General features: G+C 68.8%; 50 protein-coding genes and 4 riboswitches. Of the genes, 30 read left to right on the top strand and 20 right to left on the bottom strand.

Translation table 11 applies throughout. The features are described from left to right. Window positions 1–3: 3 nt before the first annotated feature. The 3 genes from TBU01S_RS03815 to TBU01S_RS03805 are packed head-to-tail and all read left to right on the top strand — an operon-like array spanning window position 4 to window position 1,600. Window positions 4–297, top strand: a complete 294-nt coding sequence (locus tag TBU01S_RS03815) for a type II toxin-antitoxin system Phd/YefM family antitoxin (protein WP_068635310.1) — start codon at window positions 4–6, stop codon at window positions 295–297. After that, entirely contained in the window at window positions 294–677 is a 384-nt protein-coding gene (locus tag TBU01S_RS03810; protein WP_068635309.1) for a type II toxin-antitoxin system RelE/ParE family toxin, read from the top strand. The genes TBU01S_RS03815 and TBU01S_RS03810 overlap by 4 nt, the downstream gene beginning before the upstream one ends. A gap of 20 nt (window positions 678–697) precedes the next feature. Beyond that, window positions 698–1,600, top strand: a complete 903-nt coding sequence (locus TBU01S_RS03805) for an ABC transporter ATP-binding protein (protein ID WP_068635308.1) — start codon at window positions 698–700, stop codon at window positions 1,598–1,600. Between the two features lie 23 nt (window positions 1,601–1,623). Here the strand turns inward: TBU01S_RS03805 and TBU01S_RS03800 are convergent, their stop codons facing one another. The 3 genes from TBU01S_RS03800 to TBU01S_RS03790 form a co-directional block, all read right to left on the bottom strand. After that, window positions 1,624–2,196 carry a Uma2 family endonuclease gene (locus TBU01S_RS03800; protein WP_068635307.1) on the bottom strand — a complete coding sequence of 191 codons (573 nt, stop codon included), beginning with the start codon at window positions 2,194–2,196 and terminating at the stop codon, window positions 1,624–1,626. Window positions 2,197–2,309: 113 nt separating this feature from the next. Next, window positions 2,310–2,720: a CopD family protein gene (locus TBU01S_RS03795; RefSeq protein ID WP_068635306.1), complete on the bottom strand. Its 411-nt coding sequence runs from the start codon at window positions 2,718–2,720 to the stop codon at window positions 2,310–2,312. Between the two features lie 50 nt (window positions 2,721–2,770). Further along, entirely contained in the window at window positions 2,771–3,646 is an 876-nt protein-coding gene (locus tag TBU01S_RS03790) for an NAD(P)H-binding protein (RefSeq protein ID WP_068635305.1), read from the bottom strand. A gap of 21 nt (window positions 3,647–3,667) precedes the next feature. Here TBU01S_RS03790 and TBU01S_RS03785 point away from each other — a divergent pair, with 21 nt between their 5' ends. The 4 genes from TBU01S_RS03785 to TBU01S_RS03770 all read left to right on the top strand — a co-directional run bounded on the left by TBU01S_RS03785 (window position 3,668) and on the right by TBU01S_RS03770 (window position 10,139). Continuing rightward, window positions 3,668–4,690 (top strand): CDP-6-deoxy-delta-3,4-glucoseen reductase, encoded by a 1,023-nt coding sequence (locus TBU01S_RS03785; protein ID WP_068635304.1) that lies wholly within the window; start codon window positions 3,668–3,670, stop codon window positions 4,688–4,690. Between the two features lie 19 nt (window positions 4,691–4,709). Next, a complete protein-coding gene (locus TBU01S_RS03780) occupies window positions 4,710–5,846 on the top strand; it encodes an EAL and HDOD domain-containing protein (protein WP_068635303.1) in 1,137 nt (378 codons plus the stop codon). Between the two features lie 96 nt (window positions 5,847–5,942). Continuing rightward, entirely contained in the window at window positions 5,943–7,919 is a 1,977-nt protein-coding gene (locus TBU01S_RS03775; RefSeq protein ID WP_068635302.1) for an ATP-binding protein, read from the top strand. A gap of 51 nt (window positions 7,920–7,970) precedes the next feature. After that, entirely contained in the window at window positions 7,971–10,139 is a 2,169-nt protein-coding gene (locus tag TBU01S_RS03770; RefSeq protein WP_068635301.1) for an EAL domain-containing response regulator, read from the top strand. A 98-nt stretch (window positions 10,140–10,237) separates the two neighbouring features. On the opposite strand, the gene TBU01S_RS03765 is transcribed toward TBU01S_RS03770, so the two are convergent. The 3 genes from TBU01S_RS03765 to TBU01S_RS03755 all read right to left on the bottom strand — a co-directional run bounded on the left by TBU01S_RS03765 (window position 10,238) and on the right by TBU01S_RS03755 (window position 13,077). Further along, on the bottom strand, window positions 10,238–10,546 hold the full coding sequence (locus tag TBU01S_RS03765) for a c-type cytochrome (protein WP_068635300.1): 309 nt from the start codon (window positions 10,544–10,546) through the stop codon (window positions 10,238–10,240). Between the two features lie 162 nt (window positions 10,547–10,708). Further along, window positions 10,709–11,566: an NADPH-dependent 7-cyano-7-deazaguanine reductase QueF gene (gene queF, locus TBU01S_RS03760; protein ID WP_068635299.1), complete on the bottom strand. Its 858-nt coding sequence runs from the start codon at window positions 11,564–11,566 to the stop codon at window positions 10,709–10,711. Beyond that, window positions 11,563–13,077 (bottom strand): cobyric acid synthase, encoded by a 1,515-nt coding sequence (locus tag TBU01S_RS03755; RefSeq protein WP_068635298.1) that lies wholly within the window; start codon window positions 13,075–13,077, stop codon window positions 11,563–11,565. Before TBU01S_RS03755 ends, queF begins: the two co-directional genes overlap by 4 nt. Window positions 13,078–13,340: 263 nt before the next feature. Here TBU01S_RS03755 and cbiB point away from each other — a divergent pair, with 263 nt between their 5' ends. The 4 genes from cbiB (at window position 13,341) to TBU01S_RS03735 (ending at window position 17,490) form a co-directional block, all read left to right on the top strand. Next, the gene (gene cbiB, locus TBU01S_RS03750) at window positions 13,341–14,294 is read left to right on the top strand and encodes an adenosylcobinamide-phosphate synthase CbiB (protein WP_068635297.1); all 954 of its coding nucleotides are present in this window, start codon (window positions 13,341–13,343) and stop codon (window positions 14,292–14,294) included. Then, window positions 14,287–15,315 carry a threonine-phosphate decarboxylase CobD gene (cobD, locus tag TBU01S_RS03745; protein ID WP_068635296.1) on the top strand — a complete coding sequence of 343 codons (1,029 nt, stop codon included), beginning with the start codon at window positions 14,287–14,289 and terminating at the stop codon, window positions 15,313–15,315. Before cbiB ends, cobD begins: the two co-directional genes overlap by 8 nt. After that, complete coding sequence (locus TBU01S_RS03740) at window positions 15,312–16,229, top strand: cobalamin-binding protein (protein ID WP_068635295.1); 918 nt, start codon at window positions 15,312–15,314, stop codon at window positions 16,227–16,229. Before cobD ends, TBU01S_RS03740 begins: the two co-directional genes overlap by 4 nt. A 214-nt stretch (window positions 16,230–16,443) precedes the next feature. Further along, entirely contained in the window at window positions 16,444–17,490 is a 1,047-nt protein-coding gene (locus TBU01S_RS03735; RefSeq protein WP_068635294.1) for an MBL fold metallo-hydrolase, read from the top strand. Window positions 17,491–17,545: 55 nt separating this feature from the next. Here TBU01S_RS03735 and TBU01S_RS03730 read toward each other — a convergent pair whose 3' ends face one another. Continuing rightward, window positions 17,546–18,676, bottom strand: a complete 1,131-nt coding sequence (locus TBU01S_RS03730) for a M48 family metallopeptidase (protein WP_068635293.1) — start codon at window positions 18,674–18,676, stop codon at window positions 17,546–17,548. 572 nt (window positions 18,677–19,248) lie between these two features. On the opposite strand from TBU01S_RS03730, the gene TBU01S_RS03725 reads away from it, so the two are divergent. From TBU01S_RS03725 to TBU01S_RS03685, 9 genes are all read left to right on the top strand, one after another. Then, the gene (locus TBU01S_RS03725; RefSeq protein WP_068635292.1) at window positions 19,249–20,838 is read left to right on the top strand and encodes a DEAD/DEAH box helicase; all 1,590 of its coding nucleotides are present in this window, start codon (window positions 19,249–19,251) and stop codon (window positions 20,836–20,838) included. Window positions 20,839–20,928: 90 nt separating this feature from the next. Beyond that, window positions 20,929–21,144: riboswitch (cobalamin riboswitch) on the top strand. A gap of 202 nt (window positions 21,145–21,346) precedes the next feature. Continuing rightward, complete coding sequence (locus TBU01S_RS03720) at window positions 21,347–22,312, top strand: ABC transporter substrate-binding protein (RefSeq protein WP_068635291.1); 966 nt, start codon at window positions 21,347–21,349, stop codon at window positions 22,310–22,312. Continuing rightward, window positions 22,309–23,364, top strand: coding sequence for a FecCD family ABC transporter permease (locus tag TBU01S_RS03715; protein WP_068635290.1), 1,056 nt, complete (start codon window positions 22,309–22,311; stop codon window positions 23,362–23,364). The genes TBU01S_RS03720 and TBU01S_RS03715 overlap by 4 nt, the downstream gene beginning before the upstream one ends. Further along, the gene (locus TBU01S_RS03710; RefSeq protein WP_083953454.1) at window positions 23,361–24,251 is read left to right on the top strand and encodes an ABC transporter ATP-binding protein; all 891 of its coding nucleotides are present in this window, start codon (window positions 23,361–23,363) and stop codon (window positions 24,249–24,251) included. The genes TBU01S_RS03715 and TBU01S_RS03710 overlap by 4 nt, the downstream gene beginning before the upstream one ends. Before the next feature lie 26 nt (window positions 24,252–24,277). Next, window positions 24,278–25,369, top strand: coding sequence for a cobalamin biosynthesis protein CobW (gene cobW, locus TBU01S_RS03705; RefSeq protein ID WP_068635289.1), 1,092 nt, complete (start codon window positions 24,278–24,280; stop codon window positions 25,367–25,369). Continuing rightward, window positions 25,369–29,244 carry a cobaltochelatase subunit CobN gene (gene cobN, locus TBU01S_RS03700; RefSeq protein WP_068635288.1) on the top strand — a complete coding sequence of 1,292 codons (3,876 nt, stop codon included), beginning with the start codon at window positions 25,369–25,371 and terminating at the stop codon, window positions 29,242–29,244. Before cobW ends, cobN begins: the two co-directional genes overlap by 1 nt. Continuing rightward, complete coding sequence (locus tag TBU01S_RS03695; protein WP_068635287.1) at window positions 29,241–30,362, top strand: magnesium chelatase ATPase subunit I; 1,122 nt, start codon at window positions 29,241–29,243, stop codon at window positions 30,360–30,362. The genes cobN and TBU01S_RS03695 overlap by 4 nt, the downstream gene beginning before the upstream one ends. A gap of 182 nt (window positions 30,363–30,544) precedes the next feature. After that, window positions 30,545–31,018: a vWA domain-containing protein gene (locus tag TBU01S_RS03690; RefSeq protein ID WP_245650844.1), complete on the top strand. Its 474-nt coding sequence runs from the start codon at window positions 30,545–30,547 to the stop codon at window positions 31,016–31,018. A gap of 70 nt (window positions 31,019–31,088) precedes the next feature. After that, window positions 31,089–31,772 (top strand): energy-coupling factor ABC transporter permease, encoded by a 684-nt coding sequence (locus TBU01S_RS03685; protein ID WP_068635286.1) that lies wholly within the window; start codon window positions 31,089–31,091, stop codon window positions 31,770–31,772. A gap of 88 nt (window positions 31,773–31,860) precedes the next feature. Here the strand turns inward: TBU01S_RS03685 and TBU01S_RS03680 are convergent, their stop codons facing one another. The 9 genes from TBU01S_RS03680 to TBU01S_RS03645 form a co-directional block, all read right to left on the bottom strand. After that, complete coding sequence (locus TBU01S_RS03680) at window positions 31,861–32,277, bottom strand: VOC family protein (RefSeq protein WP_068635285.1); 417 nt, start codon at window positions 32,275–32,277, stop codon at window positions 31,861–31,863. Window positions 32,278–32,485: 208 nt separating this feature from the next. Beyond that, window positions 32,486–33,469, bottom strand: coding sequence for a toll/interleukin-1 receptor domain-containing protein (locus TBU01S_RS03675; protein ID WP_068635284.1), 984 nt, complete (start codon window positions 33,467–33,469; stop codon window positions 32,486–32,488). A 127-nt stretch (window positions 33,470–33,596) separates the two neighbouring features. Beyond that, window positions 33,597–33,893 (bottom strand): type II toxin-antitoxin system PemK/MazF family toxin, encoded by a 297-nt coding sequence (locus TBU01S_RS03670; RefSeq protein WP_245650843.1) that lies wholly within the window; start codon window positions 33,891–33,893, stop codon window positions 33,597–33,599. Next, complete coding sequence (locus TBU01S_RS23745) at window positions 33,812–34,147, bottom strand: AbrB/MazE/SpoVT family DNA-binding domain-containing protein (RefSeq protein ID WP_157659090.1); 336 nt, start codon at window positions 34,145–34,147, stop codon at window positions 33,812–33,814. The genes TBU01S_RS03670 and TBU01S_RS23745 overlap by 82 nt, the downstream gene beginning before the upstream one ends. Before the next feature lie 104 nt (window positions 34,148–34,251). After that, window positions 34,252–35,022: a (2Fe-2S) ferredoxin domain-containing protein gene (locus TBU01S_RS03665; protein WP_068635282.1), complete on the bottom strand. Its 771-nt coding sequence runs from the start codon at window positions 35,020–35,022 to the stop codon at window positions 34,252–34,254. Beyond that, window positions 35,009–35,815 (bottom strand): ABC transporter ATP-binding protein, encoded by an 807-nt coding sequence (locus tag TBU01S_RS03660; protein WP_068635281.1) that lies wholly within the window; start codon window positions 35,813–35,815, stop codon window positions 35,009–35,011. Before TBU01S_RS03660 ends, TBU01S_RS03665 begins: the two co-directional genes overlap by 14 nt. After that, window positions 35,812–36,876 carry a FecCD family ABC transporter permease gene (locus tag TBU01S_RS03655; protein ID WP_217999559.1) on the bottom strand — a complete coding sequence of 355 codons (1,065 nt, stop codon included), beginning with the start codon at window positions 36,874–36,876 and terminating at the stop codon, window positions 35,812–35,814. The genes TBU01S_RS03660 and TBU01S_RS03655 overlap by 4 nt, the downstream gene beginning before the upstream one ends. A 62-nt stretch (window positions 36,877–36,938) precedes the next feature. Continuing rightward, window positions 36,939–37,961 carry an ABC transporter substrate-binding protein gene (locus tag TBU01S_RS03650; RefSeq protein WP_083953453.1) on the bottom strand — a complete coding sequence of 341 codons (1,023 nt, stop codon included), beginning with the start codon at window positions 37,959–37,961 and terminating at the stop codon, window positions 36,939–36,941. Then, on the bottom strand, window positions 37,961–40,081 hold the full coding sequence (locus TBU01S_RS03645; RefSeq protein WP_068635355.1) for a TonB-dependent receptor: 2,121 nt from the start codon (window positions 40,079–40,081) through the stop codon (window positions 37,961–37,963). The genes TBU01S_RS03650 and TBU01S_RS03645 overlap by 1 nt, the downstream gene beginning before the upstream one ends. A 140-nt stretch (window positions 40,082–40,221) precedes the next feature. After that, window positions 40,222–40,533: riboswitch (cobalamin riboswitch) on the bottom strand. A 138-nt stretch (window positions 40,534–40,671) separates the two neighbouring features. After that, a riboswitch (cobalamin riboswitch) is annotated at window positions 40,672–40,894 on the top strand. A 152-nt stretch (window positions 40,895–41,046) separates the two neighbouring features. Between TBU01S_RS03645 and TBU01S_RS03640 the strand changes: the two genes are divergently transcribed. The 10 genes from TBU01S_RS03640 to TBU01S_RS03595 all read left to right on the top strand — a co-directional run bounded on the left by TBU01S_RS03640 (window position 41,047) and on the right by TBU01S_RS03595 (window position 52,543). Further along, window positions 41,047–43,002, top strand: coding sequence for a TonB-dependent receptor plug domain-containing protein (locus TBU01S_RS03640; RefSeq protein WP_068635279.1), 1,956 nt, complete (start codon window positions 41,047–41,049; stop codon window positions 43,000–43,002). A 127-nt stretch (window positions 43,003–43,129) separates the two neighbouring features. Further along, window positions 43,130–44,167 carry an ABC transporter substrate-binding protein gene (locus tag TBU01S_RS03635; protein WP_068635278.1) on the top strand — a complete coding sequence of 346 codons (1,038 nt, stop codon included), beginning with the start codon at window positions 43,130–43,132 and terminating at the stop codon, window positions 44,165–44,167. Between the two features lie 80 nt (window positions 44,168–44,247). Beyond that, window positions 44,248–44,973, top strand: coding sequence for an ABC transporter ATP-binding protein (locus tag TBU01S_RS03630; RefSeq protein WP_217999558.1), 726 nt, complete (start codon window positions 44,248–44,250; stop codon window positions 44,971–44,973). Further along, complete coding sequence (locus TBU01S_RS03625) at window positions 44,970–46,004, top strand: FecCD family ABC transporter permease (protein ID WP_083953451.1); 1,035 nt, start codon at window positions 44,970–44,972, stop codon at window positions 46,002–46,004. The genes TBU01S_RS03630 and TBU01S_RS03625 overlap by 4 nt, the downstream gene beginning before the upstream one ends. Before the next feature lie 30 nt (window positions 46,005–46,034). Then, window positions 46,035–46,236: riboswitch (cobalamin riboswitch) on the top strand. A gap of 222 nt (window positions 46,237–46,458) precedes the next feature. Next, the gene (locus tag TBU01S_RS03620; RefSeq protein WP_068635276.1) at window positions 46,459–48,450 is read left to right on the top strand and encodes a TonB-dependent receptor plug domain-containing protein; all 1,992 of its coding nucleotides are present in this window, start codon (window positions 46,459–46,461) and stop codon (window positions 48,448–48,450) included. Between the two features lie 57 nt (window positions 48,451–48,507). Further along, window positions 48,508–49,077 (top strand): DUF7676 family protein, encoded by a 570-nt coding sequence (locus TBU01S_RS03615; protein ID WP_068635275.1) that lies wholly within the window; start codon window positions 48,508–48,510, stop codon window positions 49,075–49,077. A 4-nt stretch (window positions 49,078–49,081) separates the two neighbouring features. After that, the gene (locus TBU01S_RS03610; RefSeq protein ID WP_068635274.1) at window positions 49,082–49,960 is read left to right on the top strand and encodes an ABC transporter substrate-binding protein; all 879 of its coding nucleotides are present in this window, start codon (window positions 49,082–49,084) and stop codon (window positions 49,958–49,960) included. Beyond that, window positions 49,957–50,955 (top strand): FecCD family ABC transporter permease, encoded by a 999-nt coding sequence (locus TBU01S_RS03605; protein ID WP_068635273.1) that lies wholly within the window; start codon window positions 49,957–49,959, stop codon window positions 50,953–50,955. The genes TBU01S_RS03610 and TBU01S_RS03605 overlap by 4 nt, the downstream gene beginning before the upstream one ends. After that, the gene (locus TBU01S_RS03600; RefSeq protein WP_083953449.1) at window positions 50,952–51,770 is read left to right on the top strand and encodes an ABC transporter ATP-binding protein; all 819 of its coding nucleotides are present in this window, start codon (window positions 50,952–50,954) and stop codon (window positions 51,768–51,770) included. Before TBU01S_RS03605 ends, TBU01S_RS03600 begins: the two co-directional genes overlap by 4 nt. 188 nt (window positions 51,771–51,958) lie before the next feature. Next, on the top strand, window positions 51,959–52,543 hold the full coding sequence (locus tag TBU01S_RS03595) for a CBS domain-containing protein (RefSeq protein ID WP_068635272.1): 585 nt from the start codon (window positions 51,959–51,961) through the stop codon (window positions 52,541–52,543). A 79-nt stretch (window positions 52,544–52,622) separates the two neighbouring features. On the opposite strand, the gene TBU01S_RS03590 is transcribed toward TBU01S_RS03595, so the two are convergent. The 4 genes from TBU01S_RS03590 to TBU01S_RS03575 form a co-directional block, all read right to left on the bottom strand. Further along, window positions 52,623–53,018 carry a DUF2149 domain-containing protein gene (locus TBU01S_RS03590; RefSeq protein WP_245650842.1) on the bottom strand — a complete coding sequence of 132 codons (396 nt, stop codon included), beginning with the start codon at window positions 53,016–53,018 and terminating at the stop codon, window positions 52,623–52,625. After that, window positions 53,015–53,551 (bottom strand): MotA/TolQ/ExbB proton channel family protein, encoded by a 537-nt coding sequence (locus TBU01S_RS03585; RefSeq protein WP_068635271.1) that lies wholly within the window; start codon window positions 53,549–53,551, stop codon window positions 53,015–53,017. The genes TBU01S_RS03590 and TBU01S_RS03585 overlap by 4 nt, the downstream gene beginning before the upstream one ends. 139 nt (window positions 53,552–53,690) lie before the next feature. Beyond that, entirely contained in the window at window positions 53,691–55,790 is a 2,100-nt protein-coding gene (locus tag TBU01S_RS03580) for a TonB-dependent receptor plug domain-containing protein (protein WP_068635270.1), read from the bottom strand. After that, window positions 55,787–56,064: hypothetical protein (locus TBU01S_RS03575; RefSeq protein ID WP_157659089.1), on the bottom strand; the 278-nt coding region annotated here is incomplete at its 5' end. The genes TBU01S_RS03580 and TBU01S_RS03575, both read right to left, overlap by 4 nt.

The raw sequence follows: 56,064 nt of genomic DNA, 5'->3' as shown, positions 1-56,064 counted from the left end.
ATCATGACCATCACTGCACGGGACATCGTTTCGCTGACCACCGCCCGCGCCCAGTTGTCGGAGTTGGCGGATCAGGTCAAGGCAGGCGCGGAGAAGATCATCACCAAGAATGGTGAGAGCTATGTCGCACTGATCGATGCGCAACGCCTGGACCACTACCATCGGCTCGAACGCGCGCACATCCACATGCTGCTGATCGACGATGCCGCAAGTGGCTTGCGAGATGTCGCCGAGGGCCGCAGCCGGGACGCCCGCGCGGCAATCGCCGATTTCAAGGCACGCCGCGCCAAGGAATGAGCAGGATTGCTTCTGTCCTCCTCACCCGAAGCTTCGAGCTTCATCTCGAAGCCATCGAACGCTTTCTGGACGAGACTGATGCGTCCGGGCATTTCGATGCACTCCTCGATACCCTGCACGACGTGGTGATCCCGAACCTCGAGCGCCACCCGGACATGGGCCGCGATTTCCTCGTCCGCCCTGTGCAATCAGTCGAAGCGGCCTCACAACTCGAACGGCTCGTCTCCCAACTCGAAATGCTGGACCCCACGGGCAGCCTGCGGGAATACGTGACGGCACGGCATCTGGTGCTGTATGCGCACATCGGCGATACCGTGCATCTGCTCGCCATCCGTCACCATCGCCAGTTATCGTTCGATTTCGAATCACTGGGCATGTGAAGCAGCCAAGGAAACCACCGATGACTTCCGCTCTCGAATTCCACTCCGTCAGCAAGACTTTCCATTCGCGCGGCAAGACCGTGCAGGCGCTGCGCGACGTCAGCTTCGACGTCACCGAAGGCGAAGTCTTCGGCTTCGTCGGCCCCAACGGTGCAGGCAAATCGACCACGATCAAGGTGATGCTCGACGTCATCAACGACTACGAAGGCGAGGTAAGGCTGTACGGCGTGTCGGCACGCGAGGCGGCCTCGCGCAAGGGCATCGCCTACGTACCGGAATCGCCCGCGCTGTACGAGCAGTTCACGCCGATGGAGATCCTGCGCATGGCGCTGGACATGTACGACATCCGCCGCCCGGACGCCGAGATCTGGTGCATGCAGTGGCTGGAGCGCTTCTCGGTGGCGCAGAACGCCCGGCGCCGCATCCGCGAACTGTCGAAAGGCAACGCGCAGCGCGTGGCGCTGGCCCATGCACTGGTCGTCAGCCCGCGCCTGCTGGTGCTGGACGAGCCGCTGTCGGGCCTGGACCCGGTGGGGCGCAAGGACGTGGTGGACATCCTGGCCGACTACAAGCGCGAAGGCGGCGCGATCTTCTTCACCTCGCATGTGCTGCACGACGTCGAGCGCATCGCCGACCGCTTCGGCTTCATCCACCAGGGCGAACTGCTGACCACCCGCTCGCCGCGCGACCTGGTCAGCGAACGCGCCGACCGTTTCATCGTCCGCTATCAGGCCAATGCGCCGCTCGACGGCGAGCACGTGGTAATCCGTGAAGGCGAGTACGAACAGGAGATGGACGAATCCGCCCTGCCCGGCTTCCTCGCCCGGCTGCAGACGGCCGGCGGCCGGCTGGTGACGGTCAAGCCGGCGGTCTCGCTGGAGACGGTGTTCTTCAAGATCCTGGAAGAACGGCAGCCGGCCTGAACAGCGAAGCCGGCAGTGCGGGCCTAAGCGCCCTCCACCCCCTCGAACACCTCGGCCGCCGGGCAGCGGAAATCGACGCTGGCCAGTTCCAGTTCTTCATCCGCTGCGAACGGATACAGCACCCAGTGCCCGGTAGCGTCGCGGCGGAAGACCTCGACACGGCGCTGCTCGACCGAAACCAGCACGTATTCCTGCAGCGACTCCAGCGTGCGGTAGGCGGCGAACTTGTCGCCGCGGTCGTAGGCTTCGGTGGTCGGCGACAGCACCTCGACGACCAGCACCGGATGGCGCTTGACGTGGCTTGCCCCGGGCTGGCGGTCGCGCGGGTCGCAGGTGACGAGGATGTCGGGGTAGTAGAAGCTGTTGGCGGCGTCGACGCGGACCTTCATGCCGGAGATGAAGACCTTGCAGGGCTTGCCGCGCAGATGGGCATGCAAGCCGACGAACAGGTTGCCTGCCGCCGTGCCGTGCGCATCGGAGGCGCCGCTCATGGCAAACACTTCGCCGTCCACGTATTCGCTGCGGAAGGGCTGTTCGCTTTCCCAGGCCAGGAAATCGTCTGGCCCGAACGGAATCTTGGGCTCGGGCAGGCTCATGGTTTTCCTCGCTGCACTTCAGGGAACACCTCAGGGTTTCACGCCGTCGAGCATAGCCACCCGGCACGGGTGCCGCAATCTCGCGGGCCGGCCGGATTCCGCCATGCGCTCGTTCAGAACGGCTTGAGCACGACGAGGAAGACCACGACAAAGAGAACGACCACCGGAATCTCGTTGAACACACGGAACCACACGTGGCTGCGGGTATTGCGGCCCTCGGCGAAGGCGCGCAGCAGGCGGCCGCAGTAGAGGTGGTAGCCGATCAGGAAAACGACGAGCAGGGTCTTGGCATGCAGCCAGCCGCCGGCGAAGCCGTAGCCGAACCACAGCCAGAAGCCCAGCACCACGGCGAGGATGCCCAACGGCGTCATGAAGCGGTAGAGCTTCATCTCCATCATCGCCAGGCGCTCGCGGGTGGCGGCGTCCTCGACCATGGCGTGATTGACGAACAGGCGCGGCAGGTAGAACAGGCCGGCGAACCAGCTCACGACGAAGATGATGTGCAAGGCCTTGATGGTCAGCATGTCGATGAAATCTCGATGATGGAAAAAAAGAGGAAGACGGAGGCAGCGGCTCAGCGCCGGCCCGGCAGGGCGCGCAGTCCATCCGCCACCGTCGGGTAGCGCAGCGCCGTACGCAATTCCCGCTTGATGCGGCGGTTGTCGAGCCGGCGCGATTCGCCCATGAAGGACAGCGTCAGCGGCGACAGCCGCTGGACGATCTGTTCGCGCGGCAGCCGCGGCGGACGCGGCAGCGCCAGCGCGTCGGCCACCGCATCGAAATACTCGCCCATCTTCAGGCCGGAATCGTCGCTGGCGTTATACACGCGGCCTGCACCGGCACGGAACATCGCCATACAGGCCAGCCGGGCAAGATCGTCGGCGTGGATGTGATTGGTGAAGACGTCGTCTTCCGCGGCGAGCACCGGGTCGCCGCGCCGCAGGCGTTCGAGCGGCAGGCGGTCCGCGGCGTAGATGCCGGGCGCCCGCAGCACGCTGACGCGCACGCCGCTGCGGCGCCCGAAGCGGCGCAGCCGGCACTCGGCATCGACTCGCCGCAATGCCCGCGCGGTGCTGGCGCGGCAGGGCCGCGTCTCGTCGACGGAGGCGCCGCCGCAGTCGCCGTAAACCCCTGTCGTACTTATGTATACGAGGCCCTGTGGTAGACTCCGGCCCGCGCCGGACGCGGCCAGGAAGCGCGTCATCCGGGTGTCCGTGGCCCCCTGCGCAGGCGGCGGGGCGAAGTACAATACGACATCGGCAAGCCCGGCCAGCCTGGTCAGGCTCCTGCGGTCGTCGAGATCGGCCCGTACCGGCACCGCGCCCGCAATCCGCAGCGCGTCGGCCGCATCGGCATGGCGTACGAGGGCGAGAACACGAAAGCGCTGCGTCAACCACGGCAGGCAGCGGGCGGCGACATCGCCACTGCCGACGATCAGGACTCTTTTCATCCCGTCATTATCACACGCACCATGAGCTACCGGATTTCCCTCCAGCCTGGCGATCATTCGTTCGACGCCGCCGACGGCCAGACCGTCCTCGAAGCAGCACACGATGCCGGCCTGCTGCTGCCGCACAGTTGCCGCGACGGCGCCTGCGGCGCCTGCAAGGGCAGGATCGTGCAGGGCTCGGTGGATTACGGCAAATACTCCGCCGGCGCGCTGAGCGCCGCCGACCAGGCCGAGGGCTATGCGCTGTTCTGCTGTGCGAAGCCGCTTTCCGACCTGGTGCTGGAAGCGCGCAACGTCACCCGTGCCGGCGACATCCCGGTCCGGAAGCTGCCCAGCCGCGTGCAGAAGCTGCAGCGGCTGGCCGACGACGTGATGCTGCTCGACCTCAAGCTGCCGGCGAGCGAGACCTTCCGTTTCAAGGCCGGCCAGTACATCGACATCCTGCTCGCCGACGGCCAGCGCCGCAGTTTCTCGATCGCCAATGCGCCGCACGACGCCAGCCATATCGAATTGCACGTGCGCCGCATCGATGGCGGCCGCTTCACCTCCCACGTCTTCGAGGGCATGAAGGAAAAGGACATCCTGCGCATCGAGGGCCCGCTGGGCAGTTTCTGGCTGCGCGAGGATTCGCAGCGCCCGATCGTCATGGTCGCCGGCGGCACCGGCTTCGCGCCGATCAAGAGCATCGTCGAACATGCGGTCGAGACCGGCCTGCAGCGCCCTGTCACGCTGTACTGGGGTTCGCGCGACCGCGCCGGCCTGTACCTGGACGAACTGGCGCGCGGCTGGGAAAGCCGCCTGCCGAACCTGCGCTACATCCCGGTGCTGTCGGACGAAAAGCCCGGCGACGCTTGGGACGGCCGCCGCGGCCTGGTGCACCAGGCCGTGCTGGACGACTTCGCCGACCTGTCGGGCCACGAGGTCTACGCCTGTGGCGCGCCGGCGATGATCGATGCGGCACGCGCCAGCTTCCATACGGAACGCGGCCTGCCCGAGGGCGCCTTCTTCGCCGATGCCTTCACCTTCGCCAGCCCGGCAAACTGACCCGCCCACCGGAGCCGCAATGAGCCAGACCGTCCTGCTGACCCGCGAACCCGTGGTCAACAAGCGCCACGCCATCACCGCGAACCGCATCATCGCCCACGGCCCGAACGTCGCTGCGGTGGTCGAGGTGCTGAACGCACGGACGGCGGCTTGGCCGGCTCATCACGCCGTCTTCGTCAGCCTCGGCCGCCTGGTGCCGACACCCGAACTGCTGAACTGGCAGATGCCGGACAACGCCTCGATCGAGATTCCCGCCCAGACCCTGGGCCATCCGCAAACGCAGGCGCTGATGGCCCAGTTGCAGGAAGCCGGCCGGCCGATGAACCTGACCTGGTATACGCCCGGCACGGCGCTGCCGGCCGGCATCGACTGGCGCTTCGTGCTGATGGATGCGCGCCGCGTCTCCTCGCCGGCCGGCGCGCCCGGCCTCAAGCTGGCCTGGGGCCTGGCCGAAGCCGGCGGCTTCCGCCCGGCGATCGGCGCCGGCTTCGACGGCGCATCGGGCTGGTTCTTCCTGCACGGCCACCCGCCCGCCAAGGAGTTGTCGCCCAGCCACGCCCAGATCATTCGTCTGCTCAACCTGGTGCGCAACAATGGCGAAGTCCGCGACATCGAGGTGGTGCTGAAGCAGGACGTCGCGCTGTCCTACAAGTTGCTGCGCTACATCAACTCGGCCGGCTTCGGCCTGATGTGCGAGATCCAGTCCTTCCGCCACGCGGTCAGCATCCTCGGCTACACCGCACTCAACAAATGGCTTTCGCTGCTGCTCGTCACCGCCAGCCGCGATCCGAGCGCGCCGGCGATGATACAGACTGCGATCGCCCGCGGCCGCTTCATGGAAGAGATCGGCGCCGACTACTTCGATGCCGCCGAACGTGACAACCTCTTCATCACCGGCGCGTTCTCGCTGCTGCCGCTGCTGCTCGGCACTTCGATGCAATCGGTGCTCGACGAAATGAACCTGCCCGCCGGCATCACCGATGCCCTGGTGCATGGCGAGGGCGAATTCGCCCCCTTCCTGCGGCTGGCGCAACAATGCGAGAGCTTCGACGGCAGCGGTCTGACCAAGGCAGTCGACGACCTTCACCTGCCCTGCGAGCGCGTCAACCACGCCTTGCTGACCGGCCTCGGCTTCGCCGACAGCCTGCAGGCCTGAGAAGGCTGACGCCAATTGCAAACTCGGTCACATGCGGAACCGGCACGGCCCGCTAAAATCCCCCCAAGCCACCCCGACCCGCGCGCCTCGCCGCCCATGCTTCCCGCCGTATTCTGCACTCTCGAACGCCAGCCCCGGACCGATGGTGCGGTGACCATCCTGCGCCTGCTGGCGGCCAGTTCGCCCAACTGGCCGGAAGTTGCCCTCGTCGCCGCCCGCGACCCCGTGCTGAGTCTCGCACTGCTGATTGCCCAGCCGCTGGCCGACAACGAGCTTGGCGACGGACTCAACAGCGTGCTGCGCCGGCGCCTCGAACGCATCGGCATCGATCTGCTGCGGGCCTGGCTGGTGGGGCTCGGACACGCGGCCGGCCATGACCCGGCCGCATCCGAGCAAACCTTGCTGCGGGCCGAATGCGCGCTGCATCTCGCGATCGAGACACGCTATGCACGCCCCGACGAAGCCTACCTGGCCGGGCTGTGGCACGGCTTCGCCCCCCCTTCGCCGGATGTCGGCAAGGCCACCACCCCGGCCCGGCACGCCCCTTCGCTGGCCACGCTGGTCGATCACTGCGGACTGCCCGGCAGCCTCGGCGATGCGCTCGAACTGGGCACCGTACTGGAAGAGCAGTTCGCGAGCGCGCACCCTTTGCTGCCCATCGTCGCCGCGGCGCTGCGGCTGGCCGACCCGCAATGGCAGGAACGGCTGCCCGAAGCCGCGCGCCTGACCGGGCTCCATGAAGGGGTGTTGAGCAGCCTGCGCACCGATGTGGACTACATCGTCTCCGGGCATGCCGCCTATCCGCCGCGGTCCGCCCCGACAGCCGAGGCGGCGGCAGCCGGTACCGCAGCGCTGGCCGACGACCCTTACCGCAGCGCCGGCATGCTCGGCCTGTTGACGGCGGCATTCGTCGACCTCGACCCCGCACAGGTCGAAGACCGTCTTGCCATTGCCTGCCCGCTGTTCGGCCTGCACCGCATCCCCACGCTGCTGGCGGCCGACGAGGACGGCATCCTGCGCCCCATGCTGCCCGCCGCGGCAGGCAGCGCCGCCGCGCTCATCGACGAACTGCGGCTCAGGCTGGACGACGAGACCAGCGCCGTCGCACTGTGCGCGCGCAATGAACACACCACCCGCTTCGTCCGGCACGGCAGCCGCAGCGGACGCAGCCTGGCCGACTGGCAGATCGCCCGCTGGCTCGGCCTCGAAGGCTTCTGCTGCCTGCCCCTCACCACCAACGGCCAGGCCGTGGTGGCGCTGATCGGCATGGATCATGAAGGCGAACTCGACAGCGATCTTTGCTGGCGCTACGCCGCGCTGCTCGGTGCCGCAGCGCGCTCGCTGCGTGCCGCGCAGCGAGCGCAGAACGAGATCAGCCGCCGCGAAGCCACGCTGCACCAGCGTTTCCACGACCATCTGCGCAAGATCGTGCACGAAGCGAGCAATCCGCTGACGGTCATCAAGAGCCGGCTGGAGATGCTCGGCATCCAGCGCCCGGACGACACACCGCTGAAGGACGAACTGGTGCAGCTCAACACCGAGCTGGATCGCATCGACAATCTGCTGCGCAGCGCCAGCGCGTTGCCGCAGGAAGCCCCCGAGACACCGCGCTGCCAGGTACCGGCACTGCTGCTCGACATGCGCTCGATCTACGGCGACACGCTGTTCGGCCAGCGCGGCATCCAGTTCGAGCTGCGCGCGCCCAGGCAGCTTCCGCCTGCGGCGATTCCCGCCTCCGCGCTCAAGCAGGTATTGCTCAACCTGTTCCGCAACGCCTCCGAAGCGCTGCAGCCCGGCAGGCGCCTGGTGGTGTCGGCGCTGTCGCAGATCACCGTCGATGGCCGTGCCAGCCTCGAGATCCGTCTCGTCGACAACGGCCCCGGCCTGCCGCCGGAACGCATGGCCGATCCCTTCTCGCCGCAGCGCAGCCAGAAGGGCGGCAAGCATCAAGGCATCGGCCTCAGCATCGTGCACGACATCCTGTCACGCTGGGGCGCGACGCTTCTCTGCCGGAGCCAGCCGGGCAACGGCACGAGCTTCCAGATCTTTCTGCCACTGGAACAATTGGCCTGAATATTGCATCATGTTGTGACAAATAACATTTAGACATAATTTTGGCGACTCATGTCGATTCCGGGCGATAAACCTTTCCAGCCCACAAAAAGCCTCGGCCCTGTGGAACCCGATTTCCGCATCCTGATCGTCGATGATGATCCGGCGCTGCGGCGCACCTTCCCCCACGTCCTCGCCCACCCCGGCCGCAGCTTCGACGAAACGGGCAGCATCGCCGAAGCCATCGTCCGGCTGGAACAGCATCATTACGACCTGATCCTGCTCGACTACCGGCTGCCGGACGCCTCCGGCCTCGCCCTGCTCGACTGGCTGGTCGAGCGCCGGCGGGACGAAGCCGTCATCATCATCAGCGGCGAAGACGCCATCGATGCCGCGATCGGTGCGCTGCGCCGCGGCGCCGACGACTATGTGCGCAAGCCCTACCACGTAGCCCAGTTGCAGCGCACGGTGGAAAGCACGCTGCACAAGGGCGCGCTCGAGAAGGCCAACCGGGCGATGAGCCAGCGCCTCAGGGCCTCCGAGCAGTTGCACCGCTACCTGGTCGAAAGCTCGCCCGATCTCATCTTCACCCTCGATGCCGAAGGCCGCTTCAGCTACATCAACCCACGCATCAAGCCGCTGCTCGGCTTCGAACGCAATGCGCTGATGCGGCGCCCGTTCACGACCCTGGTCATGCCCGAGGACATCGACCGGATCTGCAACCTGCTCAATCAGCCCAGCCGGATGCCGGGTGAGAGCTTCAACGTCGAACTGCGCCTGCGCTGCAGCCGCGGCGGCAGCAGCATCGACGACTGCATCACGGTCTCGCTCACCGGCCTGCCGATGCTGGCCCAGCCCGGCGACAGCCGCAGCGCCGGGCTCTACGGCGTCGCCCGCGACATCTCCGAACGCAAGCGTGCCGAGGAGATCATCTCCTTCCAAGCCTATCACGACCAATTGACGCACCTGCCGAACCGGGTGCTGTTCAAGGACCGCCTCGAACTGGCGATCGCGCAGGCCCAGCGCCGCACCGGCACCCTGGCGGTGATGTTCATCGACATCGACCGCTTCAAACTGGTCAACGACACCTATGGCCACGCCGAAGGCGATGCCCTGCTGCGCGCGATCGCGGCCCGCCTGTCGACCACGCTGCGCCGCGGAGACACGCTGGCCCGGCTCGGCGGCGACGAATTCACGGTCCTGCTGCCCGACATCAACGTTCCCGAAGACGCGGAAACCATCGCCACCAAGATCCTCGACACCCTTGCCGCACCGATCACGCTCAGCCAGGGCGAATATCGCGCGACCATGAGCATCGGCATTGCCCTGTTCCCGCGCGACGGCACCACGGCCGAAGACCTGACACGCCACGCCGACATCGCCATGTACCAGGTCAAGCGCTCGGGCAAGAATGCCTTCCGCTTCTTCGATCCGACGCTGAACGCCCATCATCACGAGCGCATCACGCTGGAAAACGACTTGCGCAACGCCCTGCTGCGCGGCGAGTTCGAACTGCACTACCAGCCCCAGGTCAGCGTCGCCCGCCGCCAGATCGTCGGCATGGAAGCGCTGCTGAGATGGCGGCACCCGGTACTCGGCGCCCTGTCGCCCAACACTTTCATCCAGGTCGCCGAAGAACTGGGCATGATCGGCGAGATCAGCCGCTGGGTCATGGAAGAAGCTTGCACCCAGCTGGCGCAGTGGCGCAGCGCGGGCCACCTGGAACTGCGCATGTCGGTGAACCTGTCGCCGCTGGATTTCGACAAGCGCGACATCGTCAGTTCGATCACCGAGTGCCTGGCCCGCCATGCGCTGCCGCCGGGCCAGATCGAGCTGGAGATCACCGAGAGCCTGATGATGAACGACACCGCCGACGTCGCCACCAAGGTCCGGGAACTGCGCAGCGCCGGTCTCAGTGTCGCCATCGACGACTTCGGCACCGGCTACTCGGCGCTCGCCTATCTGCAGAAATTCCCGGTCAGCACGCTGAAGATCGATCGCAGCTTCGTCCGCGACCTCGACGGCCCGAGCATCAATCCGATCATTTCGGCCATCACCGGCATCGCCCGCGGCTTCGCCCTCGACATCGTCGCCGAGGGCGTGGAGCAGCCCGAACAGGCCGAAGCCCTGCAACTGCTGGGCTGCGACGTCATGCAGGGCTACTGGTTCGCACGCCCGGCACCGGCCCACGAAGCGCTGGAATGGCTGGCACAGCCGGCGCGGCTGTTCAACGGCCACTGACTCCCGGCCGCAGATACAAAAACAAAAAAGCCGGCATCGCTGCCGGCCTGCGCCAGAGCACCGCCTGCAGGCGGCACCCAATCATCCCGGAACCGGGATCACTTCTGCGACAGGATCCACTCCACCAGCGCCTTGGCGTCGGCGTCATTGACCTGCGGGTTGGGGGGCATCGGAATCTGGCCCCAGTTGCCCACGCCGCCCTTCTGGATCTTGGTGGCCAGCGTGGCGGCTGCATCGGCCTGGCCGGCATACTTGGCCGCGACATCCTTGTAGGACGGACCGACCAGCTTCTTCTCCACCGAATGACAGGCCATACAGTTCTTGGCTTTGGCAAGATCGGCACTGGCGAAGGCCGACGCGCTCGAAAGAAGACCCGCGGCTAGCGCGGCAGCGACGAACAATTTCATGTTTACTTCCTCGTTGATGGTGTTGGCCCTGTAGGGGCGGCCCGATGTTAACCCAGCACCAGACCCATTCCTACCCGAAATCCCCACATAAAACAGCATCTTCGCAAGAAACCCACATGATCGACCCATTAATTTGACGCATATCAAGACCACAGGCCAAGGCTACTGCCTGACCTCCATGCGCTCGTCCACCAGCAGGCCTTCGCGGCTGGCGCGGAAGGGGTTGATGTCGAGCCCGCCCCGGCGCGTATAGCGCGCCCACACCGCCAGTTCGCGCGGCTTGCAGCGCGCCATCAGGTCGCAGAACACGCGCTCGACGCACTGCTCGTGGAACTCGTTGTGGCCACGGAAGGACACGATGTAGCGCAGCAGGCCTTCGCGCTCGATCGCCGGTCCGGTGTAGCGCACCACCAGCATGCCCCAGTCGGGCTGGCCGGTGACCAGGCAGTTCGATTTCAGCAGGTGGGAATACAGCGTCTCCGTCACTTCCCCGCCGCCGGCACGCAACTGTTCGGGTGCGGGCTGGTAGGTATCGATATCGACTTCCAGGCCATCGAGGCAGATCCCGTCCGGATAGGCCGAAGCCCGTTGCGGGCGCAGCGTCAGGGGTTCGACGCTCACCGCCACCTGCGCACCGGCAGCGGCCGAGAGGTCGCGCGCGATGAGGCTGCGCACCTCGTCGGCATCCGTGCACTGCTGCTGGTTGAAGGCGTTGAGATAGAGCTTCAGCGACTTGGATTCGATCAGCCGCGGCGAAGACGCCGGCACGCGGAAACCCGCCAGCGCCACCACCGGCTTGCCGCGCGGATCGAGCCAGGACAGCTCGTAGGCATTCCACAGGTCTTCGCCGACGAAAGGCAGCGCATCGGGCTTCAGCCCCAGTTCGTCGCGCTTCAGCTGCCGTTCGATCGGGAACAGCAGTTCGGGCGCATAGGTATCGCGGTAGGCGACGGCACGGCCGAGCGGAGAGGATTCGGCGCCGTGCGGGCGGCTGCCAGCGGGATTCGCGGAAGTATTCATCGGAGTGCTCGTTCCGGCAAGGAATGATCGAACAGGGCATCGAGATCGCAGGCGGCTTCGACTGCGTCGGCCAGGCGGTCCAGGTCCGCTTCGCGGCGCGCGGCCAGGTCGACCCGCTGCACATCGCCCAGCCCCGCCCAGGCGAGCAGGGCGGCCAGCGCCTCGGGCGCATCGAACAGGCCGTGCAGGTAGGTGCCGAGGATCTGGCCGTCTTCCGATACCGCACCATCGGCGCGCCGGCCTGCCGCCCCCGCGTCCAGCCGCAGCGCCGGACGCTGCAGCGCCGGGCCGGCGGACACGCCCATGTGGATTTCGTAGCCGCGCACCGGCGCTTCGCCGCCGAGCGCGGCATCGAGCCGGCCAGCGGCATTGACCAGTTGCTTGTGCGCTTCCAGCCTCGTTTCCATCTCCAGCCAGCCCAGCCCGGAGGTGGTGCCGGGCGAACCTTCCAGCCCGAGCGGATCGGCCAGCTGCCGGCCCAGCATCTGGAAACCGCCGCAGATGCCGACGACTTTGCCGCCATAGCGCAAATGGCGCCGGATCGCCTCTTCCCAGCCCTGTTCGCGCAGCCAGGCCAGATCGGAGCGTACGCTCTTGGAGCCGGGCAGCACGATCAGATCGGCCGGCGGAATCGCCTGCCCCGGCCCGACCCAGCGGAAATCGACCTGCGGATGCAGGCGCAGCGCGTCGAGATCGGTATGGTTGGAGATGCGCGGATACACCGGCGCCACCACGCGCAGCGTGTCCCCTTCCGCACCCGCCTCTGCGCGCACGTCGGCGGCGCCATCGGCCAGCGCATCCTCGGCATCGAGGAACAAGCCGTGCAGATAGGGCAGCACACCGAACACCTTGCGCCCGGTGCGTGCTTCCAGCCAGTCGAGGCCGGACTGCAGCAGGCCGATGTCGCCGCGGAAACGGTTGATGATGAAGCCCCGCACCCGCGCCTGCTCGGACGGCGACAGCAGTTCGAGGGTGCCGACCAAGTGGGCGAAGACGCCGCCGCGGTCGATGTCGGCCACCAGCACCACCGGCACGTCCGCCGCCTCGGCAAAGCCCATGTTGGCGATGTCGCGGTCGCGCAGATTGATCTCGGCCGGACTGCCGGCGCCTTCGACCAGCAGCGCATCGTACTTTGCGCACAGGCGGTCCCAGCTCTGCAGCACCGCTGCCATCGCGGTGGGCTTGTAGGCGTGATAGTCACGCGCCGACAGGTTGGCGACCGCGCGGCCGTGGATGATGACCTGGGCGCCGATGTCGCTGGACGGCTTGAGCAGCACCGGATTGAAGTCGGTATGCGGCTCGACGCCGGCGGCAGCGGCCTGCAGCGCCTGGGCACGGCCGATCTCGCCGCCGTCGACGGTGACGGCGGAATTCAGCGCCATGTTCTGCGGCTTGAACGGTGCCACGGCCAGGCCACGGCGGCGCAGCGCACGCGCCAGCCCGGCGACCAGCGTGCTCTTGCCGGCATCGGAAGTGGTGCCCTGCACCATCAGGGAGATCGGAGGGGACATGGCGTAGAATCCGGGGTCCTCGGGTAAAGGGGGGCGCCTGGCCGGGCACTCGGCCGGAGCGGCCGGCCAGGCGCACGAAGCTCGTGGGCGGAAATCAGGCGCAGGATTATCGCCGATACCGCTGTTCCAGGCACGGCACCGCTCCTGAGCCGGGCGCCCCCCGGCCGGGCACCCCTTTCCCCTGCCCGCTCCCGGGGAGGAAGAAAACAGTACGGCTTCATGCATCCTCCCAGCCTTTTACTCCAGCCCTGCCCTCATCCTCGATGCTGCTTTCGCTCCCGACCGTCCTTGCGCTGAAAATGGCCGCCGGCCTGCTGGCCGACCGGCTGTTCGGCGAAGTCCGCCGCTTCCATCCGCTGGTGGGCTTCGGCCGCTGGGCACGCGCGGTCGAAGCCACCGTGCGCCGCCTGCTCGGCGAGCAGCGCTTCGCCGGCGCGCTGGCCTGGGCGCTTGCCGTGCTGCCCTGGGCGGCGCTGGCGCTGTGGCTGCGCGGCCTGCACCCGCTGGCGCACTGGCCGGTGGACATCGTGCTGCTGTATTTCGCCCTCGGCGGGCGGAGCCTCGCCGAGCACGCCGAAGCCATTGCCGTGCCGCTCGACGCCGGCGACCTGGACGAAGCACGCCGCCGCGTGGGCTGGATCGTCAGCCGCGACACCCGTGCGCTGGACGCCGAAGGCGTGGCCCGCGCAGGCACCGAGTCGGTGCTCGAAAACGGCAACGACGCGGTGTTCGGCGCGCTGTTCTGGTTCCTGCTGGGCGGCGGCGTGGGCGTGCTGCTGTTCCGCCTGGCGAACACGCTGGATGCGATGTGGGGCTATCGCACGCCGCGCTACCTGCACTTCGGCTGGGCTGCTGCGCGCATCGACGACCTGCTCAACGCCGCGCCCGCCCGCCTCACCGCGCTGACCTATGCCCTGCTCGGCGACACCCGGCGCGCGCTGGCCTGCTGGCGTGCGCAGGCGCCTGCCTGGGACAGCCCCAACGCCGGGCCGGTGATGGCCGCCGGTGCGGGCGCGATCGGCGTCGCGCTGGGCGGCGCGGCGATCTACCACGGCGAGCTGGAGCAGCGTCCACCGCTCGGTGAAGGTCCGCCGCCGGATGCCCGCGCCATCCGCGCCGCCGTCTCGCTGGTGCGGCGCGGCGTGCTGCTGTGGTGGATCGTCACCGCGGCGATGGCACTCGCCGTCTTATCACTCGCAGGCCTGCCCCATGCTTGAGCACGGCGGACGCCTGCGCCGCGCCGCGCAGCAATACGGCATCGCCCTGGACGACTGGCTGGACCTGTCCACCGGCATCAACCCCAGCGTCTATCCCGTGCCCGACATCCCACTGTCGGCCTGGCATCGCCTGCCCGAAGACGATGACGGCCTGGAAGCCGCCGCTGCGCGCTACTACGGCAGCGATGCGCTGCTGCCGGTGGCGGGCTCTCAGCCGGCGATCCAGGCCCTGCCCGCCGTGCTGCCCGGCCGGCGCGTCAGCCTGCTGGCACCGAGCTACGCCGAGCATGCCCACGCCTGGCGGGGGCGCGAACCACGATGGTTCGGCGACGACATCGATGCCGCCGAAGCGGCCGTGAATGCCAGCGACATCGTCGTGCTGGTGCAGCCCAACAACCCCACCGGCCTGCTGTTCGAGCGCGGCCGCCTGCTGGACTGGCGCACCCGGCTTGCCCGGCGCGGCGGCTGGCTGGTGGTAGACGAAGCCTTCATCGACACCACGCCCGAAGCCAGTCTGGTACCGGAAACCGGCGCCGACGGCCTGGTGGTGCTGCGCTCGCTGGGCAAGTTCTTCGGCCTCGCCGGCGCGCGCGTCGGCTTCGTCTTCGCCCCTGCGACGGTGCGCCGGCAGTTGGCCGAAATCCTCGGTCCATGGACGGTCAGCGGCCCGGCACGCCATGCGGCGGGCGCCGCGCTGGCCGACACTGCATGGCAGGCACAGGCACGCACGCGGCTGGCGGCCGACGGCGAACGCCTCGCCGGGCTGCTGCACACCGCCGGACTGGGTCGGCCCGGCGGCCCCAGCCTGTTCAAATGGCTGCCGACGCCCCGCGCCGCCGAATTGCACGGCGCACTTGCCCGGCACGGCGTCCTCGTCCGCCTGTTCGACGGCGAGCCGCCCGGCAGCGCCTTGCCCGCCGTGCCGCCTTCCCTGCGCTTCGGCCTGCCGCCCGACGAAGCGGGCTGGCAGCGGCTGGGGCGCGCACTGCGCGAATGCGCACCGGAGCGTTCCACACCATGACCCTCACACGCCTGCTCGCCTTCTTCGCTGCCGCCGCCTGCCTGGGCCCGGGCGCGGCCCTTGCCTCCCCCGCCGCGGTCGAAACCATCGACGACAGCGGCGCAGCCATCAGGCTCGAACGCCCGGCGCAGCGCATCGTCAGCCTCGCGCCTCACATCACCGAGTTGCTGTTCGCCGCGGGCGCCGGCCCGCAGGTCGTCGGCGTGGTCGCCTACAGCGATTTCCCGCCCGAAGCGAAGTCGCTGCCGCAGGTGGGCGGCTACACCCAGATCAACCTGGAAGCCGTGGCCGCGCTGCGGCCCGACCTCGTCGTCGCCTGGCGCAGCGGCAACCGCGACGCCCACCTCGACCGCCTGCGCGCGCTGGGCGTCCCGGTCTTCATCAACGAACCGCGCAGCCTCGACGACGTCGCCCTCAGCCTGGAAAAGCTCGGCCGCCTGGCCGGCACCGACGCCGCCGCCACCGAAGCGGCGCGGGCTTTCCGCGCCCGCCATGCCGGCCTCGCCGCGCGCTACCGCGACCGGCCGCCGGTGCGCACTTTCTATCAGGTCTGGAACGAACCGATGGTGACGATCAACGACGAGCACCTGATCGCCGACGTCATCCGCCTGTGCGGCGGACGCAACGTGTTCGGCAGCCTCGACACGCTGGCACCGAAGATCGGCATCGAAGCCGTGCTCGCCGCGAATCCGGAAGCGATCGTCGCCAGCGGCATGGGCGAGGCGCGCCCCGACTGGCTGGACCAGTGGAAGCGCTGGCCGGATCTGACCGCCAACGCCAACGGCCACCTGTTCTTCGTCCCGCCCGACCTCCTGCAGCGCCACACACCCCGCATCCTGGACGGCGCTGCCCGCCTGTGCGAGCAGCTCGAATCGGTGCGGGCCGACCGCGGCGACGCACCGGCCACACGCTGACAGCCGGCAGAGTGGGCAGAGCGGAGCGAAACCCATCGCGCCCCCATCGATCCTGACGCCCCAATCCCGGAATGGCGGCTTTCGCCTTCGGCTCCACCCTCGCGCTTCAGTCGCAATGAGACGCTCATCGGCAAGTCAGAAACACGGACGGGCAGCGAAGAAAATCAGTTTTCGTTAATATTCCGTGCAGGACATCACACGCAGGAGACGCCCGATGCGCACGCCACAACCCGACTCGCCCCCGTCCTGTCGCTCACGCCGGCGCTTCATGCAAGCGGGGCTTGCCGGCACGGCCGCATTCGGCCTCGCCGGCAACTGGTCGCGGCTGTCGGCCTTCGCCGCCGACATCGACAATTTCGTCCGCGGCCCCGCCGTGCCCGACATCGCGCCCACACAACTGTCGGAACACGTCTGGATGATCTGGTCGAAGGACGGCTTCCCGACACCGGAGAACCAGGGAATGATGAGCAACATCACCTTCGTCCTCAGCCGCGAAGGCGTGGTGGTGCTCGACCCGGGCGGTTCGGTGCAGATCGGCGAGATGGCGCTGCGCATGCTCCGCCGCATCACCGACAAGCCGGTGGTGGCGGTCTTCAACTCCCACTACCACGGCGACCACTGGCTGGCGAACCACGCTTTCGAGGACGCCTTCGGCAAGGGTCTGCCGATCCATGCCCATCCGGTGACGAAGCGGGAAATCGAAGGCATCCAGGGCAGCGCCTGGCACAGCCTGATGGAGCGCTGGACCAACCAGGCCACCGTCGGCACCCGCATCGTGCCGCCCACGCACACCGTCGAGCACGGCGCCGAATTCGACTTCGGCGACGTCACGCTGCGCATCCACCACTACGGCACTGCCCACACGCCGGGCGACATCTGCGTCGAAGTCGTGCAGGACGGCCTGACCCACGTCGGCGACATCGCCATGGACCGCCGCATCGCCAACATGGACGACGGCTCCTACGTCGGCACCTTCCGCTTCTACGACGAACTGGAAAGGAACGCGCCCTCGCGCATCTGGGTGCCCGGCCACGGCCACCCCGGCGCCGAGGTGCTGAACTGGAACCGTGCGCTGTTCGAAGGCATCTACGAAAACTGCCTGCAAGCGGTCGAAGACGGCCGCGACGCCGACAGCGCGCGCGAGGCGGTGTTGAAAGACCCCCGCGTCGCCAGCCGCGCCGCCGATACCGCGGGCTTCGAATCGAACATCGGCAAGTACGTCAGCCTGGCCTATCTGGAAGCCGAGCAGAACGCTTTCTGAACCGCATCATGCGCGCCTTCCGATCCGCCAGTTCCTCCGGCAGGTCCCGGCGCGCTCAGCCTTCGAACATCTCGTAGCGCCTGCGCCTGTTCTTGCGCCACGTCCGCCACCAGGCACGGTCGAAGGACATCGCCAGGCGCGGCAGCATCGGCGCGAGGAAATGCACGGCGGCCGAGGTCCCTTCGCCTTCGGGCACCCGGCAGGGCACGCGCAGCGCGCTCAAACGCTGCTGCAAGGACGGATGAAAGGCATAGCGCTCGTCCAGGCTCTCCTCGACCGCCACCGCATGGTCGGACACCGTGCGCATGAAGCCCGCTTCCACGCCAAGCGCCATGTCGCGGAACGGCCACAATGCCGGCCGTGCGCGGCTGGCGTTGTAGGCCTCGATCTGCGGCCAGAAATCGTGTTCGAGGAAATGCGACTTGAGGCTGACTTCGACCAGCGCCTCGCCCATCAGGTCATGGCCGACGAGTTCGGCCGCAATGGCATCCGCCTCGAACTCCTCGATGCGCGCCAGGCGCAGCATCTGGACACAGAAGCCGATCGACTTCTCGTCCAGCCACGGTGCAATGCAGGCAAACCCGGCGCTCGCGCGATCCAGGGTCCGCGCCCACCACGCGCGCAATGCCCCGGCGACACCGGCCCAACCGCGCCGTTGGGCCGAAAGATGCCCGAGCTCATGGGCCAGCACTGCTGTGAACTGTGCCGGCGACAGGCTGTGCGCAAGCGGCAGGCCGATCATCAGGCAGGTGTCCAGCGGCCCGGCCACACCCCAGGCTGGCCGCTGGTGGATGTGCGCGTTCATGTCGTCGGTGATGAACACATGCTGGATCGGCTCGATGCCCAGCCGGGCGGCCATGGTATCGAGCAACGCAAACAGCTGCCCGGCCGTCTCGCGTGTCAGGCAGACGCCCTGCGGCCGGGGAGGCGCGCTGAACAGGACGTCGGCGATCGCGGCGCTGCACAGCAACAGCAGCACCGCGCACAGGCTCCACAAGCCGCTGGCGAAGGGATGGCCGCTGACGACCGCTTCCCAGCTGCAGCCCAGCGCATGCGCCACCCCGCCGACCAGGGCGGCGAGCAACAGCATGCCCCCGGCAAGACCGGCCAGGGCGAGCAAGGTCAGGCGCCGGGCGAGACGTGCGCGCAACACGAACAGCCTTTTGCCGGAAGCGGGCGATTTCATGGGAAATGGAGTACCTGAGAACATAGAGCACCATTCTGGACAGGGGACTTTAACGCATTCCACACAAGGTTCTCGCCTGGCGCAGCCGGGCTTCCGGCACCGTTCAACAGCTTCCGCCATCCGGGCAGACGCGGCACTCCCTCCGTGCTTCTTCCACACACGAGCAGCGGCGCCCATGTATTCTTTTTGAATATGCCCTGGAAATTATTCGACATGTATTTTCATTTTGCAACACATTTTTCCTGCATAATTTATTTTTGCTCTGCAACAAGGGCTTTTGGGCGATACGGTACGAGCCAGGCCACGACTGCTGCCGGCTGGAGCCCTGGCAGCCTGGGCGTCGATCCTGGCACAGGCGGCAATGCCTTCCGGGATACGCCTTCACGCTGCTGTGCACAAAAAGCTCGCATCAAGCCCGCATAGTCTCTATAGTGCCGGCTCGCCGCGGCTTGACCGATCGACCGCGGCGGCTCCTGCAACGATCCGGCCGGCGCCCGCCCCGGATCTCTCTCCCGCCAGCCCGGATTGGTGTCGCCACGCATGCGCGACGGACTGGCGCCGGAAACCATCGAATGAATTCCGAAGTCGTCACTTTCGCCAGCCTCGGGCTGGCCGAACCCATCCTGCGCGCCATCGGCGAAGCCGGCTATACCTCGCCGACGCCGATCCAGGCCCAGGCCATTCCGCAAGTGCTCGCCGGCGGCGACCTGCTCGCCGCCGCCCAGACCGGCACCGGCAAGACCGCCGGCTTCACGCTGCCGCTGTTGCACATCCTGTCGCAGACCCACGCCCACCCGCATCCGCCCGGCCGCCCACGCTGCCTGATCCTGACGCCGACGCGCGAACTCGCCGCGCAGGTCGAGGAATCGGTCAAGACCTACGGCAAGCACCTGCCACTGGCTTCGCTGGTGATGTTCGGCGGCGTCAACATCAACCCGCAGATCGGCGCGCTCAAAAAGCGCGTGGACATCCTGGTCGCCACGCCCGGCCGCCTGCTCGACCACGTCGGGCAGAAAACCGTGGACCTGTCCGGCGTCGAGATCCTGGTGCTGGACGAAGCCGACCGCATGCTCGACATGGGCTTCATCCGCGACATCCGCAAGGTGCTTGCGCTGCTGCCGAAGAAGCGCCAGAACCTGCTGTTCTCGGCCACCTTCTCGGACGAGATCCGCCAGTTGGCCCACGGCCTGCTGCACGATCCGGCCACGGTCGAAGTCGCGCCGCGCAACACCACCGCCGAACGCGTCGACCAGGCGGTCTACATGATCGGCCAGAAGCAGAAGCGCGAACTGCTCGCCCACCTGATCAAGGAAAAGCAGTGGTTCCAGGCGCTGGTGTTCACCCGCACCAAGCACGGCGCCAACAAGCTCGCCGAATACCTCAGCAAGCACGGCATCGCCGCCGCCGCGATCCACGGCAACAAGAGCCAGGCGGCGCGCACGCGGGCGCTGGCGCAGTTCAAGGACGGCTCGCTGCCGGTGCTGGTGGCAACCGACATCGCCGCGCGCGGCCTCGACATCGACCAGTTGCCGCAGGTGGTCAACTTCGAACTGCCCAACGTGCCGGAAGACTATGTGCACCGCATCGGCCGCACCGGCCGCGCCGGCGCCGCCGGCAATGCCATCTCGCTGGTCGACGATGAAGAGATCAAGCTGCTAAGCGCGATCGAGCGCCTGATCAAGCGTCGCATCGACCGTGCCGTGGCCGAGGACTTCGTGCCCAGCGCCGGCGCCGAGGCCGCGCACGACGCCGACCACCAGCGCGAACCGCTGCAGCGCCGCGGCGGCCGCTCGGGCCAGGCCCGCAACGGCACCCCGTCCGGTGCGCCACGAGGCGATCGTGCCACCCCCGGCAACCGTGGCGCCGGCCAGGGCAAGCCGGGTGCCCGCCCGCAGCCGCGCCGCGGCGAGGCGGACGGCAACCGCGCACCGCGCAGCGCCGAGCCACGCGAAATCAACGGCAACCGCATGCAGCCGTCGCGCCCCGAAGTGGACGGCAACCGCATTTCCCACGCATCCCGCCGTGGCGACGTCGATGGCAACCGCGCTGTCGACAACCGCCGCGCGGACGTCGATGGCAATCGCGCCCGCCCCGGCCGCAATCGCCCCGCCGCGCCGCGTGCCGCGCTGTTCTCCGCCAAGCCGGGCAGCGGCAACCGCTGAGCACGAGCCACCGGGGCTGCGCGCTCGATCGCGCCCCCGGCCCGCGCGCGGCGGGCGCCGGCTTGCCAAACCCTGTCCCCTCACTTAAGCTTCGCGCGCATTCGATCCAGGTGCCCTGTGCCGCCGCCGTGCGCCCAGGGTGAAACGGGAAGTCCGGTGACGCCGCCTCCAGCGGCCATTCCGGCGCAGCCCCCGCTGCTGTAGTCCTGACGGATTCCGCCCCCCTGCCACTGGGCTTCGCCCGGGAAGGCCGCGGACATCCGGACGAAGGAGAGCCAGAAGACCGGCCTGGTCGATTGAAGGTCACTGCCCCGGGGTGCGGGCGATCACCGTCTGGCCTGGCCGTCCCGGCCCCAGCCTTCCGCTGTCCGTCCCTACCCCATGCAGGCCGATCGTCGCCGCACCCGCGCAGCCGCAGCCATGGACCAGGACACCCAGCACCACCACATCCCTTCTTCCCACGCCTCCAGGGCCGGCACGGTGCAAGCGCCCGGCATTGGCGCCTGAGATGGCCGTGCGCCTGCTCGCTGCGCTGCTGGCCCTGCTGTCCGGCTCCGTCGCCTTCGCTGCAGCCGGCGCGGCGCTGCCGCGCGTGATGTCGACCAACCTGTGCGCCGACATGCTGGTGCTCGGCCTGGCCGAACCGGCGCAGATCGTCTCGGTGTCGCGCAAGAGCCAGGACCCGCGCCGCACCGCGATGTACGAACAGGCCCGCCGCCATCCCGCCAACGACGGCAGCGCCGAGGAAGTGCTGGCCCTGCGCCCCGACCTCGTGCTCGCGTCGCGGCGCTGGCAGGCGCGCCACCAGGCCGCGCTGTTCGAACGCCACGGCATCGGGATCGTCACCGTGCCCTACCCGACCGACTGGAACGGCATCTTCGCCAGCACCCGGCACATCGCCGGCCGGCTCGGCCGCGCCGCCGCCGGCGAGGCGCTGGTGGCCGACGTGCAGGCCCGCATCGCCCACCTGCAGGCAAGCACGCATCCGGCCCGCGCGCTCTACCTGCGCCCCAACGGCGGCAGCGCCGGCGCCGGCACCTATGTCGACGCGGTGTTCCAGGCCGCCGGCGTGCGCAATCACGCCACCGAGTCCGGCCGCCGCGGCTGGGGCCGGGTCGCGCTGGAGGACGTGGTCGCCGACCCGCCCGACGTCTTCGTCGTCAGCAGCATGCTCAACGACACCACCTATGCCCGCTCCGGCTTCGCCCGCCATCCGCAGATGCGGACGCTGCTCGCCGAACGGCCGGTGGTGCGCATGGACGGCAACGACTGGGGCTGCAGCAACTGGCAGTTGATCGAGGCCGCCGAAGACATCGCCGCACAATTGGCCCGCCTAAGTCCGCCGGTCCCGATGTCCCGCAGCCGGGCATCTCTAAGCCGGGCGCCCCTCTCCCCTGTCGGAGCCGGGGGTGCAGAAGAAGCGGCAAGCGCCAGGCAGCAAATCACCGCCTCACCGGCACGGGTGCCGCAATGACGGCCGGCCAAGCCACATCCCGGCCCCCGCTGCCACGCACCAGCCAAGTCGCGCTGCCGCTCAATGGCCTGCTCGCGCTGGCCCTGCTCATGCTCGCGCTGGTCTCGCTCGGCATCGGCCCGGTGCAGCTGGCGCTCGCCGACGTCGCCGCCGCACTGCTGCCGGTCGGCGATGGCGCATCCGAAGCGCTGGCCCGCCAGCATGCCATCGTCGCCGAGATCCGCCTGCCGCGCGTGCTGCTGGCGATCCTGGTCGGCGCTTCGCTCGGCATGTCGGGCGCGGCGCTGCAGGGCCTGCTGCGCAATCCGCTCGCCGAGCCGGGTCTGCTCGGCATCAGCTCCAGCGCCAGTCTGGGCGCGGTGCTGTGCCTGTACTTCGGCCTCGCCCAGCTGACGCCCTGGCTGCTGCCGGCGGCGGCGATGGGCTGCGCCGCGCTGGCGACGCTGGTACTGTACCGCATCGCCCGCCGCGGCACCGGCAACCTGACCCTGATCCTGGCCGGTGTGGCGCTGTCCTCGCTGGCCGGCGCCTTGACTTCGCTGGCCATCAACCTCGCCCCCAACCCGACCGACGTCCAGGACATCGTGCTGTGGCTGCTCGGCTCGCTGGCCGACCGCAGCTTCGACGACATCCGCCTGTGCCTGCCTTTCGTGCTCGCCGGCCTGGCGCTGCTGGCCACCTGCGGACGCGACCTCGACGCGCTGTCGGTGGGCGAGGACGAGGCCGCCAGCATGGGCGTCAATCTCGCCCGCCTGCGCGCGCAGGTCGTCGTCGGCACCGCGCTGTGCGTCGGCGCCAGCGTTGCCGTGACCGGCGCGATCGGCTTCGTCGGCCTGGTCGTGCCGCACATGCTGCGCCGCGCGGTGGGCTACCACCCGGCGCGCCTGCTGGTGTCGAGCGCACTCGGCGGCGCGGTGCTGCTGCTGGCCGCCGACGTGGTGCTGCGGCTGGTCAGCGGCGGCTTCGAACTGATGCTGGGCGTGGTCACGGCACTGATCGGCGCACCCTTCTTCTTCGTGCTGGTGCTGCGCGAACGGCTGGGGCGGGCATGACGCGGCTGCTCATCGAATCCCTCTTCGTGCGCCAGGGCAGCGCGACCCTGGTCGATGGCGTCTCCGCCGAAATCGGCCAGGGCGAGCTGTTCGGCCTGATCGGCCCCAACGGCGCCGGCAAGAGCAGCCTGCTGCGGGCGGTGGCACAGTTGCTGCCGCACCAGGGCACGATCCGGCTCGACGGCACACCGCTCGCCACGCTGCCGCCGCGCCAGCGCGCCACCCGGCTGGCCTATCTCGCCCAGGGCGACCATGCCGCCTGGCCGCTGACGGTGCGCGACTTCGTCGCCCTCGGCCGCCTGCCGCACCGCCCGCGCTGGCGCGCGGCGCCGGACGGCGACGAGGTCGTCGCCCAGGCGATCGCCCGGATGCGGCTGGAAGCGCTGGCCGACCGCCGGCTCGACCAGTTGTCCGGCGGCGAACGCGCCCGCGCCCGGCTGGCCCGCGCGCTGGCCGTCGATGCCCCCCTGCTGCTGGCCGACGAGCCAGTCGCGGCGCTCGACCCCTTCCACCAGTTGAGCGTGATGGAACTGCTGCGCGAGCAGTGCGCGCTCGGCCGCACCGTGATGGTGGTGCTGCACGACCTGACGCTGGCCAGCCGCTTCTGCCACCGCGTGCTGCTGATGGACCACGGCCGCGCCGTGGCCTGCGGCGCACCGCGCAGCGTGCTCACCGCCGCCAACCTGCAGCGCGTCTACCAGGTGCAGGCGATGCTGGGCGAACACGAGCGCCAGCCCTACGTCGTGCCCTGGCGCTGCCGGCCCGAAGGCGCGGCGCAGGCACCTGAAAACGATGCGGACGCATCGGCGTCTGCACCCTCCAGCAAAGATTCGCATGCCGGAACGGCTGTTCCGCCCGCAAGTGCATTCGCATCCCCTAGCCGCTGAATTCCCGAACCTCCAGGAGAAGCTCCATGTCCGTCCAGGCCAGAATCCCCGCCACCATCGTCACCGGCTTCCTCGGCAGCGGCAAGACCACGCTGCTGCGCCACATCCTGAACAATGCCGACGGCCGCCGCATCGCCGTGATCGTCAATGAGTTCGGCGAGCTCGGCATCGATGGCGACATCCTGCGCGGCTGCGGCATCGGCTGCGACGAGGACGGCCGGGAACGCCCCGGCGAGCTGTTCGAACTCGCCAACGGCTGCCTGTGCTGCACGGTGCAGGAAGAGTTCTACCCGGTGATGCGCGAACTGATCGCGCGCCGCGGCGACATCGACCACATCCTGATCGAGACTTCCGGCCTGGCCCTGCCCAAGCCGCTGGTGCAGGCCTTCAACTGGCCCGAGATCCGCAACGCCTGCACGGTGGATGCGGTCGTCACCGTGGTCGACGTGCCCGCCGCCGCGTCCGGCCAGTTCGCCGCCAATCCGCCGGCGGTCGATGCCCAGCGCCGCGCCGATCCCAACCTGGACCACGAATCGCCGCTGCACGAGCTGTTCGAGGACCAGCTGTCGGCCGCCGACCTGGTCGTGCTGTCCAAGACTGACCTCGCCGACGCCGAGGCCCGCGCCCGCGTCGAAGCCCTGGTGCGCGAGGAGCTGCCGCCCGAAGTGAAGATCGTCGCCGCCGACCAGGGCCGCATCGAGCTCGGCATCGTGCTCGGCCTGGGCGCCGCCTCGGAAGAGAACATCCACCTGCGCCAGAGCCACCACGACCACGAGGAAGGCGAGGCGCATGACCACGATCACGACGCCTTCGACTCGGTGGTGGTCGACCTGCCGCTGGTCGAGCGCGAGCGCCTGCTCGAGATCCTGCACACACTCACCGCCGAGCACGCCATCTATCGCGTCAAGGGCTTCGCCGCCCTGCCCGGCAAGCCGATGCGGCTGGTGGTGCATGGCGTCGGCCGGCGCTTCGACAGCTACTTCGACCGCCGCTGGCTGGCGGACGAAGCGCCGCGCACCCACCTGGTGCTGATCGGCGAAGACCTCGATGCCGGCACCCTGCGCGACGCCCTGGCCGCGGCCGCCATCGCTGCCGACGCCCCTGCCGGGGCCGCCTGATGCACCTGCTCGCGGCCCAGCCCGGCGGCTTCGTCGACGACGCCTCGATCATCACGCGCATCGCGCAGGATCCGGCCGACATCGCCATCCTCAGCGCCGCCGACACCACGCTGGCGCTGCTCGCCGCCGCCTGGCCGGCCGCGAGCGACGGCATCGAAGCTTTCCCGACCCTGCGGCTGGCCAACCTGCTGCACCTGCGCCAGCCGGCGTCGGTCGACCTCTACCTCGACGACGTGCTGCAGCACGCCCGCGTCATCGTCATCGACCACCTCGGCGGCGAAAGCTACTGGCCCTACGGCACCGAACGCATCGGCGAGTTGTGCCGCGCACGCGGCATCGCGCTGGTGATGTTCTCCGGCGACACCACCGAAGACAGCAACCTGCTGCAGAAGAGCACGGTCGATGCCGAGACCTGCCGCACGCTGTGGCGCTACCTGCGCGAAGGCGGGCCGGCCAACGCGCGCGCCTTCCACCAGTTCCTCGCCGCTCAGTTCTTCGACCTCCCGCTGCAGGTGCCGCCGCCGCGGCCGCTGCCCGCGGTGGCGGTGTTCCACCCGCGCCAGGAACTCGGCTCGGTGGAGAGCTGGCGCGGCGACTGGCAGCCCGGCGCGCCCTGCGTCGCCGTGCTGTTCTACCGCGCCCACCTGCAGGCCGGCAACACCGCGGTGTTCGCCCACCTGTGCGACACGCTGGCCGCGCGCGGCATGAACCCGCTGCCGATCGCGCTGCTGTCGCTGAAGGACGCGCTGTGCGCCGACACCCTGCGCCGGCTGTGCCGCGAGCACGAAGTAGCACTGATCCTCAACACCACCGCGTTCTCGCAGTCCGCACTCGACGATCCCGGCGACCATGCGCTGGTCGACGACATCCCGGTGCTGCAGGTCATTCTGTCCGGCGGCAACGAGGAAGGCTGGCGGGCAGATCCGCACGGCCTGGCGCCGCGCGACATCGCCATGCACATCGCCCTGCCCGAAGTGGACGGCCGCATCATCAGCCGCGCGGTCAGCTTCAAGGGCCTGTCGCACCGCTGCGAACAGACCCAGTGCGACGTCGTGCAATACCGCCCGCAGCCCGAGCGCATGGCTTTCGTCGCCGAACTGGCGCGGCGCTGGTGCCGGCTGCGGGCACAGCCGAACGCCGGCAAGCGGCTGGCGCTGGTGCTGGCCAACTACCCCAGCCGCGAAGGCCGGCTGGGCAACGGCGTCGGCCTCGACACCCCGGCCTCGGTGATCGCCATCCTCGAACGCCTGCGCGACGAGGGCTACGCCACCGAGGCCATCCCGGCCGACGGCGACGCGCTGATGGTGCAGTTGAAGGAGGGCATCACCAACGACCCCGAGCAGTGGGCGCTGCGCCCGGCGCGGCAGAGCCTGGCGATGGAAGCCTACCTCGCCTTCTTCGAGCGCCTGCCGCAGGCCGTGCGCAACGCGGTGAACGAACGCTGGGGCCAGCCGACCGACGATCCGATGACGCGCCAGGGCCGCTTCATGATCGCCGGGCTGCGCTGCGGCCAGGTCTTCGTCGGCATCCAGCCCGCGCGCGGCTACGAGCTCGACGCCCAGGCCAGCTACCACGACCCCGACCTGGTGCCGCCGCACCACTATCTCGCCTTCTACTGCTGGCTGCGCGAAGTCTGGCGCAGCGACGCCATCGTGCACGTCGGCAAGCACGGCAACCTCGAATGGCTGCCGGGCAAGAGCGTGGCGCTGTCGGACGAATGCTGGCCCGACCTCGCCTTCGGCCCGCTGCCCCACCTCTACCCCTTCATCGTCAACGACCCCGGCGAAGGCACCCAGGCCAAGCGCCGCGCCCAGGCGGTGATCATCGACCACCTGATGCCGCCGCTGACCCGCGCCGAAAGCTACGGCCCGACGCGCGACCTCGAGCGCCAGGTCGATGAATACTACGAAGCGCTGATGCTCGATCCGCGCCGTGCCGAGCTGCTGCGTCGCCAGATCCTCGACCACATCCTGCGCCACGACCTGCATCGCGACCTCGGCTTCGACGAGCCGCAGACGGCCGAAGAAGAACAGCGCCTGCTCAACCGCACCGACGCCTACCTGTGCGACCTGAAGGAAGCCCAGATCCGCGACGGCCTGCACATCTTCGGCCGCTCGCCCACCGCGCGGCTGCGGCGCGACACCCTGCTCGCGCTGGCACGCCATCCGGTCGGCGACGGCCGCGGCGGCAAGGAAGGCCTGACCCGCGCGCTGGCCGCCGATCTCGGCCTGTGCGGCGAGGATGGCAACCGCTTCGACCCGCTCGATTCCGACTGGGGCCAGCCCTGGCAAGGCCCGCGTCCGGCCGTGCTCGCCACGCTCGGCGACGGCCTGTGGCGCAACGCCGGCCACACGCGCGAACGGCTGGAGCTGTTGGCGCTGCAGGTGCTGGAACAGGGCCTGCCGGAAGGCTCTGGTGAACAGACATCCACACGGTTTTCCCCTTCCTTCCCTACGGAGGAGAACCAGGAAAAAAGGGAAGCAGTCGAGGAAGCACCCCGTTGGCCCCGTACTGCTGCCGTGCTCGAGCGCATCGACCACGAACTGCGCCCGCGCCTCGACGCCTGCGGTCAACAGGAACTGCTGCAGCTGATGCGCGGTCTCGCCGGCCGCTTCGTGCCACCGGGGCCGAGCGGCGCGCCCACCCGCGGCCGCCCCGACGTGCTGCCGACCGGGCGCAACTTCTATTCGGTCGACACCCGCGCCGTGCCCACGCAGACGAGCTGGGCGCTCGGCCTGAAATCCGCCGCGCTGCTGGTCGAACGCTACGTGCAGGAGCACGGCGACTACCCGCGCGCGATCGGCCTGTCGGTATGGGGCACGGCGACGATGCGCACCGGCGGCGACGACATCGCCCAGGCCTTCGCGCTGATCGGCGTGCGGCCCAAGTGGGCCGACGGCAGCCACCGCGTGGCCGACTTCGAGATCCTGCCGATGTCGCTGTTCGACCGCCCGCGCATCGACGTCACACTGCGCGTGTCCGGCTTCTTCCGCGACGCCTTCGCCAACGTCATCCGCCTGTTCGACGCCGCGGTGCAGGCCATCGCCGAACTCGACGAGGCCGAGGACATCAACCCGATCCGCGCCCGCATCCTGCGCGAAGCCGCCATGCTCGCGGCCGAAGGCATGGACGCGGCCGAGGCCCGCCGCCACGCCGGTCACCGCATCTTCGGCGCCAAGCCCGGTGCTTACGGCGCCGGCCTGCAAGGCCTGATCGACGGCCGCAACTGGGACGACGACGCCGACCTCGCGACCGCCTGGCTCGAATGGGGCGGCCACGCCTACGGCCAGCACGACTACGGCAGCGAGGCCCGCGGCACCTTCGCCCGCCGCCTGTCAGGCATCGATCTGGTGATGCAGAACCAGGACAATCGCGAGCACGACCTGCTCGACTCCGACGACTACTACCAGTTCCAGGGCGGCATGACCACCGCGGTACGCCACCTCTCCGGCAGCCAGCCGGCAGTCTATTTCGGCGACCACGCCAACCCGCAGGCACCGGTGGTGCGCTCGCTGGAAGAGGAAATCAGCCGCGTCGTGCGCTCGCGCGTGACCAACCCCAAATGGATCGCCGGCATCAAGCGCCACGGCTACAAGGGCGCGTTCGAGATGGCGGCCACGGTCGATTACCTGTTCGCCTTCGACGCCACCGCCCGCGTCGTCCGCGACGACCAGTACGCCCGCGTCGCCGACGCCTACATCGAAGACGCCCACACCCGCGACTTCCTGCAGCGCCACAACCCCGACGCGCTGCGCGAAATGTGCGAACGCCTGCTCGAAGCCATGCAGCGCGGCCTGTGGCAATCGCCCGGCGACTGGCGCGAACGCATCGAACAGCACCTGCTCGCCGCCGAACAGCATCTGGAAAACCGATGAACCCTTCTTCCATTGACGCCCTCTTCGCCCCGGCTTCCGCCGCGCCCAGCTACCCCTTCGCCGCGCTGCACGGCCAGCCGCAGCTGCGCACCGCGCTGCTGCTCGCCGCCGTCGATCCGCTGATCGGCGGCGTGCTGATCGAAGGGCCGCGCGGCACCGCCAAATCCACCAGCGCGCGTGCGCTCGCCGAGCTGCTGCCGCGCGAGCACGGCGGTGGACGCTTCGTCGACCTGCCGCTGGGCAGCAGCGAGGAACAACTCGTCGGCTCGCTCGACCTCGAAGCCGCGCTGCAGCACGGCCGCGTCGCCTTCCGCCCCGGCCTGCTGGCCCGGGCGCACGACGGCGTGCTGTACATCGACGAAGTCAACCTGCTCGCCGACGGCCTGGTCGACCTGCTGCTCGACGTCTGCGCCAGCGGCATCAACCGCGTCGAACGCGACGGCGTCTCGCACCAGCACCCGGCGCGGCTGACCCTGGTCGGCACCATGAACCCCGAGGAAGGCGAACTGCGCCCGCAACTGCTGGACCGCTTCGGCCTGTTCGTGCGCCTGGGCGACACCCTCGCCACCGCCGAACGCCAGGCCATCGTGCGCGCCCGGCTGGCCTTCGACACCGACCCGGCCGCCTTCGCCCGCCGCTTCGACGCCGAACAGCGCGACCTCGCCCGGCGCATCGCCCGTGCCCGCAGCGCGCTGGCCGGCATCGGCTTCGGCGACGCCGCCCACGAGCGCGTTGCCGCGCTGTGCCACGCCGCCCAGGTCGAAGGCGTGCGCGCCGACCTCGTCATGCTGCGCGCCGCGCGCGCCCACGCCGCGCTCGACGGCCGCGGCGAAATCGCCGATGCCGACATCGACGCCGTGGCCGAACTGGTACTCGCCCATCGCCGCAAGGCGGCCGACGACGTTCCGCCGCAAACGCCGCAACACCGCGACGACACGGCTCCGGCCCAAGGCGACGGCAGCCGATCCACGAACGGACAAGCAAGCACCAGCACGTCCGACGACTCAGGCCAGCCGGACCCAAGCGATCAGCCGGACGACTGGGGCGCGCTGCCGCCGCAGCCGGTGCCGATCCACACGGTCAAGAACGTGAGGCCGCTGCATGCAAAAAAGCCCTGACGCGTCCGGCGGCCACGCCCGGCAGGGCCGCCGCCGGACGCGCACCCAGCCCCGCGAAGAAAGGCCGCCCCGGCCCGGCCACCGGCACGCGCCTCGACTGGCCGCGCACGCTGGCGGCCAAGGCCGACGCCGCGCTCGCCCCCGCCCACCTGCGTTGGCGGGCGCCGCCAACCGGCGGCGGCGTGCTGCACTGCATCCTGCTCGACTGCTCGGCGTCGATGCTGCAGGGCCGGCGGCTGTCGCTGGCCAAGGGCCTGCTGCTGCGCTGGACCGCCGGCTTCTACCGCCGCCGCGAAGAACTCGCGGTGATCGGCTTCTCCTGCCAGCAGGCGCGCGTGCTGCAGCCGCCGCGCAAGGCCGTCGCCTTCAACGAAGCCTGGATCGCCGCCATTCCCGGCGGCGGCGCCACGCCGGCACGCTCGGCCGTGGCGCTTGCCGACGCCTTGCTGCGCAAGCGGCGGCGAGCCGCGCCCGAACAGCACGTCGCGCTATGGCTGCTGACCGACGCCCGCTTCGACGACATCCCCCCGCGCCCGCGCGATGCGGACATCTGCACCGTGATCGATTTCGACGATGCGGCGGTTGCGCTCGGCCGCGCCGCGCGCATCGGCTCAGCCTGGGGCGCGGAAGTGATTCGCGCCGCCGATCTTGCCTGAAGCCGATGGAGCCCCCGCCCCTCACCTGTAACCCGCAGCGCCCACCCCCATCCTTTCCAAGGAGAAAACCATGCACATCGAACCCGGAATCGTCGAAGGCGCCAAGATGCTCCTGAGCTACGGCACCGCCGCCGCGGCGCTCGCCTGCACCGCAAAGACCTCGCTCGACACCATCAGGCGCGACGGCGCCGCCTCGCTGCTGCTGCGCGCCGCACTGGCCAGCCTGCTGGTGTTCTGCTTCTTCGAAGTCTTCCCCCACCACCCGGTCGGCGTCTCGGAAGTCCACCTGATCCTCGGCACCACGCTGCTGCTGATCTTCGGCCTCGCCCCGGCGGCGATCGGGCTGGCCGGCGGCCTGCTGGCGCAGGGCATGCTGTTCGCGCCCTTCGACCTGCCGCAATACGGCATTAACCTCACCACGCTGCTGGTGCCGCTGTTCGCCACCGCCGTATTGGCCAGGAAGATCATCCCCGCCGACACGCCATATGTGGACATCCGCTACAGCCAGGCGCTGAAGCTCTCGCTCGCCTACCAGGGCGGCATCGTCGCCTGGGTCGCCTTCTGGGCCTTCTACGGCCAGGGCATCGGTGCCGACAACCTGTCGCAGGTCGTCTCCTTCGGCGCCGCCTACATGACCGTGGTCATCGTCGAACCGCTGATCGACCTCGCGGTACTGGCCGCGGCGAAATTCCTCAACGGTCTGCGCAATACGATGTTCGTGGAGAAGCGCCTGTATACCGGGGCGCAGGGATAAACGAACAGCAAAACGGCGGGCGCACCAAACGCCCGCCGTTTCAGGGTGGCCAGCCCGCAGGATGTTCGCACTGCGGCAGCGAATGGCATCAGCCGCCGGACGCCCACGGCGCCCCTTTCAACTCCACGACATTTCCCTCCGGATCAGCCACATAGATCGACGGCCCGTCGCCTTCCGCTCCATAGCGGGATTCGACAGCGCCGGGCTCGACCCCCTTGCTCTCCAAGTGGCGGATGATCTCCTCTGCATCGAAGGGATCGATGCGAAGGCAGAAATGATCCAGATTCCTGCCCGCCTTCCCCGGCGCAGCCCCGCCCATGCTTCCCAGGCGGCCATCCACCGGAATCAGGTCTATCAGCGAAGCACCCGCCCTGAGCTGATACAGGCCAAGCTCTTCCTGAACCCTTTCCAACGAGCAGCCGATCACATCGACATAGAAATCGAGCATCGGCCGAACATCGGCCACCCTCAGCACGAGGTGGTCTATATGCTTTATTTTCAGCATCTCAATTCCTCTCTTTCAGGTCGATACGCTATCGAATCACCACAAGTCATGGGCGAGTGTGTGTAGCAGGAGAAGAAAATGTGCCCCTCATCAACGACTGCCGCGGCTTGCCGAAAACCGGATAGACGCCCTCGACATCTCGACAAAGTTGCACAGCCGGTATCCCTGCGGCTGCCAGGCGACGCCCGCTTCGCTGCAATCCCGCCGCTCAGTCTGCCCGCAGCAGGACGATGGCATGGCGCTGGCCGGTGCCGGGATCGAGGATGACGACGTCGATCCGCGAACCATCGCTGGAAACGACAAAGCTCGAATGCAGCAGATAGCCGTTCAAGGTGTGCGTACCCTCGCCGCGATTGCCGTTCAGCAGCGCACGGCCGGCAACGTAGCCGTCCTCCCCCATGCCCTGGAAGACGAGTTGCTGGCCCTGCTGGACGATTTCGATCTGGCCGCCCCCGGTGTCGTGCCACAGTCCGGTAAGGGGCCGCATCGTTCCGGCGGGCGCCGGCAGCGCCGCGGCAGGCGTGGGCGCGGCGGCGTAATCGATCTGCGGCATGTCCCGCATCGCCGGCGAATCGACGGCCGATGGCTCCGGCATCCAGACCTCGTCCTGCTGATCGGCGAGGTATCCGCCGACCAGCAGGACACCGAGCCCCGCAGCGATCCACCAGCGCTTCGAGTAACTGCCGCCAGGCTCGGGCGGCGGCGGTGGCACCGGCCGTGGTTCGGGTATCGCGAGAATGCGCCGCAGGGTGGCGACCAGTTGGCCGACGTCGTATTCCCAGCGCTTGTCGGACAGTTCGACCGCGTTGCGCCGCGCCAGCTCGGCGAGGTCGCCGGGCAGCGCTTCCGCCGAGGGCATCCCGGCACCGTCGACCAGCACCGGAATCACCCGCACGCCGGGACGCTTCAAGGCGGTGGCGATCTCGATCCGGGTGTAGTCGGCCGGGTCGTCGAGCCGGCGGCCGCCGGTTTCGCCGACGACGGAAAGCCATTGCGGACCGATCACTGCCAGCAGAACCGCACAGGCTTGCAGCGCATGCTCGATGGCATCGACGAAATCGGCTCCCGGCTCGATCGTCTCGACATCACGAAAGATCGGCACCTGCTCCAGATGGTCGCGAAGGTGGTCACTGAGCCGACCAGCGGCGCTCTGGCTGTCCTGACGCCTGTAGCTGACGAAGATCCCTTGCATCACACTCTCCCGGCAAGCCGCAGCTCGCTACCTGAACATAGCCTGTCCACAGCACCTGTGCGAGCGAGACAGCCTACGCCAACTCGCGAATCTTCACACGGGACCCGAACCGGGGTTTCTTCGCCGCTCAGGCCAGTTGCACGATCTGATTGAGCAGTGCCAGCACTTCGGCAAAGCGGGCATCGTCGATCCGCTTCATCGGGTGGGGCGCACCGCCGCGCAGGCGCCAGTCGAAGGATTTGGGCTGGTGGCAGAGCACGTAGCTGGTTTGCCCGGCCTTCCGGCCGCTGGCCGTGCCCACCGCCACTGCGAAGGGGTTGTCGGCATCGTAGGCCGCGGTGGTCATGGGTAGGCCGATGACCAGGGAGGTACGCGCATTGAACACTTTGGGCGACAGCACGAGGAAAGGATGCACGTCACGCATTTCATGGCCGCGCTGCGGATTGCAGTCGATCCAGATGACGTCCTGGCGATCGGGCGCTCAGGGTCGAAGCGGGCCAGGCGCTGTTCCAGCGTCAGGGCCGCATCGCGCAGCGGCGTGATGATGATCCGCTCACCTTCCACGCTGATGCGCACCTGCTGATCGACGTGCAGGTGCGCGGCGCGGGCCACGGCCGCGGGCAGGCGCACGCCGAGGTTGTTGCCCCAGTATTTGATGTCGAGGACGGTGTCGGCCATGCCGGTCTCCAGCAAATGTTTAAACAAAATATAAACATGCCTGGCCGTATCAACAACCGCGCTGTCGACGTCGACGCTCCATCAGGCCAGGTACCAGCTTTGAGTCACCCCCCACGCCGATACACGCAATACGCTTCATCCACCGTCCCCTGATCCAGATGCTGTTCGACGATGCGGTCGATGACGGCCTCGTCCAGCTTGCCGTACCAGGTTCCATCGGGATGGACGATCATCAGCGGGCCGTGGTTGCAGGGGTATTGGCAACTGGTCTGCAGCATCATCACGGTTTTCTGCAGCTTGCCGCTGGCGCGCAGGCGGTCGCCCAGGTGTTGCCAGAGCGTGGCCGCGCCGAGGGCGGCGCAGCGCGGCCCGAGGCAGAACAGCACGTGGCGCTGGTGCGGCGGGATGTTGGACCAGGCGATGGGGTCGCGCTGCCAGTCCTCGCCCGCCGTGCCCGCGACGTCGGGCAGTCGGCCGGCGGCACAGGTCTGGCGTGCCAGCAAGGTCGATAGTTCCGGCAGGCTGCCCAGCGCGGGGGCGAAGGCGATTTCCGGCAGCGGCCGATCTGACGACTGGCGCGCGCGCCAGCGCAGGGCGACTTTCTGCAACCAGCGCAGCAGGGATTTGTCGCCGGGGATGAATACCGGCTGCACGACGATCCGGCGCGCGCCGGCGCAGGCGTCCAGCGCTTCGGGCAGCGACGGGCTTTCGCGGTCGACGAAGGCGCCTTCCACCTGCGCGCCCGGCAGAGCCGTGCGCACGCCTTCGACCATGGATTGCATTTCTTCCCTGGCGGCGGGGCCGAGGCCGCCGCGCCCCAGCAGGATGATCGCGGTATCGGCGGGCAGGGTTTGCGGGGATTCAGACGGGATCATCGGGCATGAATTCGATATGGGGCCTGCCGGTTCGCGGGTGCAGGCGGATGGCGGCGCGGACGCCGTAAACGCTGGCGATGGTTGCTTCCGTCAGCACCTCGGCGGGAGTGCCGCTCGCGGCGAGGTGGCCGTTCTCCAGCAGGTAGAGCCGGTCGCAGTAGTGCGCGGCGATGTGCAGCTCGTGCAAGGCGGCGATGGCGGTGACGCCCAGGCTGCGGATCAGGTTCATGATCTCGAACTGGTAGCGCACATCCAGGTGGTTGGTCGGCTCATCCAGCACCAGCAGACCGGCCTGCTGGGCGAGCGCGCGGGCCATCAGCACGCGCTGCTTCTCGCCGCCGGACAGGGTGGCGAAGCTGCGCTCGGCCATTGGCAGCACGCCGGTGCGCTGCATCGCGGACTGCACGATGCCGGCATCGTGCCGGTCGTCGCGGGCGAAGGGCGATTTGTGCGGCGTGCGCCCCATCGACACCATTTCGCGCACGCTGAAGCCGCCGAAGCCGCCGCCGGCGTCGACACCGCCGCCCTGCTCCTGCGCCAGCACCGCCATCAGGCGGGCGTTCTCGCGCGCGGAGATTTCCCACACGTCACGGCCATCGACCGCCACTGCGCCCGCCGTCGGCCGCAGGATGCGGTAGATCATTCGCAGCACGGTGGATTTGCCGCTGCCGTTGGGGCCGATCAGGCCGACCAGTTCGCCTTCGCCGACATGCAGCGACACGTCCTCGACGATCGTCCGCGCCGTGCCGGAATGGGGTGGACGCCAGCGCAGATCGCGGGCCTGCAGCTTCATCGCCCCACTCCGGGCGACATGCCGCGCCGATACAGCATCCAGACGAAGAAAGGCCCGCCGATCAGCGAGGTGATGATGCCCACCGGCAGTTCGGTGGGTGCGAAGGCGATGCGCGCGCCCGCATCCACCCACACCAGGAAGATGGCGCCGACCAGCGCCGCCACCGGCAGCACGCGGCGGTGCTCGGTGCCCACCAGCATGCGGGTGACGTGCGGCACCATCAGGCCGATGAAGCCGATGGCGCCGCTGACGGCCACCATCACGCCGGTCAGCAGCGACACCAGCACGAACAGGCCGCGCCGCATCCGCGTCGTATCCACGCCCAGGGTGCTGGCGGTTTCGTCGCCGGCGAGCAGGGCATTCAACCCGCGCGCCTGCAGCAGCAGCCAGGCGATGCCCGCGACCAGCACCAGCGCCGGCAGGCCGAGTTCGTCCCAGCGGGTGCCCGCCAGGCTGCCCAGCGTCCACGACAGTACCGCATTGGCCAGCTCCCGCTGCCCGGCGGTCAGCGTGACGAGGCTGGTGACGCCGCTGAGGCAGTAGCCGATCGCCACGCCGCCCAGGATCAGCCGCGGCGCCAGCAGCCTGCCGCTGCTGTGCGCCAGCCAATACACCGCGACGCAGGCCAGCAGCGCGCCCGCGAACGCGCCCAGCGGCAAGGCGTAGACACCGGCAAAGCCCAGCACACCATAGGCCAGCACCAGCACCGCGCCGACCGAGGCGCCGGACGACACGCCGAGCAGATAGGGGTCGGCCAGCGGGTTGCGCACCATCGCCTGCATGGTCACGCCGACCACCGCCAGCCCGGCGCCCACCAGCGCCGCCAGCAGCACGCGCGGCATGCGTATCAGCCACACGATCTGGTGCTGGGCGTGCGTCCATTCGCCTGCCGCGGAGGGCAATCCCAGGCGCAGCACGAGCTCGTGGCCGGCGATGCGCCAGACGCTGCCCGGCGCAATATCCACCGGCCCCAGCGTGATGCCGAAGGTGATCGACAGCAGCAGCAGGCCCGCCAGCGCCGCCAGCAGCACCGGCATGCGGCGGCGGACCGATGCGGGCACAGGCGCCCGGCTGCCCGGCGCTGCGGACCTGCCTGCGCGAACCTCCGCTCCACTTGCCTGCATCACTGCACGCGCCCGGGGTGGAAAGCCTGCGCCAGCGTGCGCACACGTGCCACGTTGCCCGGTCCGGGCGTGGCTTCGGCATAGGTCAGCACCACGAAGCTTCCGCGCCGGATCGCTTCCACTTCGGACAGTTCGGGCTTGGAGCGCAGGAAGTCGATCTTGCCCTGCGGGCCGGGGTGGTCGTAGTCGATGATGACGATCCACTCGGGGTTGCGCTCGACGACGTCTTCCCAGTTGCCGCGCGGCCAGTTGCTCGGGATGTCGTCGAAGATGTTGCGCCCGCCGGCCGCTTCGATCATCGCGTTCGGGATGCCGAAGCGGCCCGAGGTGGTGAAGTTGTCGGTGCCGCCGTCATAGACGAACACCTTCGGGCGCGATTCGATGCCTTTCAGGGCATCGGTGACGGCCTGCAGCTCGGCGCGCTGCTGCTCGACCAGCGCCTGGGCATGCGGTTCGATGCGGAAGATCCGCCCCAGGTTGAGCATGTCGTTGAAAGTATCTTCCAGCGATACCCGGGTGCGCGCCACCTTGCGCACGCAGGACTCGGTCAGGATGTAGGACTGGATGCCGAACTCGCGCAAGGCCGCGGGCGTCACTTCGCCTTCGCGGAAGCCGTAGCTCCAGCCGGCGAAGACGAAATCGGCACCGGCGCCGGCGATCGCTTCGATGTTCATGCCCTGGCGGGACAGCTCGGGCACGCCGGCCAGTTGCTCGCGGTATTGCGGCGCGATGTTCTTGTTGCCGCGGATGCCGCTGTAGCCGACCAGCCTGTCGCCCAGGCCGAGGTACAGGAACATCTCGGTGATGTTGACGTCGTGCGTGACCGCCCGCTGCGGCACGCTGTCGTAGCGCACCGTTTCGCCGCAGACGTCGATGCTGACCGGCTGCACCCGGCTTTCGGCCGCCAGCGGCGCCGACATGGCCGGCGGTATATCCGGGGCGCAGGCGGCCAGCACACCCGCGCCGGCCGCCAACAGGAAACGCTCGGTCCACATTGCTGTTCCCTCAACGCCCAGCAGCATCAGAACTTCATTTCGGCGATCAATTCCACCCGGCGGTCGTCGCCCATGATGAAATTGCCGCCATAGGAAGCCGCCGCATAGACCTTGTCGGTCAGGTTGCGGCCCAGCAGCCGCAGCGTGGTGTTCTGGTCGTATTGCCAACTGACGGCGGCGTCGAACACGGTGTAGGACGGCAGCGTCAGCGAGTTGGCGTTGTTGGCGTAACGCTTGCCGACATGGCGCGCACCCAGCGAAGCCTGCCAGTCGCCGATCTGGTAATGGCCCCACAGGTTGGCGATGTGCCTGGCCACGTTGCTCGGCCGGTTGCCGGCACGGTCGGCACCGCCGGCTTCGACCAGTTCGTCGAACTCGGCATCGACCAGCGCGTAGTTGCCTTCGAGCGTCAAGGCGCGGGTCGGCCGCAGCACCGCGCTCAGCTCGATACCCTTGGAATGCTGGCTGCCGCCCTGCACCGAGATCGCCGGCTGCACCGGGTCGCGGGTGATGATGTCGTCCTTCTCGATGCGATAGATCGCCGCCGTCCATTCGCCCAGGCCCTGGCCGAACTGCTGCTTCAGGCCCACTTCGACCTGCTTCGCCGAAGCGAGCTTGAACGCGCTGTTGGCCAGGCTCAGCGACAGCATGTTGTCGATCGGGTCGTAGCCCTTGCTGACCTGGCCATAGACACTGAGATCCTCGCTGACGAAGTGCGTCAGCCCCAGCCGCCACGAGGTGCCGGACAGCTTCTTGCCGAAGGACACGCCGGTCAGCCGGTCGCGGCGGTCGTAGTCGCTCAGGTCGCGGCGCGCGCCGAACAACAGCTGCCACTTGCCGCTGAAGCGCCAGGCATCCTCGAAGTAGAAAGCGTGCTGGGTGGTATCGGTATCGGTCTTGGGCTGGGTGATACCCGGATTCACCCACACGCCATGGATCGGATCGCGCGCCGAGACGGTGGACGAGCCGCCGTAGGGCGCGTTGTTGGAAAGCCTCAGGTCGGCCTGCGAGTATTCCCAGCCCATCACCGCCTTGTGCTCGCCGGCGGTGATGGTCGCCTCCAGGCGATTACCCGTTTGCTCCAGGTCGTGGAAAATTTCCAGATAGTCGGAGCGCGACACCGTGTCCGTCGCCGGGTCGTATCGATAGCCCTCGACGTTCCTCCAGTGCCGGTCGGAGGCGAAGTGATAGACCTCGTTGCGGATGCTCAGCCACTCGTTGGCCGTCCATTCGGCCCGCGCGCGCAGGCGGGTGTCCTTGTAGCGGACCACGCCGTCGCTGACGTTGTAGTTCTCGTGGCGCAGATGCTTCAGCACCTTGCCGTTGTAGACCGGCGTGCCCCAGTAGTCGCCCGGCCTCTGTTCGCTGATGTCGGCCAGCAGTTCGAAACGCAGGTCGCCCGACGGCTGCAGGCGCAGCGTGCTCATGAGCTTGCCGCCCTGCGAACGCGCATGGTCTCGCTTGGCGTCCGACTGATGGCCATAGACGTCGACGCGGTAGCTGGCGATTTCGCCGATGGGGCCGGCGGCGCCCACGCCCAGGCGGTAGGTGTCGTACTGGCCCACGCCCAGCAGCAGTTCTGTGGAGCGCTCGCGGCTGGGCTGCTTGCGCACCACGTTGATGACGGCACCCGCCGTGCCGGCGCCGGAGACGATCGAAGCCGGGCCGCGCAGCACTTCGATGCGCTCATAGCCCCAACTGGTGTTGGGATAGTTGATCGTGCCGGCGGCGGTGCCGATGCGCGTGCCGTCCTCGGCGACGCCAACCGAGTTCACGCCCGCGAAACCCCGCGCGGAGAAGGACAGGCCGCCGTTGCCGCCGGTGCCCTGCGACGTCAGGCCGGTCGTGCGGGTGACGGCTTCCGCCATGCCGAAGTCGCCGCGCCGGCGCATCGTGTCGGCATCCATCTGCTCCAGGCTGGCGGGCAGCTCCTGTGCGGACAAGCCGGTGCGGCTGCCGGTCGCGGACGGCTGGCTCAGGCCCAGGCCGCCTTCGGGCGCGGCCGTCACCTCCACGGGTGACAAGGTGGTTTGCGCCATAACGGGCGCCGACAGCCACGGGTTGCAGAACATCGCCAGCAGGGCGAACGGAACGGGCCGAAGCTGCGCTGCGGTACGGCAGGAGACACGAGATTTGGTGAGTTTCATGGTCAGATCGAAGTTCTGACCGTCTGGACATGCGCGGCGGCACTTCACGGCATCCCTGCGCGCAGCGCCCGGAAATGCCTTGAGCCACCACCTGCTTCCCCGCAGACGGTCTGTTGCCGAATGCCGCGCATCCAACGCGGGATGCACGGCGCCAACAGGCCGGTCTCCGGGCTCGCACAGCGTATCCGGGCGCGCAGCGCCGGATACCGGACTCACCGCCTTCCCGATGCGTTCGCGCGCTTCCGTGCCGGAAGCCACGTGGCGCATCAGTGGCTGGCCCCGGCGTCGATCGCTCGACGGCCGGAGCCGGGGTGAATCCCGATGTGCTTACCGTTGCGGGGGCAGCCAAGGCCTTGCACGGCCGGAACGATGATCGCTCCGGCCGTACGCACCTTGTTCCCGTTTAACCGGGCGGCTTCATCGAAGCCGCGCCGGCACCTGTAATTCTCTGCAGCGGGTGCCGTGCGCAAGCCGGCGCGGCACCTTGCTGAAGGCAGGCAGTATATAGCCATGGCAGCGGAACCGGCGCCTGGCAGCAGACGTCGGCAGTGCCGGGCCCGCGCTTGCGGCAGCCCATCCGATTGCGTATGCTCGCCGCCACTTGATCCGGTGTCCGTCCGCGCAGCCGCGCGGCCGGGTGAAACGGGAAGTCCGGTACGCCAGGCTCTCAGCCTGGCCATTCCGGCGCAGCCCCCGCTGCTGTAAACCTTTCAGATGCCGCCATCCATGCCACTGGGCCGCTCGCGCCGCCCGGGAAGGCGGCGGCATCGGTCGAAGGCGAGCCAGAAGACCGGCCGGATCAGGAAGAAGTACCAACTCCGGGGTGTGGGTTGTCCGTCTTTTGTGCGCGTATCGGCAGAGGTTTTCTCCGTCGCTTGCCGCAACTGCCTGCTGTCGCCGCAGGACGCACGGTCTGCACGTACTTTTTGCCGTTTGCAGGCGTTCGCGCCGAAATGCGATAGATCATGACAACTTCCATCCCTCAACGCCTTCGTTCCGCGCTGGCGCTGTCCGGCGCCGCCTTGTGCCAGCCGCTGTGGGCAACGACGCCTGCCGTCACCCTCAACCGCGTCGTGATCGAAGCGCCGTCGGTCGAAACCACCACCACCGCCGAACTGGCCCGGTTCGGCAGCAAGACCGAAATCGTCACCCGCGAGCAGATCGAGCGCGCCGGCCCCAGCGCGGACGTGGCGCGGGTGCTGCAGATGTACGTGCCGGGCCTGTTCATCGCGCCCAAGAACGGCCCCTTCGACTACACCGCGGTATCGCTGCTGGGCGGCCGCACCGACGACACGCTGATCCTGCTCGACGGCGTGCGCCTCAACAACCGCCTGTACGGCGGCATCTACATCGACACGCTGCCGGCTGCCGCGGTGGAGCGCATCGAAGTGCTCAAGGGCGGGCAGAGCCTGTTCTTCGGCACCCAGGCCATTTCCGGCGTCATCAACATCGTCACCCGCCGCGCCCAGAGCCGCGAGTATTCCGGCCAGGCCAGCCTCGGCGTGGACACTTTCGGCGGCATCAATGCCGAAGGCCGCGTCGAGCGCGTGTTCGAGAACGGCCTTGGCGCATTCGAGTTCCTCGCCTTCGCCAGCCACAACGAATCCGACGGCTACGAGCCCTATCGCCGCAGCGACACCACGGCGACGCTGACCAAGCGCAAGCGCGCCTACGAGGTCACCACGGTCGGCGCCAAGCTGGCGCAGAACTTCGGCAGCAATGCGCGCGCCGAGCTGTTCTACCAATACACCGATGCCGATCTCGATTTCGCCCGGCCGACGCAGAACCGCGACACGCGCAACGTCCGCGATCATCACATCCTGACGGCGACCTTCGAACATGCGCCGAGCGACAGCTTCCGCTATTTCGTCAAAGGCCACTTCAACAAGTGGGACACCGACTACACCCGCGTCTACAACCTGCCGGGCGGCGGCATCAGCGTGATCAACGACAAGGACTACTGGGGCTTCAAGGACTGGGGCCTGCAGGCCCAGGCCACCGCCGTGCTGCCCGGCGCGCACGAACTGGTGTTCGGCGTGGACAGCCAGCGCTACCGCGCCCGCGACGACGTCACCGAAGTGCATGACCACCAGGCCGAAGCCTATGGCGCCTACGTGCAGTTCCGCCCGGTGTTCAAGTCCATGCCGCAGTGGCAGCCGGCCGTCGGCGTGCGCCACGAGAAAATGAGCGGCGGCGGCAGCGCGACGGTATGGAACCTCAGTTCGCGCTACCAGCTCGACGACCAATGGGCCTTGCGCGGCCAGATCGGCACCGCCTTCAAGCTGCCCACCGCCTACCAGCTCTACTCCTTCGAGGACGGGCTGCTCGGCAACCCCGGCCTGAAGCCCGAGCGCAGCCGCAACTACGAGTTGGGCATCGACTGGATTTCGCGCACATCCAGCCTGCCGCTGCGCCTGTCATCCACGGTGTTCAAGCGCAAGGTGGAAGACCTCATCTCCGTCGTCGGCGGCCAGTACAACAACAGCGACGGCGAAATCGACGTGAAGGGCATCGAATTCGACGGCCAGTTCCAGTTGACACCCAACTGGGCCATCGGCGGCGACTACACCCGTACCCTCAGCGAAGCGCAGAACGGCTCCCGCCTGACCGGCGTGCCGGCCTGGATGGCGCGGGCGCGCGTCAATTTCGACAGCAGCGATACCCGCTTCGGCGGCGAAGTGGCGTGGCGCTTCATTGCCGACATCGCCCACAACGCCACCGTCGAATACGGCCGCTATGCCGTCGTCGATGCCAGCGCCTACTACCATCTCGATGCCGCGCGCAGCCACAAGCTGAGCCTGCTGGTGGAGAACCTGTTCGATCGCGACTACGGCACCGCACTGATCACCAACGGCAGCCGCCTGGTGCCGCAGCTCGGCCGGCCGCTGAACGCCGAACTGCGCTACACCTACCGCTTCTGATTCACTCGCGCCACACGCCGCCCGCCGCGTTGCGGGCAGCGTGGCCGAAGCTTCCACTCGGCCATCCATGCCCCACGGCCGCCGTACATGACGTTGCCGGCATGCCGAACCCTCACGAAACCGCACCGTGCCCATCATTCCGTCCGCCCTGCCAGCTGCCTTCCTGTCCGCCTGCCGCTCCCTGGCACAAAGGCTCGCGCCAGCGCTGCTGCTTGCGCCGGCATTGATCTCCGGCACGCCCGCACACGGCGCCAGCACGGACGATGCGGCACCGCTGCGCTATCGCAACTGCGGGCAGGAATGGCAGTTGCCGCATCCACCGCAACGCATCATCGCGCTGAATCAGCATGCCGCCGACCTCATGCTGGCACTGGACGGCAAGGACCGCTTGATCGGCGTCAGTTGGCTCGACGACGATGCCGAGGCAGCAGCCAGCGGCCTGTACCAGGGCGTGCCGGTCATCGCCCGCCGCTACCCGTCGCTGGAGGCAGTGCTCGCCCATGAAAGCGATTTCCTCGTCGCCGGCTTCGCCACCGCCTTCATGCCTGGACGCGGGCCGGGCACACGCGATGCGCTGAGTGCCGAACGCATCGGCAGCTATCTCGTCGAGGAGGCCTGCGATCCCATGCAGCGCACTGCCGATGTTTTTGGCGACGTTCTGCACGATCTGCGGACGATGGGCCGGCTGCTCGGCGCGGAGCAGCGGGCGCAAACCCTGGCCGACAGGTTTTCCTCGCAGATCGCGGCGGCACGCGGTCAACCGCTCCCGCGACCGGTGAATGTGCTGGTGTTCGACAGCGATCTGCGCGCGCCCATCGTCGAAGGCGGTCGTGGTTTCGTCACCGCCATGCTGTCGCTCAGCGGTGCCCGCAACGTCTTCGACGACCTCGATCTCAGCCGCGGGAACGTGTCCTGGGAACAGGTCGTGGCGCACTCGCCGGACGTGATCGTGCTGATCGATGCCAACTGGTCGAGCGCCGCCGACAAGCGCAGCTTCCTGCTGCACGACCCCATCCTGTCGGCCCTGCCGGCCGTGCGCGACGGCCGCTTCATCGAATTGCGCTTCACCGCGGCCGTGCCCGGCATCAAGAGCGGCGAAGTGCTGGAACGGCTGACACGCGAACTGCACGCCGTGGCAGCCAAGCTGCCTCCCGCGGTGCAATGAGCATGTCGGGCGCTGCTCCTGCCGGGCCTTTGCTTCAGGCCCACGCCCTCGCCTGGCACAGCAGACCGGGGCAGGCCATCGTGAGCGGCATCAGTTTCGCGCTGCAGCCCGGCGAAGTATTGGGCGTGCTCGGCCCCAATGGTGCCGGCAAGACCACCTTGCTGCGCCTGCTGTACCGCCATCTGCGGCCGAGCGCCGGCCAGGTCCGGCTTCGCGGCAAGGACATCTGGCGATGGACGGCACGCGACTTCGCCCGCGAGGCGGCGGTCGTACCGCAGGACACGCCGGCCGATTTCGCCTTGAGCGTGCGTGACATCGTCGCCACCGGCAGGCTGCCGCGAATCGGCCGCTGGCAGTGGTGGGACAGCAGCCACGACGGCGCCGTGGCGCGCGCGCTGGCCGCCTTCGAACTCGATGCCCTCGCCGACACCCGCTTCGCCCTGCTGTCCGGCGGCGAGCGCCAGCGCGTGCTGTTTGCCCGCGCGCTGGTGCGCGATCCCGTGTTGCTGCTGCTCGACGAGCCCACCAACCATCTGGACATCCGCCACCAGCTCGATGCGCTGGAGAAAATGCGGGCGCTGGGACTGAGCGCGGTCGTCTCGCTGCACGATCTCAATCTCGCCGCACGCTACTGCGACCGCGTGCTGGTGCTCGCCAGAGGCACTGCGGTGGCCTGCGGAACGCCGGTGGACGTATTGCGGCCCAGCCTGCTGAGGGAAGTCTTCGGCGTCGATAGCGAAGTGCTGGACGATCCGCGCACCGGGCGCCCCTGGCTGGCGTTCTACCCGTCGAAACCGACGCCATGAACCGCCTTTCCGCCCGGCCCCACCTGCCGTATCCGATGCGCCTGTCGCTCCTGGCTGCATGCATGCTGGCGCTCGCCGTCGGCACATTGCTCAAGGGTACGCTCAGTTTCACGCCGGCACAGTTGTACGAGTTGCTGCACGCGGCAATGCACGGCGACCCTTCCGGGGTACTGGACAGCCCCTCGGCCCGCATCCTGCTGGGGCTGCGCATTCCGCGCATGCTGCTCGCCTTCCTGGTCGGCGCGGGGCTGGCCGTGGCCGGCGCGGTGCTGCAGGCCGGTACGCGAAACCAGCTCGCCGACCCCTACCTGTTCGGCCTGTCGGCCGGGGCGACGCTCGGCGTGGTCGGCCTGATCACGCTGGCCGGTGCCTCGGTCGGCACCACCTCCATTGCCCTGGCCGCGTTCTGCGGCGCCACGCTGGCGCTGGCACTGGTCGCCGGCTCTGCCTTCCCGCGGCGGGGCGAAGCGCCGGAAAGGCTGGTGCTGGCCGGCGTCGCGGTTGCCTTCCTGCTCTCGGCGGCGAGCAACTTCCTGATCTACTGGGGCGGCCGCGAGGTAGCGCAGTCGGCGCTGTTCTGGGCGCTCGGCAGCCTGGGCGGCGCACGCTGGCCGATGCTGGCGCTGCCCGCCGCAGTGGTTGCCGCCGGCTTCCTGTACTGCCTGTACCACGGCCGCCAGCTCGATGCCCTGACGATGGGCGAGGAAAGCGCCACCACGCTGGGCATCGATGTCCGCCGCACCCGGCTCGCGCTGCTGCTGGTGGCGACGCTGATGACCGCAGTGCTGGTCTCCCAGGCCGGCGCGATCGGCTTCGTCGGGCTGGTGGTGCCGCATCTGGCACGCCATCTGGCCGGCGGCGCGCATCTGCGCCTGCTGCCGGCCTGCGCGCTGCTCGGCGGCGCCCTGCTGATGGCCGCCGACTGGCTGGCACGCGTCGTCGTCGCGCCGTCCGATCTGCCGGTCGGCATCATCACTGCCGGCATCGGTGGCATCTACTTCCTGCTGATGCTCCACAGCCAGCGGCGTTGAGCATTCTTGACAAGCGTGCATGGATACCCAATAGTCGCGCCCAGCATTGCGCGCCCGCCTCCGTCATCGGAAGCACCGGGCTGAAAAGGGAACACGGTGGAAATCCGTGGCTGTCCTCGCAACTGTAAGCGCCGAGCGGATCGTCGGCATACCACTGCCCGGGTACGGGTGGGAAGGTGACGATCAGCGTTGAAGCGTGAGTCAGGAGACCTGCCAATGCAAGTTACTGCGCCATCGAGCGAGGGCTCTGGGTGGACGGCCATGCCGCTGCAGTAGCGTAAACATTTGTTTTGTTTACACTTACCGCAACGGATGGCGCCGATTTCATCTTGTTCGCAGTGTTGTTCCGCATCGTCCGGCCAGCGCCGGGCAACATGGTCATGGGCACAGCCCGTGGCCGGGAATGCCTGTGAAACCATTCCGTCGCGGCGAGTTCCTTCTGGAGCCTGACCCGATGAGACATCCCCTGCTGGGCGCCGCCACCGCGCTCGTTCTGCTGCCGGCCGCGCATGCTGCCGACACCTCCCTGGCCGGCGTGGTGGTGGAAGCCACCAAGCTGGAGAAATCGCAGTTCACGATGACCCAGTCCGCCTCGGTGATCGAGGAAGAAGACATCGTCCGCGGCGGCTACACCGACGTCGCCGAGGTGCTGCGCAGCCTGGCCGGCATCGAGTTCAAGCAGGTCGGCGGCCCCGGCCAATACACCTACCTGCGGATGCGCGGCTTCGGCGCCGGCCACGTGCTGGTGGTGGTCGACGGCATGACGCTGAACCAGCCCGGCTCCGGCGACGTCGGCAGCCTGCTGGGCCAGATCGACCCGTCGACGATCTCGCGCATCGAAGTGCTGCGCGGCCCGCAGGCCGTGCTGTACGGCGCCAACGCCACCGCCGGGGTGATCTCCATCACCACCAGGCGCGGCAGCCAGGAACCGCGACTGTCGATCGCGGCCGAGGCCGGCTCGCTCGGCTGGCGCAAGCTCAAGGGCAGCTGGCAACACGTGGTGGAGCTGGGCGACGGCCAGTTGAGCAGCTCGCTGTACGCTTCCAAGACCGACAGCGACGGCGTTCACCGGCACGAGGAATTCAAGGACGAAGAGCTCCAGCTTTCGCTCGACTACCGCTCGGCGAACTTCGACGCCGGCTTGTCTGCCTGGCACGCCGACAATCGCTTCAGCTTCGCCCATCTGACCGAAGTCACCCGCAGCAGCGGGCATCCGACCTACTGGGCGAGCCAGTTGCCCGACCCCAACGCTTATAACGACACCCGTACCCGAGTCGTCAGCGCCTACCTCGAACACCGGCTCAGCGACCGCCTCAGCCACCGCCTGGAAGCGGGCTGGACCGAATCGCGGCGCAAGACGCTGGACCGCGACGACGGCCTGCTGGGCTACGTCACCGCGCCTTGGGACGGTTTCTCCCCCGACTGGATGAACATCTACAACCGGGGCGACGCGGTACCGATCTTCGACAACGGCAGCCCGCAAGCCGCTTATTACAAGGACAAGAGCACCGAGTTCGACTACAGCCTGCGCTACGAGGCCGGCGGCCTGAAGGCGCTGGCCGGCATCGAACTGTACGAATCGGACGCCAGGCAGTGGGGGCAATATGGTGAGCTGGACGGCGACACCGACCGCAAGTCCTTCTATCTCAACGGCGAATACGCGGTGGGTGCGAGCGGCCTGACGCTGGCTGCCGGCCTGCGCCATGATGATTACGACGTCTGGGGCGACAAGACCACCGGCAGCGTCGGCGCCAGCTACCAGCTCGGCTCGGTGACGCTGTTCGCCAACCATGGCACCAGCTATCGCGCGCCGACGCTGCAGCAGTTGTTCAACCCCAACTACGGCAGCACCTCGCTCAGCCCCGAAAGCGGCCGCAGCACCGAGATCGGCATCCGCCAACTGGTGCCGGACACCGGCTTCAGTTGGGAAGCGACCGCCTGGCATTCGCGCGTCAAGGATGTCGTGATCTACGACGCCAGCATTGCCAACCCGAACAACCCGTTCGGCGGCTTCGGCATGTACGCCAATGCCGACCAGCAGCGCACGCGCGGCCTCGAGCTGAGCTTCGCCTGGGCACTGGACGAAGCCTGGACGCTCAAGGGCAACTACACCTACACCGACTCGCATACCCGCAAGGCCGGGGCCGACTACGCCCGCACGGTGCTGATCGCCCGCCACAAGGCCAACCTCGGCGCCTTCCACGCCAGCGGCCCGCTGAGCGCCGGCATCAACGCCTACTACACCGGCCGCCGGCTGGACTGGACGCAGCGCGACTGGGTGGACGACTACGTGCGTGTCGACGTCTCCGCCCGCTATGCGCTCAACAAGGACACGGCGGTGTACGCCCGCGTCGAGAACCTGTTCGACGCCGACGTTTCGGAAGGCCTCGGCTACGAGCAGCCCGGCGTCTACGGCATCGTCGGCATCGAGTACCGCTTCTTCTGAAGCAGTCGACCACCACCCGCGGCGCGGGCCGGCCCGCGCCGCTTCGAGGAACACGCCATGAACAACCCGACAACGGTGCTACCACCGGTGATCGACGAACCCGGCCTGGGCCGCGTCCAGATCTGGTCGCTGCCCACCGACGAAAACACGCTGTGGATGCTGGTCAAGGACATCTTCCAGGGCCACTGGCGCGGCATTCATTTCGGCACCCTGGTGCCCGGCGCAGTATGGGAGATTCGCGCACCCAACGCGCCGGTCAACATCGGCCTGCTCGACGGCTATCTGACCGTCGACTTCGGCGCCTGGCACTTCCACCTGTGCATCGGCCACTTCAGCGGCACCACGCCTGAACTCGCTGCAAAGCGGCGCACCGGGCGCGCCGAGTTCTACCGGGTACTCGGCAACGACGATGCGCCCAAATCCTGGGGCGTGCGGATGTTCACCGCCGCCGGCGACCAGCAGGTGACGGTCTTCCTGCCCAACCCCTTCCTCAACGACGAAGGCCGGCTCGCATCGGAGCCCGACTGGTCGAAGCTGAAAGCCTGGGACGAGTTGCGCCTCGCCTATCTCGATCTGCCGCCCGATCCGCTCGACCGCAGCGGCAGCGGCCTGGTGTGCGGCGGCTGAGACCATGCCCCTGTCGATGATGCGCCTGCGCCGGCCTGTGTACGCAACTGCGCTGCGGCTGTACCTGCTCGTACTCGCTGCGATCTGGCCCGGTGTGCAGCCGGCTACCGCAGCGGCACCGGCTGCCAGGCCGCAGCGCATCGTGTCGCTGAACCTGTGCACCGACCAGATCCTGCTGCAACTGGTCGGGCGCGAGCGCATCGCCGCACTCTCCTTCCTCAGCCAGGATGCTTTCAGCACCGCGCTGCATGAACAGGCCCGCGGCCTGCCGATCGCCTGGGGCAACGCCGAGGAAGTGCTCGCCCTGCAGCCCGATCTGGTGCTGGTCGGCGCCTACACCACCCGCCACACCACGGCGATGCTGCGGCGCTTCGGCATTCCGGTGCTGGTGGTGGCGGGTGCCAACGGCTTCGACGAGGTCGCCGCCGAACTGCGCAGCGTGGCGCGCGCCGTCGGCGAGGAAGCGCGCGGCGAAGCCATCATCGCCCGCTTCGCCGAGCGCCTGGCCGAGCTCGAAGCCAGCCACCGCAGTCCTCGCCCGCTCGCCACCCAATTCGCCTCCGGCGGCTACAGCGCCGGCAGCGCAACGCTGTACCATGACATCTTCGCCGCCGCCGGCCACGACAACGGCGCCGCCCGCGGCGGCCTCGCCGGCTACGGCATCCTGCCGCTGGAAAAGCTCGTCGAACATGCTCCCGACGTGCTGATCGGCAGCGACTACCGCCGCGGCACGCCGACGCTGGGCAACCGCCTGCTGCAGCACCCGGCGATCGCCGGGCTGGGCGCGCACGAAGTGGTACTGCCGGCGCGCCTGACGGTCTGCGGCGGACCATGGAATCTCGACGCCGCAGCACTGCTCGCTGCCGAGGGGGGACAGCGATGAGCTTCTCCCGCAGCCGGCTGGCAGTGATCGGACTCGCCATCGCACTTGCAGGCCTCGCAGCGCTGTCGCTGATGATCGGCTACGTCGACCTCAGCCCCCGGCGCCTGATCGCCGGCACGCTTGCCGGCGACCTGGTGCCGCAGCGCATCCTGCTCGACATCCGCCTGCCGCGCACCGTGCTGTGCCTGGCGGTGGGCGCGGCGCTCGGCATTGCCGGCGCGGCGATGCAGGGCCTGCTGCGCAACCCGCTGGCCGAACCCGGCCTGCTCGGCGTTTCCAGCGGCGCCGCGCTGGGTGCGGTGCTGGCGCTGTACACCGGCTTCGCCGACGCCTTCTACCTTGCGCTGCCGCTGGCCGGCTTCGCCGGCACGGCCATTGCCGTGGCTTTCGTGTTCGCCCTCGCCGGCCGCCACACCGGCGCCACCACGCTGATCCTGGCCGGCGTCGCGGTGTCCTCGCTGTGCGGCGCGCTGATTTCGCTGATCCTCAACTGGTCGCCCAATCCCACCGCGATGAGCGAGATCGTGTTCTGGATGATGGGTTCGCTGGCCGACCGCAGCAGCCGCGACGTCGGCCTCGCGCTGCCCTTCATCGCCGCCGGCGCCGTGCTGCTGCTGGGCTGCGGCCGCGGCCTGCGGGCGCTGACCCTGGGCGAGGACACTGCCCGCTCGCTCGGCATCGACCTCGGCCGGCTGCGCTTTCGTATCCTCGTCGGCAGCGCCGCAGCGGTCGGCGCGGCGGTTTCGGTGTCCGGCGCAATCGGCTTCATCGGTCTGGTCGCGCCGCACCTGATGCGCCCGCTCGCCGGCGGCGATCCCGGCCGCCTGCTGCCGCTGTCGGCCTTGGCCGGCGCAGTGCTGCTGATGCTGGCCGACATCGGCGTGCGCCTGCTGCACGGCGGCGGGCCGGAACTCAAGCTCGGCGTGCTCACCGCGCTGGTCGGCGCGCCCTTCTTCCTGGTGCTGATCCTGCGCACCCGCAGGGAGATGCCATGAGCGTACTGTCCGGCAAGAATCTCGGCGTCGCCGTGCGCGACCGGCAATTGATCGAAGGCATCGACCTCGAACTGCGGGCAGGCGAGCTGACCGGCATCATCGGCGCCAACGGCGCCGGCAAATCCACCCTGCTCAAGGCACTGGCCGGACTGCTGCCATGCAGCGGCCGGATCATGCTCGATGGCCGGCCACTGCAAACCCATTCCCTGAACGGACGCGCCTGCCGCATCGCCTATCTGGCCCAGGGCCACAGCGCCCACTGGCCGCTGCCGGTACGCGAGGTGGTGGCGCTGGGCCGGCTGCCCCACGGCCGCGGCGACGGCCCGGAGGATGCAGCCATCGTCGATCGCGTCCTGCGCGCGACCGATGCGCTGGGGCTGGCCCAACGCAATGTGCTGACGCTGTCGGGCGGCGAACGTGCGCGCGTGATGCTGGCGCGCGCGCTGGCCGTCGAACCGAAGGTGCTGCTGGCCGACGAACCGCTGGCCGCGCTCGACCCCGCCCACCAGATCAGCATCATGCAGTTGTTCGCCGCCGAAGCCGCCGCCGGCCTGGCGATCGGCGTCGTGCTGCACGACCTGACGCTTGCTGCCCGCTTCTGCAGCCGCCTGGTACTGCTGCACAAGGGCCGCGTGCTGGCTGCCGGCGCGCCGCGCGAAGTGTTCGACGACACTCTGCTGGCCGAAGCCTTCGGCATCCGGGCACTGCACTTCGAGCACGGCGGCCTGCGGCTGCCGGTACCGTGGCAGCTCACCGGGAAAAACGGCAAGCCTGCTGGCGGCGATCCAGTGGCAAGCAACAGCGCAGCCGCATGACCAGGGCCGGATGAAAGGCGCACGGCGAGCGCCGCTTCGCATCCGCTACATGCCGCCACGAGCCGCTGCGGCATAGGTCTCGAAATGGTCAAAACACCCGTGCAGCCCAAAACCCACGATGCTAGAGTGGTCGGCGGCCCTGGTGCCTGCAAACAAACAATATCAATGATCCGCTGGAGGAAGACACAATGACCTTGCCGACTCGTGTACAGGCGCACAAGCTGTCCCCGAACGCCTCGCTTTGCATTCCCGGTTTCAACCTGATCGGCGCGGACTCGCCCGCCGTCGAGGCGATGACCGATTTCACCCGCGTCAACGCAGTCACCATCACCACCGACGATCCGGTCAGCGAAGCCAACACCCGCATGATTTCGCGCGGCGTGCGCCTGCTGATGGTGCTCGACGGACGGGAGCGGGTCGCCGGCCTCATCACCGCGCGCGACATCCTCGGCGAAAAGCCGCTGCAGATCGCCCGCTCGCGTTCCTGCAGGCATGACGAACTGACGGTCGGCGACCTGATGACGCCGATCGCCACCATCGACACGCTGTATCTCGGGGAAATCCTGACCGCCCGCGTCGCCGACGTGCTGGAGGCACTGAAGAAGCTCGGCCGCCAGCACATCCTGATCGAGGATACCGACCCCGCGACCGGCCAGCCGCGCGTACGCGGCCTGTTCTCTGCCACCCATATCGGCCGCCTGCTCGGCGTGCCGGTGCTCGGCTTCGACCTGCCGCGCACCTTCGCCGAAATCGAGGCGGCGCTGGCGGGCTGAATCCTGGCGAACTGAATTCGCGGCCTGCGGCGGCGGCGGACGAAGCCCTCCGCCCGCCGCAGTTCATCCAGATGATGCCTTACTCGTCCGTCTCAGGCACATAGATGAAGGAGCCGTCCTTCATCCGATAGGCCACACCGGCACGCGAGCCTTCGCCGGTGCCGATCTCGCCGCTGGCCTGGTAGTGCTCGATGATCTCGCCTTTCTTGACGATCATCTCCATATTGGGCTGGCCGGGGTTCTTGATGACGGTGACGTCTTCCTGGACGAAGGGATTCATCGGGTTGCTGGCGACGGCGAGCAGCAGCGCGGCGATGATGACCAGGAACACGTCGATCAGGTTGACCACCGACAGGATGGGATCGTCGGCCTCGATGTCGTCCATCAGGCGCAGGCCGGCACGGCGAGGGCCGCCGGCACCGCGCGCCCTGGCCGGCGGCAGCGCCGCCGCGGGAGCGTTCGGGCGGATGCTCACAGCACGCCCTCCGCAGCCAGCGGTGCCACGGGGTCGTCGTACTCCTGCGCCTCGGGCAGGTTTTCGTGCTCGATCTCGGCCAGTTCGGTCGCCAGCCAGCGCCGCCGCACGCTGGCGATGCCATAGGTGATCGCCGAGGCGATCAGGGCCAGGATCACCGCCGAGAAGGCGACCATCAGGTTGCGGCTGACTTCCTGCAACTGGCCATCGGCCAGCGCCATCAGCGCCGGCCCCATCGGGATCATCGTGGCGACGAGACCGAGCATCGGACCGACCCGGCTGGCGATGCGCAGCATTTCGAGGCGCTTGACCGCGATCGCTTCGAGCGCGGTCAGGTGCAGGCCCGGGCGCTCGCTCAGCGCCGCGCGCAGTTCGAAGGCGCGCAGTTCGCCCCGCTGCCGCTGCCTGGCCTGCACGACGAAGCAGCCGAGCGCGTAGAAGGCGTAGAAGAACAAGGCGGCAACCAGCAGCAGCACCGGCAGCAGGAACAACTGGGACAGGCCGTACATGGCCGATTCGACGATTTGCGACATGCTTCTTTTTCTCCGGGGAAAGTGGAAATACGCGGACGACGAAAGCGGAACGCGTCATCGCCTGCCCGATTGGATGTTCGAACAGCAGCGCCTCGGCCTCCCGGTCGAAGTGCCGTCCGAGGAGAGCTGGGGCTGCGCCCTACCATTTGCCTTCCAGCGCCAGCAGCCAGGTGCGTTCGCCACCGTCGCGCCCGTCCAGGCGCCAGCTTTCCGCGCCATGGCGCGCATGGCGGTGCTGGCGCTCGTCGGCGCCGAGCACGTTGTCCACCGACAGGCGCAGATCGACGCCGCGGGCGATCTGGCGGGTGACATGGGCGTCCAGCCGGGAGCCGCTGCGGATGCGGGCGATGCGCTCGTCGCCCAGGCGGGTGCGCGCCGGGCCGCTGTGCTTGAGCTGGAAGCCGAAGCGGGTGGCCGCGCCCGCCGGCGCGTGCTCGTAGCTCAGGCTGAAGAGATGGCGCGGGGTGTCGTTGGCGATGCGGCGGATGCCCAGGCGCGCGTCATCCACCCTTGCGTGCGGCAGGGTCAGCGTGGCGCGCAGGCTGCCGCCGTCCAGCGCCCTGGCAAGCAGCGCAGCGTCGAGCCTGGCGCTCAGTTCCACGCCCCAGTGGCGGGCGTCGCCGGCGTTGTACGGGCGCTCCACCCAGCGTCCGGCCTCCAGCGCGCTGCGGCGCTCGATGAAGTCGCGCGTACGGCGCGCATACAGGTTCATGCCGAGCACACTCTTCTCGCCAGCGAGATAGCGTTCGACACCGAACTCCACGCGCAGCACGCGCTCGGCCGAGAGATCGGGATTGCCGCCGACGTCGGCTTCCAGCGGGGTGTTGTACTCGGTACTGCGCGTGACCAGCGGCGTGATCTCGTCCAGCTTGGGCACGCGCAGGCCGGTGCCGGCCGAGGCGCGCAGCACCCAGGCCTCGGCCGCCTGCCAGCGCAGTGCGAGCGAGGGCGACGCCGCCCGTTCGCCGTGCCAGCCGCTGCCGGCATGCTGGCGGGCGGCTTCCAGGCGCAGGCCGGCGGTCAGCGTGAGCGCCTCGCTCAGCGTCCATTCGTCCTGCAGCCACAGCGCGGCATTGCGCTCGCGCACCACATGGCGGTGGTTCGCGGCATCCAGCGCCTGCCGGTCATGGCGGGAAAAGGCCGCGCCCTCCAGCGCCAGCGACAGCAGGTGGGTCTCGGCCAGCGCCTGGTCCAGCCGCAGCGAGCCGGTGAATTCGCGTTCGTGGCGGTCGAGGGCTTCGGACCAGGCCGGCGACAGCGGCCCGGTGCGCCGGGTGCGGGTGTCGCGCTCGCCGTCCATCAGCGCCAGCCGGGTGCTGAGCTTGCCGTCCGCACCGACGCGGGTTTCGCCGTCGGCGCGCAGCCGAGCGATGCGGAAGGCGCTGCGTTCGCGGTCGTGGCGGGCGGCCGCCAGGGGCTCGCCGGCCCCGCCGCGCTCGGCCGTCTGCCGGCGCAGGCCATCGTTGCGGTAATAGCTCGGCCACAGGCTCAGGCGGGTGTCGCCGGCTTTCCACGACAGCCGCGGCGACAAGATCAGCTCATCGACACTGTAATGGCCGGACAGCGCTTCGGCGGACCACGCGGCCGGCAGCATGCGCCACTGCCGGCTGTCGACCGGCATGCGGTGGCGGTTCACGGTGACCGGCAGCAGCCAGCTGAAGCCGCCCTCCCCGCCGCCGAGGCTGGCGGTGAGCTGGGCGTTGGGCTCGTCGCCGCGCTGGCCGCCGACCACGCGCAGCGAGGCGCTGCGCTGGCTCACCGGCGCCTTCATGACCAGGTTGACAACGATTTCCGCCGTGGCGCCGAATTCGGCCGAGCTGCCGCGCAGCAGTTCGATGCGCTCCAGTTCGCCGGCCGGCAGGCGGCCGACCAGGGTCAGCGCATGGCGGCCGCTGGCGGTGGGGCGTTCGCCATTGACCAGGATCAGCACCGCGTCGCGCGCCACCCCACGGGCGCCGGCAGCGGCAGAGTCCGCGCCGTGGCCGGCGCGCTCCAGGCCGGGCAATTTGCGCAACACCTCGGCCACCGACAGGCCGCCCAGGCTGCGGATTTCGTCCGTGTCGATGACCAGCTTCACGCCGGGGGCGAGGCGCTGTTCGGTCAGGGCGTCGAAAGTGGCGCTGACGCCGACTTCGGGCAGCAGCGTGGCGTCGGGCTCCACCGCCCAGCCGGCCAGGGCCAGCGTGCAGGCAACCGCACCGGCGGCGGTCCTGCATGCGATGGCAGCGGCTGGCCTCATGGCGCCAACGGCCGGACACGCCACTGGCGCAGCATGCCGCCCAGGAAGGCGAGCAGGGTCAGCGCGGCGAGCAGCAGTTCGAACCAGGGCGCGGGCGCGGCGCCCTGCTCGGCCTGGACCTGCTCCAGCACCTGGCCGGTGACCTGCTCGGGCGCGGCGGCACCGGCAGCCTCGCCCTGCGCCGGCTCGCCGGCGGACTCGAGGCCGAAGCCCACGGCCAGCGTCTGCACGTAGTCGCCGACCATGCTGCTGGCGGGCTGGTAGTCGAGGCGTT

Source organism: Thauera butanivorans NBRC 103042, assembly GCF_001591165.1.
Taxonomy (GTDB): Bacteria; Pseudomonadota; Gammaproteobacteria; order Burkholderiales; family Rhodocyclaceae; genus Thauera; species Thauera butanivorans.
The sequence above is the reverse complement of the archived record's forward strand: the minus strand, read 5'-3'. Positions and strand labels throughout refer to the sequence as shown.

What these genes read in the sequence shown, in the direction of transcription:
- cobD (WP_068635296.1), top strand. Translation starts at nt 14,287, where the DNA reads ATGCTTGAGCACGGCGGACGCCTGCGCCGCGCCGCGCAGCAATACGGC.
- TBU01S_RS03645 (WP_068635355.1), bottom strand. Translation starts at nt 40,081, where the DNA reads ATGAAACTCACCAAATCTCGTGTCTCCTGCCGTACCGCAGCGCAGCTT.
- TBU01S_RS03725 (WP_068635292.1), top strand. Translation starts at nt 19,249, where the DNA reads ATGAATTCCGAAGTCGTCACTTTCGCCAGCCTCGGGCTGGCCGAACCC.
- TBU01S_RS03775 (WP_068635302.1), top strand. Translation starts at nt 5,943, where the DNA reads ATGCTTCCCGCCGTATTCTGCACTCTCGAACGCCAGCCCCGGACCGAT.
- TBU01S_RS03810 (WP_068635309.1), top strand. Translation starts at nt 294, where the DNA reads ATGAGCAGGATTGCTTCTGTCCTCCTCACCCGAAGCTTCGAGCTTCAT.
- TBU01S_RS03610 (WP_068635274.1), top strand. Translation starts at nt 49,082, where the DNA reads ATGCCCCTGTCGATGATGCGCCTGCGCCGGCCTGTGTACGCAACTGCG.
- TBU01S_RS03685 (WP_068635286.1), top strand. Translation starts at nt 31,089, where the DNA reads ATGCACATCGAACCCGGAATCGTCGAAGGCGCCAAGATGCTCCTGAGC.
- TBU01S_RS03710 (WP_083953454.1), top strand. Translation starts at nt 23,361, where the DNA reads ATGACGCGGCTGCTCATCGAATCCCTCTTCGTGCGCCAGGGCAGCGCG.
- TBU01S_RS03675 (WP_068635284.1), bottom strand. Translation starts at nt 33,469, where the DNA reads ATGCAAGGGATCTTCGTCAGCTACAGGCGTCAGGACAGCCAGAGCGCC.
- TBU01S_RS03815 (WP_068635310.1), top strand. Translation starts at nt 4, where the DNA reads ATGACCATCACTGCACGGGACATCGTTTCGCTGACCACCGCCCGCGCC.
- TBU01S_RS03605 (WP_068635273.1), top strand. Translation starts at nt 49,957, where the DNA reads ATGAGCTTCTCCCGCAGCCGGCTGGCAGTGATCGGACTCGCCATCGCA.
- cobN (WP_068635288.1), top strand. Translation starts at nt 25,369, where the DNA reads ATGCACCTGCTCGCGGCCCAGCCCGGCGGCTTCGTCGACGACGCCTCG.
- cobW (WP_068635289.1), top strand. Translation starts at nt 24,278, where the DNA reads ATGTCCGTCCAGGCCAGAATCCCCGCCACCATCGTCACCGGCTTCCTC.
- cbiB (WP_068635297.1), top strand. Translation starts at nt 13,341, where the DNA reads ATGCTGCTTTCGCTCCCGACCGTCCTTGCGCTGAAAATGGCCGCCGGC.
- TBU01S_RS03795 (WP_068635306.1), bottom strand. Translation starts at nt 2,720, where the DNA reads ATGCTGACCATCAAGGCCTTGCACATCATCTTCGTCGTGAGCTGGTTC.
- TBU01S_RS03805 (WP_068635308.1), top strand. Translation starts at nt 698, where the DNA reads ATGACTTCCGCTCTCGAATTCCACTCCGTCAGCAAGACTTTCCATTCG.
- TBU01S_RS23745 (WP_157659090.1), bottom strand. Translation starts at nt 34,147, where the DNA reads ATGGCCGACACCGTCCTCGACATCAAATACTGGGGCAACAACCTCGGC.
- TBU01S_RS03765 (WP_068635300.1), bottom strand. Translation starts at nt 10,546, where the DNA reads ATGAAATTGTTCGTCGCTGCCGCGCTAGCCGCGGGTCTTCTTTCGAGC.
- TBU01S_RS03615 (WP_068635275.1), top strand. Translation starts at nt 48,508, where the DNA reads ATGAACAACCCGACAACGGTGCTACCACCGGTGATCGACGAACCCGGC.
- TBU01S_RS03680 (WP_068635285.1), bottom strand. Translation starts at nt 32,277, where the DNA reads ATGCTGAAAATAAAGCATATAGACCACCTCGTGCTGAGGGTGGCCGAT.
- TBU01S_RS03670 (WP_245650843.1), bottom strand. Translation starts at nt 33,893, where the DNA reads ATGCGTGACGTGCATCCTTTCCTCGTGCTGTCGCCCAAAGTGTTCAAT.
- TBU01S_RS03755 (WP_068635298.1), bottom strand. Translation starts at nt 13,077, where the DNA reads ATGTCCCCTCCGATCTCCCTGATGGTGCAGGGCACCACTTCCGATGCC.
- TBU01S_RS03650 (WP_083953453.1), bottom strand. Translation starts at nt 37,961, where the DNA reads ATGCTGCTGGGCGTTGAGGGAACAGCAATGTGGACCGAGCGTTTCCTG.
- TBU01S_RS03770 (WP_068635301.1), top strand. Translation starts at nt 7,971, where the DNA reads ATGTCGATTCCGGGCGATAAACCTTTCCAGCCCACAAAAAGCCTCGGC.
- TBU01S_RS03790 (WP_068635305.1), bottom strand. Translation starts at nt 3,646, where the DNA reads ATGAAAAGAGTCCTGATCGTCGGCAGTGGCGATGTCGCCGCCCGCTGC.
- TBU01S_RS03740 (WP_068635295.1), top strand. Translation starts at nt 15,312, where the DNA reads ATGACCCTCACACGCCTGCTCGCCTTCTTCGCTGCCGCCGCCTGCCTG.
- TBU01S_RS03585 (WP_068635271.1), bottom strand. Translation starts at nt 53,551, where the DNA reads ATGTCGCAAATCGTCGAATCGGCCATGTACGGCCTGTCCCAGTTGTTC.
- TBU01S_RS03595 (WP_068635272.1), top strand. Translation starts at nt 51,959, where the DNA reads ATGACCTTGCCGACTCGTGTACAGGCGCACAAGCTGTCCCCGAACGCC.
- TBU01S_RS03715 (WP_068635290.1), top strand. Translation starts at nt 22,309, where the DNA reads ATGACGGCCGGCCAAGCCACATCCCGGCCCCCGCTGCCACGCACCAGC.
- TBU01S_RS03800 (WP_068635307.1), bottom strand. Translation starts at nt 2,196, where the DNA reads ATGAGCCTGCCCGAGCCCAAGATTCCGTTCGGGCCAGACGATTTCCTG.
- TBU01S_RS03785 (WP_068635304.1), top strand. Translation starts at nt 3,668, where the DNA reads ATGAGCTACCGGATTTCCCTCCAGCCTGGCGATCATTCGTTCGACGCC.
- TBU01S_RS03695 (WP_068635287.1), top strand. Translation starts at nt 29,241, where the DNA reads ATGAACCCTTCTTCCATTGACGCCCTCTTCGCCCCGGCTTCCGCCGCG.
- TBU01S_RS03640 (WP_068635279.1), top strand. Translation starts at nt 41,047, where the DNA reads ATGACAACTTCCATCCCTCAACGCCTTCGTTCCGCGCTGGCGCTGTCC.
- TBU01S_RS03720 (WP_068635291.1), top strand. Translation starts at nt 21,347, where the DNA reads ATGGCCGTGCGCCTGCTCGCTGCGCTGCTGGCCCTGCTGTCCGGCTCC.
- TBU01S_RS03580 (WP_068635270.1), bottom strand. Translation starts at nt 55,790, where the DNA reads ATGAGGCCAGCCGCTGCCATCGCATGCAGGACCGCCGCCGGTGCGGTT.
- TBU01S_RS03730 (WP_068635293.1), bottom strand. Translation starts at nt 18,676, where the DNA reads ATGAAATCGCCCGCTTCCGGCAAAAGGCTGTTCGTGTTGCGCGCACGT.
- TBU01S_RS03600 (WP_083953449.1), top strand. Translation starts at nt 50,952, where the DNA reads ATGAGCGTACTGTCCGGCAAGAATCTCGGCGTCGCCGTGCGCGACCGG.
- TBU01S_RS03735 (WP_068635294.1), top strand. Translation starts at nt 16,444, where the DNA reads ATGCGCACGCCACAACCCGACTCGCCCCCGTCCTGTCGCTCACGCCGG.
- TBU01S_RS03620 (WP_068635276.1), top strand. Translation starts at nt 46,459, where the DNA reads ATGAGACATCCCCTGCTGGGCGCCGCCACCGCGCTCGTTCTGCTGCCG.
- TBU01S_RS03665 (WP_068635282.1), bottom strand. Translation starts at nt 35,022, where the DNA reads ATGATCCCGTCTGAATCCCCGCAAACCCTGCCCGCCGATACCGCGATC.
- TBU01S_RS03780 (WP_068635303.1), top strand. Translation starts at nt 4,710, where the DNA reads ATGAGCCAGACCGTCCTGCTGACCCGCGAACCCGTGGTCAACAAGCGC.
- TBU01S_RS03625 (WP_083953451.1), top strand. Translation starts at nt 44,970, where the DNA reads ATGAACCGCCTTTCCGCCCGGCCCCACCTGCCGTATCCGATGCGCCTG.
- TBU01S_RS03660 (WP_068635281.1), bottom strand. Translation starts at nt 35,815, where the DNA reads ATGAAGCTGCAGGCCCGCGATCTGCGCTGGCGTCCACCCCATTCCGGC.
- queF (WP_068635299.1), bottom strand. Translation starts at nt 11,566, where the DNA reads ATGAATACTTCCGCGAATCCCGCTGGCAGCCGCCCGCACGGCGCCGAA.